Below are 53,256 nucleotides of genomic sequence, written 5' to 3'. Positions count from 1 at the left end.
GTATCCATCAGCCGGTACATCGGGATGCCGCCGCGTTGCGCCACGCCGTAATCGTTGAAATCATGCGCGCCGGTGATCTTGACGGCACCGCTGCCGAAATTCGGATCGGGATAGTCGTCGGTGATGATCGGAATGAGGCGGCGATGCTCTTTCGGCCCGACCGGGATCTCGCACAGCTTGCCGACGATGGGCGCATAGCGCGTGTCCGAGGGATGCACCGCCACAGCACCGTCGCCCAGCATCGTCTCGGGCCGCGTCGTGGCGATCGAGATGTAGTCGCGTTCTTCCTCGAAGAGCACGGTCCCATCCTCGTCACGCTCGGTGTAGGTATAGGTCTCGCCCCCCGCCAGCGGATATTTGAAGTGCCACATATGGCCCGGCACCTCGATATTCTCGACCTCCAGGTCGGAAATCGCCGTTTCGAAATGCGGGTCCCAGTTCACCAGCCGCTTGCCACGATAGATCAAACCCTTGTTGTACATGTCGACAAAGACCTTGATCACGGCATCGTGGAAATTGCCGTCCTCGCCCTCGGGCGCGCCGGGCGCGCCTGACATGGTGAACGCGTTGCGCGACCAGTCGCAGGAGGCGCCGAGGCGCTTCAACTGATTGATGATCGTGCCGCCCGATTGCGTCTTCCAGTCCCAGACCTTCGAGAGAAACTCTTCGCGCGTGAAATCGGTGCGGCGCTTTCCTTCTTCGCCCAACTGCCGCTCCACCACCATCTGCGTGGCGATGCCCGCATGATCCTGCCCCGGCTGCCAGAGCGTGTCATGCCCGCGCATCCGGTGCCAGCGGATCAGGATATCCTGCAACGTGTTGTTGAACGCGTGCCCCATATGCAGGCTGCCCGTCACATTGGGCGGCGGGATCATGATTGAGAAGGTCTCGGCCCCTTCCCTGGCATTGGCCCCGGCGGAAAAGGCCCCGGCCTGCTCCCAGGCCTGATAAAGCCGCGCTTCGGCGGCGCTCGCGTCGAATGTCTTGTCCATCACCATGACGTGTCGGTCCTGCCAGTTATGGGTTTTGCGATGCTCTAACGAATGCGCGCCCAAAGGAAAAGCCAAAGCGCCTTGGAATCTGCGCGCCCGTGTTTCTTCTTGGTGAAAATACTCAAAATTGCGACACGGGCCTCACGCGCCTCGGTCGAGTTTCGTGGCCAGGTGAATCAGGCTTTCCGAGCCCTTTACCCCCTTGGCCTCGCCGATCCGGTCGAGTGTCTCGTCGAGTGCTTCGGTGGTTTCGGCCTCGATCGTCACGATCAAATCGAACCGGCCCGAGGTGGTGTGAACTCTTTGCACCTGTGCCAGCGATTTGAGCCGCGCCAGCACGGCCGGGCCAGAGCGCGGCTCGATGCTCAGCAACGCCGTGGCGCGCAGGGCAGGGCGCGCGGCCTGCCCGAGGCGCAGCGCGTACCCCGCGATCACCCCTGACTGTTCCAGCCGGTCAAGCCGGGCCTGCACTGTGGTGCGCGCAAGGCCAAGACGCCGCGCGAGTGTCGCGACGGGCAGGCGGGCATTGTCCTGAAGGAGGGTTATCAGGTTTCGATCCGTGTCGTCGATCTGCATAGTTTATCTGTCATTATGTTATTCAGTCTTGTCATACTATAAGAAATGACGCGATGAATCGACGGAATTCTGCGGCAAACTTGAGAAAACGAGCAGAAAAGAGGTTAAGACCGTCATGCGTGACTTTCCCAACATGTCCGCCCCGCGCGCGCATCTTCTGCGCCATGCCCCCGATGCGCCGGTGCTCTATTTCAGCCCCGACCGGCTACAGGCTACGGCGCGGGCCTTTCTTGAGGGCTTCCCCGGCCTTGTCACCTATGCGGTCAAGGCCAATCCCGGAGAGGAGGTACTGGCCAATCTCGCGCGTGCCGGGATCACCGCGTTTGACGTGGCAAGCCCCGCCGAGATGCGTGCCGTGCGCGCCGTCGCCCCCGATGCCGCGCTGCATTACAACAACCCGGTGCGCTCGCCCGCCGAGGTAAAGGTCGCGGCCGAGATGGGCGTGCGCTCGTTCTCGGTCGATTGCCTGAATGAGTTGGACAAGCTGACCGGGGCTGTCGCGCCCGACGCCGAGATCAGCATTCGCCTCGCGCTTCCCGTGGTGGGCGCGGCCTATGATTTTGGCGAGAAATTCGGCGTTGCCCCCGAGCGCGCGGCGGATCTGCTGCGCGCCGTGGTGGCGCGCGGCTTTACCCCGTCGATGACCTTTCACCCCGGCACGCAATGCGCCGACCCGAGCGCGTGGGGCAGCTATATCGCCGCCAGCGCCGATGTGGCGCGCAATGCGGGCGTGCGGCTGCACCGGCTCAACGTCGGTGGCGGTTTCGCCTCGCACCGCACCGGGGCGGCCCCCGATCTGGCGGCGATCTTTGCCCATATCGGCGCGCAGATGGCGCAGCACTTCGGCGCGGACGCCCCGACGCTTGTCTGCGAGCCGGGTCGCGCCATGGTGGCCGAGGCGTTCAGCATGGCGGTACGGGTAAAGGCGCTGCGCGACAGCGGTGCGATCTTCGTCAATGACGGCGTCTATGGCGGGTTGACCGAAATCCGCGACATCGGCGCGCCCGACCGGATCGAGGTGATCGCGCCGGGTGGCACGGCGCGGTGTGGCGCCCCGCAACCGCGCGTGGTCTTCGGGCCCACCTGCGACAGCATCGACCGGTTGCCCGCGCCCTTGCCCCTGCCGGGTGATCTGGCCGAGGGTGATTACCTGCTGATTCACGGCATGGGGGCCTACACCCGCAGTCTCAGCACCGAGTTCAACGGCTACGGATTGCGCGATGTGGTGACGGTGGCGTGTTTATAAGGGTCACGCTCACGCGAATTTTCATGAAATGTCAGAACTTTCGCGGCAAACTGGCCCTACATTGAAGGCGTGAGGGTCGCATCCTGCGGCCTGTCAGAACAGGTGTCGCATGTCATGGCGTGACTGGACCAAGAGCATCTATGACTGGCTGCGCCCCGGATCACGGGCGGAGCACACGGCCTTTGGCCACCGGCGCGGGCCGGTCACCCATGTGCTGATCCTCGACGGCACGATGTCGAGCCTGGCCAAGGGCTATGAGACCAATGCCGGGCTGACCTTCAAGCTGCTGCGAGAGATGGCAGGCCAGGACCTGTCGCTCTATTACGAGGCGGGGATTCAATGGCGCGACTGGCGCGCGACCGGCGATATCATCCTGGGGCGCGGCATCAACCGGCAGATCCGCCGCGCCTATGGCTATCTTGCCAGCCGGTATCGCCCCGGCGACCGGATTTTCCTGATCGGCTATTCGCGCGGGGCCTATGCGGTGCGCTCGCTGGCCGGGGTGATCGACCGGGTTGGCCTGTTGCGCGCCGAGGTCGCGACCGAGCGCAACGTGCATCTCGCCTACCGCCATTACCGCTGCGCGCCGCAGTCCGACGCCGCGCAGGCCTTTGCCCGCGCCCAGTGCCATGCCACTTGCCATGTCGAGATGGTCGGCGTCTGGGATACGGTCAAGGCGCTGGGTCTGCGCATCCCTCTACTATGGCGTTTTCGCGTCGATCAGCACGGGTTTCACAGTCATCACCTCGGGCGCACCACCCGGCACGGCTTTCACGCGCTGGCCCTGGACGAGACGCGCAACGCCTATTGGCCGGTGCTGTGGGAAACCGTGCCGGAGTTTGATGGTCATCTGGAGCAGGTCTGGTTCCGAGGCTGTCATTCGGATGTGGGCGGGCAACTCTGCGGCGTTCACGCCGCGCGCCCGCTGGCCAATATCCCGCTGGTCTGGATGCTGGAGCGGGCCGAGCGCTGTGCGCTGCCTCTGCCCGAGGACTGGCGTGCCCGGTTCCCGCAGGATGTCACCGCGCCATCGGTTGGCACCTGGACCGGCTGGGGTAAGATACTGCTGATGCGCCGCCCGCGCATCGTGGGCCGCGACCCGTCCGAACGCCTCCACCCGAGCGTCGACGGTTTTCTGCGCGAGGGCTGGGGTGGCCCGCGTCTTGCCGGTGCGCTCAAGCAAGAGCGCGGCACCGGAGCGCCGCATGCCGCCGGGGCTAGCGAATGATCAGCCGGGTCTCATAGCAGATCGCGGCGGCGATTCGTGTCAGGTGCTCTGGGCGCAGCGCGATACAGCCGGCGGTTGGATAGCCCGGCCTGCGCCAGCGGTGGATGAAGATGCACGAGCCGCGTCCGCGCGTGGCGCGCGGCCAGTTCCAGTCGGTCACGATTACCAGATCATAGAGCGGATCGGCCCGGCGCAGCACCTCGTGCCCATGCGGGTAGGGCGCGCGCACCATGAGATTGTAGTCCTCGTGATTCGGATCGTCCGACCACAGATCGCCCGGGTGGATGGGCCGCGCCCAATCGGCGGGCCGGGCCATGCGGTCGGGGCGATAGAGCATGCCGACGATGCGATGCGTGCCGCGTGGCGTGGCCCCGTCACCCTCGCGCTTGTCGCCCGAGAGGCCGCCGCGCCCGATCGTGCAGGGATAACGCCGCCCCTGAAAGCGCAGCCCGGTGGGGGTAAGGACCATGTCATCAGGTGTCATGCCATTCCTTTCGTTGGCCGGGTAATTCGGACCGAGCGTGGCCCGCCGGGTATCTGCACCCGGCCACAGCAGGGCGCGCGGATTTTCGTATCAACGCAATTTGTCCAATCCCGCATCGCCCGTGCATCCTGAGGTGGTACGCCTGTCGTCTCTGTCCCGGAACCTTGCGCAAACTGCCTAAAGAATCCAATACCTGCCTAACCTTGCGTCACCTTTTTCATATGCATTTGCTGCATAGCAGCATTGCTCGCTCGGGGTATTGTGCAGGTGCAGAAACGCGCTATTTTAGACTCAACAAAGGCAAAACGAAGTGTGATGCCTGCCGAAACGAACATATCCGCAAGGATGCGAAAGATGCCGCACACGATCCACATGCCCCGCTCGGCGGTTCAGACCCTCGGCGAAGACCTGAGCGCCGCGATTTATGCCGCAGTGCAGCGAATGGCGACCTATCGCACATATCGCCGCACGATCCGCGAGTTGCAAGAGCTGAGCGCGCGTGACCTGAGCGATCTGGGTCTGCATCGCAGCGAAATCAAGCGCGTCGCACGTGACGCGGTCTACGGCCATCGGTCGTAACAACGGAATCGGGTGCATCTCTCCTCCTCCCTGATGCATCCGCTACGGTCACGGGTTTCTCTCCTCCTCCCTGAAACCCGGGGCCGGAATATCGGGGTCACTTCGATCCCGAGAGTTTGCGAAAGGCCCCCCTCCTCCTCCCTGGGGCTGGACGTACAGGAAACGGCGGCACCTCTCCTCCTCCCTGGTGTCGCCGTTTTTTTGTTGTCTGACGCAGTCTCAAGAGGGCTCAGTGCACCATGCGCGCGCGGCCACGTCGGGCGGGTGACCCAAGGCCCGAGATGCAGGCCTCTTCCAGATATTCCACGAAAGCACGCGCGGCGGCGCTTTGCGCCTCTCGCGCGGCCGGGTCCGCAAGCGCCTCGCGGACCATCTGCGCCGTCACCGGGCCCGGTGTGGCAAACACCCATTCGAGAAAACCCATCCGCGCCGCGACCTGGGCCTGCGTGCCGACGGTTGGGCTGTCTTCGAGGGCGTCGAGAATTCGTATAAGCGACATGGTTCACTCTCCGCGGCCACACCCCGGGCCGGATGGGGCAGGGGCACGGTTGGGGTCATGGCGCAAGGCGCACACGCCCGCATCGCCCCCCGCGATTCGACGTTTGTCCTGGCTGGTTTCCGGACTTGGGGGGTGGGCTTGCGGCCCGTGCATCGCGGCACCTTCCCAGACCGAACCCGGCCCAGTGGCATATCGCCGTGACGCCCTCCCTTACCGTTGCGGGGGCAGTGCCGGTCTCTCACCGGCTTCCCAATTCTCCGCCCTGCAGGGCGGCACCATGACGGGCGGAGCGTAGCAGCGCCGGTGCGTGCTGCAAGGGGAAAAGCGAAGCGGGCGGGTCAAATGCGGCGTGATCCGATGCGGTCAGGCGGTATCCGGGCGCAGGATGATGCAGGTGGTGGAGCCGGTGGCGTAGAGCTTGCCATCCTCCACCCCGCGCAATTCGCCCGTGGCCACGCCGGTGGAGCGGCCACGATGCTGCACCGTGCCGATGGCGCGCACCGCGCGGCCCACGGCCAAGGCGCGGGTGATGTTGGTCTTGAATTCCAGTGTCGTGTAAATCTCGCCGCGCGCCAGTTCGGTCATAACCGCGCAACCCATGCAGCTGTCGAGGATCGCGCCATACCAGCCGCCATGCACCCCGCGCATCGGGTTGAGCGTGGCAAAACTCGGCGTGCCCTCGAACACGACGCAGCCCGGCTCGGCGACCACAGGGTGAAAGCCCAGGGTCGCGCCGATGGGCGGGCCGGGCAGGGTGCCCGCGATCATGTCGCGCATGAAATCTAGGCCGGAGCGGGACAGAAGCGCCGCCATGTCGGGTAAGTCGTCGAGCGATGTGGCATGATCCGGCATGGTGGTCCCTCGTGGCGCGTGCGCGGGCAGGCTATGCCGCGCCGCGCCGGGAAGCAAGCCGTCAGGCCACGTCGCGCAGTGCCACCTTCGGTGTTACGCCAAGGGCATGGCAAACGTCGCGGGTCAGTTCGGGACGGTTGAGCGTGTAGAAATGCAGGTCTTCCACCCCGCCCTCGATCAGGTCGCTGCACAGTTCCGTGGCCAGCGCCGTGGCGAGCAGGTCGTGGCGATCGTCGCGGATCGCCTTGTCGAAACAATCATCGAGCCATGTGGGGATCTGCGTGCCGCAGGAGGTGGCGAATTTGCGCGCGCCGGTCCAGTTTTCGATCGGCAGGATGCCGGGGATGATCGGCGCATTGATACCTGCCGCGGCGCAGGCATCGCGGAACCGGAAGAACGTGTCGGCCTCGAAAAAGAACTGCGTGATCGCCTCGGTCGCGCCCGCGTCGATCTTGCGCTTGAGCCAGTCGATATCGGCGCGGCTGTCGGCGGCCTCGGGGTGTTTCTCGGGGTAGGCGCCGACGCGGATGGTGAATTTGCCGGTCTCGGCGAGGGCCGAAATCAGCTCGCAGCTGTCAGCAAAGCCGTGCGGGTGGGGGGTGAAGCCGCTGGACCCCTTGGGCGGGTCGCCGCGCAGGGCGACGATCTCGGTCACGCCGACGGCGGCGAACTGATCGGCGATCTCCAGCGTTTCCTCGCGGCTGGCATCGACGCAGGTCAGGTGGGCGGCGACATTGAGGCCAGTGGCCTTATGCAGCGTGCTCACCGCTTCGCGCGTCAATTCGCGCGTGGTGCCGCCCGCGCCGTAGGTGACCGAGACGAAGCGCGGATCGAGCGGCGAAAGGGTGTGAACAGTATCCCAGAGGCGAAACGACGCCTCGAGCGTCTTGGGCGGAAAGAATTCGAAGGAAATGCGCGGCGTTTTCATCGGGATCATCCTGTGAGGAAGCTATAACTGTCTCCCTCTTGTTGCAGGCGCAGCATTGTGAGACAACTTCATTAAATTCATGGTTTGAATGAGGCGCGCTAATATATGCATATCGAGTTCCGGCATCTCAGGACGATCCGCGCCATCCACCGGGCCGGCGGATTGGCGCGGGCGGCGGACTTGTTGCACATCACGCAATCGGCCCTCAGCCATCAGATCAAGGGGCTGGAGGATCAGGCCGGGGTAGAGCTTTTCGTGCGTCGTTCCAAGCCCTTGCGCCTGTCGGCAGCGGGGCAGCGCCTGCTGCGGCTGGCCGAAAAGATCCTGCCCGAGATCGAGGCGCTGGAGTATGAATTCGAAGGGCTGCGCGAGGGCAGCGCGGGGCGGATGCATATCGCCATCGAGTGCCATGCCTGTTTTGAGTGGCTCTTTCCGGTGCTGGAGCGGTTCCGCAAGACCTGGGGCGAGGTGGATGTGGACATCCGCCCCGGCCTCGCCTTTGACGCGCTGCCCGCGTTGCAAAAGGAAGAGGTCGATCTGGTGGTGTCCTCGGACCCCGAGGTTCTGCCGGGGATCACGTTCAAGCCACTCTTTGATTACGAGCCGGTCTTCGTGGCCTCAAGCCAGCATCCGCTGGCGCAGAAATCCTATGTCGAGGCCAATGACTTTCGCGACGAGGTGCTGATCACCTACCCGGTGGACCGCTCGCGGCTGGATGTATTCACCGAATTGCTGACACCGGCCAAGGTGGAACCCAAGAGCATCCGGCAGGTGGAACTGACGGCGGTGATTCTGCTGCTGGTGGCGTCCAATCGCGGGGTGGCGGTTCTGCCCGACTGGGTGGTGCGAGAGGTCAAGACGAGCACCGATTACGTGACGCGGCCGCTGACCGCAGAGGGCAAGACCAAGCGGCTCTATGCCGCGATCCGCGACGAGGATGCGGACAAGCCCTATATGGCGCATCTGATCCGTCTGGCACGGGAAATACCCGTGCGGTTGCAGCGCGGTGTGCAGGTCACTCCTTCCGGTGACGATCCCGGCGTTCGCGGTATTCCCTGATTCGTTTCTCGAGCCGGTCGGCATAGGCCGCGCGGTCGGCGTCGCTCATCGCGGCAAGATGGTCCAGAAGCACCTCCTGTCCCATGGCAAAGCGCGCGGCGAAGCCTTCACGATGCTGCTGCATGCGCCGGGTCACTCGCGCGGGATCGAAGGGTACCGCGCGCAGATCGCTCACCAGCGCGTCGAAACTGGTCCCGATATCCGCCTGGTCGGATCGCGTCTCGCGCCAGACCTGCCGCATGCGCTGCCCGATCTCGCGGCGGTCCTCGTCGCTGAGCGCACGGGTCAGCGGCCCACCCGCCATATCGAGCCGAGAGGGATGATGCCCGTGATGGCCGCCATGGCGCAGCGCCCATCCGGCGACCACCCCCACGACCGCGAGATTGGCGGCGAGCGAGACCACCAGAAGGAGGCGCATCCAGCTGCCCGTACCGGGCTTGTCCTGAAGGTCACGTTGGTTTTCCATCAGAATTCTCCTCCAGCCAGATCAAAAGTCATTTCTGGTGTGATATCAACAAGATAGGTGGCATCGTCCGGGCCGAGAAGCCCTTCGGGAAGGGCAGTGCCGATCCAGATACCTGTCAGCGCCGCCGTGGCCAGACCCGCCATCGCCGGCCAGCCGCCAAGCAGGCGATAGAGACGTGCCGCGATGCCGGGACGCGGGGCAGGCGTATGGACATGGACGAGACCGACGGTCGAGTGGGCCTGCCGCGTGGCATCCGCATCCGCGAGCACCCGCGCCAGAAGGTCCGGCGAGGGGGCGGGGGCTTGTGCGCGCGCGGCCTCGAAAAAGGCATCGAGCCCCCCGTTTGTCTGCTCCTTATCGCTCATCGACATATCCCAACTCCTTTTGCCGCCCGGCGAGCGCCGCGCTCAGCGCGCGTTTGCCCCGCGAGGTCAGACTTTCCACGGCCTCGATCGTGATTTCCATGATCTCGGCGATCTCCGGGTTTGCCAGCCCCTCGATATGGCGCAGCACCACCGCCTGACGCTGCCGCTCGGGCAACGTGTCGAGCGCGGCCTGCAACGCCTCGGCACGGGCGCGCTCCTGCAATGTCTCATCGGCGCTCGCGCGCTCGTCCGCAGGCTCCGGGATGGCGTCAAGCGCGACCGGGCCGCCCCGCGCCCGGCGCTGCCGGTCGATGCACAGATTAGCCACGACGCGGTAAAGCCAGGTGGTCACTTTCGCCTCGCCCTGCCGCCAGTCGCGGGCCTGTTTCCACAGCCGCAACATCGCCTCCTGCGCCACATCCTCGGCCTCGGCCCGGTTGCCCAACAGGCGGTACGCATGCGCCATCACCCGCGGTGTCAGCCGCAGGGTCAGCACGCGCGCCGCCACGCTGTCGCCATTGGCAAACAGCACGAGCAGCGCCTCGTCGGGCACGTCGTCATGGGCGTCGAGCGGCATCGTCATGGCCCCCAAGCCTATCCTTCAGACCGGTTACTGACCAGCGTGGCAGGCACGGGCGCCGGGCCTGCCACGCCAGGCACGCTTACTCGGAGGCCTTGCCACCCTGCTTCATGCCGTGATGCTTGCCCCGCATCTCGCGCATCTTGGCGAACTCCTCGGCGCTGATCGCGCCATCGCCATCGGCATCGACGCGCTTGAACATCTTGCCCTGACGGTCGGCGCGCATCTCGTCCATGCTCAGCTTGCCGTCGGCATTGGCATCATGCCGCTCGATCATGTGATCGGCGTGTTTGGCCATCCGCTCGGCCCGGCGCTCCATCATCCGCGCGATCAGTTCCTCGCGCGACAGCGCCCCGTCGCCATCACTGTCGGCCCCGTCAAAGCGCGCCTGCATGTGGCCCGCCATTTCCTCGGGCGTGATCTTGCCATCGCCGTCGGTGTCAAGCTCTTCGAAGCTGTGCTGCATCCGCATGCCGCCATGATGTTCGCCGCCCTTGTGGTTGGCCGCCTCAACGGCACCCAGCCCGCCAAGGCTGATGGCCGTGGCCAGACCTGCGATCAAAACCATGTTGTTCATCGTGACATCTCCTGCTTTCTAGTGATGTGTCAGTTATCTTGAAACGCGCCGACATCCGGGCCGTTTCTGCAAGGTGATACGCGCGCGGCTCGAACTTCCGGCGCGCCGGATCGATTTATTTTGCATCGTATTGCGATTGATTTGCGACATCGCGCCGCAAGGGCAGGCTGTCACCTTTCATCCCGCCCTCGCATTCGCCATATTCACGCCAACGTTATGAAAGGCCGCCCCGATGCGCGATACCACCGCCGTACCGACCGATCGCCAACTCTGGCCCGCCCTGCGCCGGGGCTTCTCTCGCAAATGCCCAAATTGCGGCAGCGGTCCGATCCTCAAGAGCTATCTCAAGCTGCGCGAGACCTGCCCGGTGTGCCGCGAGGATCTGAGCCATGCGCGCGCCGATGACGGCCCTGCCTATCTGACGATCCTGATCGTCGGGCACCTGATGGCACCGCTTCTGCATATCGCCTTCGTCCAGTTCCGGCCCGAGCCGCTGGTGCTTTTCACGATATTCGGTATTGGCACGATCACGCTCTCGCTCTACCTTCTGCCGCGTCTGAAAGGGGCCATCGTGGCCTTTCAATGGGCACGACTGATGCACGGGTTCAGTGACAGCCGTTAAGCCCTGCACGCGGAAGGGCGACCATGAGCGAGATTGACAAGAGTGGTGTCCGCGATGCGGCGACGGTTATCGTGTTGCGCGATGAGGCGCGGCCGCATGTCCTGATGGGACAGCGCGGCGCGCAGGCGGCGTTCATGCCCAACAAGTTTGTCTTTCCCGGCGGTGCCGTGGATGCGGGCGACGCCGATATTCCGCTTGTCCGGCCCTTGCCCGCCCTGTGCACCGAGCGTCTGCGCGAAGATTGCGGGCGCGATATCGCCCACGCCCTTGCCGCCGCTGCGGTGCGAGAGTTGTGGGAGGAAACCGGGCTTGCCCTCGGCCAGGCCGGGGACTGGCCGGGCGAGGTGCCGCCCGATTGGCAGGGCTTTGCCGCGCGCGGTCTCCTGCCGCGTGCCGATCCCTTGCAATTCGTGTTTCGCGCGATCACCCCGCCGGGCCGCCCGCGCCGGTTCGATGCGCGATTCTTTCTCGTTCATGCCGAGGCGCTCGCCGGTGACCTCGACGATTTCGGCGCTGCATGCGAGGAGTTGAGCCACCTGCAATGGGTGCCGCTTGCCGACGCGCGCCGCTTCGATCTGCCCTTCATCACCGAGGTGGTGCTGGCCGAGGTCACCGCGCGGGCGCATGACCGCACCCCGCCCGCCTCGGTGCCGTTCTTTCGCAACGATGACGAGGAGAGCCTGTTCTTGCGGCTGAATGGGATGGGGTCCGATTGAGGCTGTTCGTCGATTTTGGCCTTCAGCCGACCTTGGTTCGACAGACCCGGCGCGGAACAAGGCCGGAGGCCGCCGCGCCATCGCCAGGCCGCCCCCACGGACTGGCGATTTGTCTAAGTCCGCGCGCCAATCAGAGTTATTCGGATTTGGCAGACATAAAGTGCCCTGAAACCGCGTAAGATCACCAGTCCGCGGCCTGGCAATGTCGCGGCTCACAGCAACGACAGCTTAAGGCCAGACCTGTCTTTCGTTACCGCAACATCACCACAGCGATCACCGACAGGGTGATGAGTGCCATCCCCCAACCTTCGCGCCGGGTGATCCGTTCGCCGAACACCAGAACCGAGGCGAAAAGCGAGAAGATCACCTCGACCTGCCCCACGGCAAACACCATCGCGGCATTTTCCAGCGTGAAGGCGGTGAACCAGCACAGGCTGCCCGCCATGCCGGTCAGGCCCATCCACACCGCCGTGCGGTGCGCGGCGATCACCCGCCCCACCTGTCCGGGCTCGCGCCAGATCAGCCACAGTGTCAGCGCCACGGTCTGCATCACCGTCACCACCGCCAGCGCGAGCCCCGCGCGCAATAGCGGATCGGAGCTTGCGATTTCCAGCGTGGCACCGCGATAGCCGACAGCAGAGACCGCAAAGAAGGCCCCCGACGCCAGCCCCAGAAACGCCGCGCGATTGGTAAAGCGCCGCCACCACCGCGCCTCCAGTCCCGGTGTCTCCGACAGGATCAGCACGCCCAGAAGGCCCAGCACGATCGCCGCCAGCCCCCAGACCGTGATCCTGTCGCCTAGGATCACAAGGCCCACGATGGCGGTCTGCACCACCTCGGTTTTCTTGAAGGTGATGCCCACGGCGAAATTGCGCTCGGAGAACAGCGCGACGACACACCATGTGGCGAGGATCTGCGACAGGCCACCGGCCACGGCATAGAGCCAGAAGAGCGGGCTGTATCCGGGCCAGACCGCGCCCGTGGCCCAGAGGTAGCCAAAGGCCAGCGTCACCACGAAGGGCGCGGAATAGAAGAACCGCGCCAATGTCGCGCCGCCCGCGCTGAGCGCGCCCATGCTGAGATGTTTCTGCAGCATGAAGCGCAAAGTCTGAAAGGACGCCGCCGCGACCGAGAGAATGATCCACAGGTCCATCCCCCCCTCATGCAACGTGACGCCGCGATTGACCAGAGCGCGCTGCGGGTGCCGTGCGGCGGTCTTCGGCCTTGTTCCGCGCAGTTGCTTCAATCAATGTCCCGTCCAGGCCAACGGCACCCAGCCCCTCAGCCGCGCCGCCACGGCCAGAGCGGATGCGCCACCGGGTCCTTGGCGCGCCACAGGTAATCGCGGAAGATTTGCCCGTAGGAACGGTACACATAGCCGCCGTTGCGCCGTTGGTAATGGTCGCGCCGCGCGGCATAGAGCGCGGGCAACCGATACCACGCCACCTCCGGGTGCATGTGATGCACCACATGCAGGTTGTTGTTCAAAAACAGCAGGGCCAACGGTCCCCGATCCTCGATGATCACCGTGCGCCCGCTGGCCTTGTCATGCGCGCGATGTTCCAGAAAGGTGCGGATCTTCAGCAATGCGATGCCCAGCCAGACCGCCAGCAGATAGGCCCAGAGCGGCATCGGCGCGTAGGCAACCCAGGCCAGCACCACTGCTATCTGCGGCAGATGCCACACCCATGCCCGCAGCACGGCGCGGTCCCCGGCCCGGATCGCCTGCCAGTCAGCGCGCAGAAACGCCCATTGCGCGATGAACGGCCCCAAAATCATACGCCCCGCCAGCGTGTTGTTGGCGCGCAGCACCGCCCGGCCCCAGCCGGGCAGCCGGTCCCAGATCCGGGGGGCGAGAAAATTCGATTCCGGGTCGTCATAGGGATCGGTCAGATGCTCCTCTCTGTGATGTGCCAGATGCGTGTCGCGGAACCGGCCATAAGGAATGAGCAGGCATAGGCAGGGAAAGACCACCGCCTCGTTCCAGAGCCGTTGCCGGAACGGATGCCCGTGCAGCGCCTCGTGACAGAGCGAGGAATGCAATGCGATGGCCAGCCCGGTGACGATCATCCCCAGTGGCAGCCAGAGCGCCGCCGCCCATGTGGTGCCAAAGATCCAGCCGCCGTAACAGGCGACGAGCAACAGCAGGGTGGGCCATTCCACCGCCCCACGGCGCACCTCATCCATGGCAGCGCCCCCAGTCGATGCGCGACCAGACGCGTTCGTAAAGCACATAGGTGATAAACCCGATCACCGTGTTGATCACCGCCATCACCCCGCCCGCCGTCAGCGACCCGGTGACGATCAGCCCTACCACCGCCATGACCGAAAGCCCGATCAGGTTCCAGATCACCGCCTTCACGATGCTGCGCAATCGCGTCTCCATGACACCTCCATTTGATTGAACGATGCGCAGAGAATGCTTGCAAAATGATTGACCGGCCATTTCGGAAATGGTTAACATTTTTCCGCAATTGTGATTAATATCACCATATGACCAAAAAAATCGACAAACGCCTGCGGGCCACCCTGTTTCGCACCCGACTGGCCGAGGCGATGCGCCAGCGCGGCAGCAATCAAAGCGCGCTCGCCCGCGCCATCGGGGTGGATCGCTCCACTGTGTCACAATTGCTGACCGGCACCGGCGCGCGCCTGCCCAATGCGCAGGTGGTGGGCGAATGCGCGGGCGCGCTCGGGGTTTCCGCCGACTGGCTCCTGGGCCTCACCGATCGGCCCGAGACCGCCGCCGACATGCTCGCCAACACCCTGTCGCTGACCGAAGCCCCCCGCGCGCTGGTCGACGAGCAGATTTTCCAATGGCACAAGGAGGCGGCGGGCTACAAGATCCGCCACGTCCCCGCCGGCCTGCCCGACATGCTCAAAACCCGCGAAATGCTGGAGTGGGAATACGCGCCCCATCTTGGCCGCTCTACCGATCAGGCCATCGGGGCCTCCGAAGACCGCATGGCCTGGATGCGCGCCGCCCGTTCGGATTACGAGATTGCCCTGCCGCTCTTCGAGATCGAGAGCTTTGCGCGCGGCGAGGGCTATTACCGTGACCTGCCCGACGATATCCGCCGCGCGCAACTCGATCATTTCATCGCCGTGACGTCACAGCTCTATCCCGGCTTGCGGCTCTATCTCTTTGACGCCCGCCGCCTCTATTCCGCCCCGATCACGATTTTCGGGCCGCTCCTCGCGGTGCTCTATCTCGGGCGCAATTACCTGGTGTTTCGCGATACCGAACGGGTACAGGCGATGACCCTGCATTTCGACGGGTTGCTGCGTGAGGCGGCGGTGACCGCGCGGGCCTTGCCCGATCACCTGCGGCACCTGCGCGCTGAGGTCTAGCCCCGGATCGTCTTGGTGAACTTGTCGAACAGCGGCTCGTTGGCGCAGATCACCGCGCCATCGCCAAGGATATCGCCGCCCTTGCTCAGCGGCTCGATGAACCCGCCCGCCTCGCGCACGATGATCACGCCCGCCGCCAGATCCCAGGCGTTCAGGCGCCGTTCCCAGAACCCGTCATAGCGCCCCGCCGCCACATAGGCCATGTCGAGCGCCGCCGATCCCCACCGCCGCACGCCCGCACAGCTGGGCAGCAGCCGGGCCAGATCCTGCAAGGTGTCGGGCAGGTCCGCGCGCCCGCCAAAGGGCAGGCCGGTGGCAAAGATCGCCTCGATCATCTTGTGACGACCAGAGACGCGCAGCCGCCCCTCGTTCATCCAGGCCCCGGTGCCCTTTTCGGCAAAGAACGCCTCGTCTTTGGAGGGATCATAGATCACGCCCGCGACCACCTCGCCCTTGTGCTCGAGCGCGATCGACACCGCCCAATGCGGCAGGCCGTGCAGGAAATTCGTGGTGCCGTCCAATGGATCGACGATCCAGCGGCGGGTGGGGTCCTGGCCCGGCTCCTCGCCGCCCTCTTCGGCCAGCCAGCCATAAGTCGGGCGCGCGCCCATCAACTCGGTCTTGAGGATCTTCTCGGCAGCGATATCGGCGCGGCTGACGAAATCGCCCGCCCCCTTCATCGAGACCTGAAGGTTCTCGACCTCGCGGAAATCCTTGGCCAGCGCCCGCCCCGCCTTGCGCGCGGCCTTGAGCATCACGTTGAGATTGGCACTGCCTACCATGGCTTTCGCTCCTTCTGGGTCAGGGCGCGCGTATACGCCGGGCATGGCCCCCAGACAAGGGGGCAGGATCAATAGGGCATGGGATGGGCGCGATGTGCGGCGTCGAGATCAGACAGCACCTCGTCGGTAAGCGTGATATCTGCCGCACCAAGCGCCAGATCGAGCTGATTCATGCTGGTCGCGCCGAAAATGGCCGAGCACATGAAAGGCCGCGTCAGGCACCAGGCCAGCGCCATCTGCACCGGATCGAGCCCGTGCTTGCGCGCCACGCCCAGATAGGCCTCGACCGCCGCAAACGCGCGCGGCCCCTTGCGCCCGCCCAGATCGGTGTTGATCGTCATGCGAGAGCCTTCGGGCAACGCGCCGCCCTGATACTTGCCGCTGAGCAGCCCCGCCGCCAGCGGCGAAAAGGCGAGCAATCCGACATCCTCGTTCACGCTCAGTTCGGCAAGGTCGGTGTCAAAAAGGCGGCACATCAGCGAATATTCGTTTTGGATTGACGCCACGCGCGGGCCATGCCCGGCCTCTGCCAGCCGCAGCCATTGCGCGGTGCCCCAGGCGCTCTCGTTCGACAGGCCAAAGGCGCGGATGCGGCCCTTCTCGACCTCGCGGCTCAACGCCCCGAGCGTTTCTTGCATATGCGCGAGCGTCACTGCGCGGTCCTGCCCCGAGGGGTCATAACTCCAGTTCTGGCGAAACATGTAGCTGCCACGGTTCGGCCAGTGAAACTGGTAGAGGTCGATATGATCGGTTTGCAGCCGTCGCAGCGATCCCTCGACCGCCTCGGGGATGGTGGCGGCGGAAATCGGCGCGCCGTCGCGGGCATGGGCAAAGCCGATGCCGGAATGCTTGGTGGCGAGGATCACGTTGTGCCGCTGACCTGTCCGGGCGAACCACTCGCCGATGATCTCCTCGGTGCGCCCGGTCGTCTCGGCGCGAACGGGGGCGGTGGGATACATCTCGGCGGTGTCGATAAAATTGACGCCCCGTTCCAGCGCGCGGTCGATCTGCGCGTGCCCCTCGGCGGCGGTATTCTGCGCCCCCCATGTCATCGATCCTAGGCAGAGCGCGCTCACCTCCATGCCGGTGCGCCCCAGCGGTCTTTTCTGCATGTCCTGTCCCTTGCTCTGTCGTGTTGCGCGGCACTTTAGGTTGTTGGACCGGATGTTCAACGCTGGACCTTGCCACAAAAACCATTTTCCAAATCCAGCCGTTTCGTGTCACGTGCCAACTAGATCGACCACAACAGAAAGGACTTCTCCCATGCGGCTCAACGGCAAGACGGCAATCGTGACGGGCGCGGGTTCGGGCTTTGGCGAAGGGATCGCGCGGCGCTTTGCGGAAGAAGGCGCACAGGTGCTTGTCGTCGATATCAACGCCGAGGCCGCCGCGCGCGTGGCCGCAGCGCATGGCGGCATCGCCCATACCTGCGATGTCTCGGACGGCGTGCAGGTCGATGCGATGATCGCCGAGGCGCAGGCACGGATGGGGCATGTGGACATCCTCGTCAACAACGCCGGTGTGACCCACATGCCCAGCCCCCTCGAAGACGTCAGCGAGGCGGATTTCGACCGGGTCTTCGCGATCAACTGCAAATCGGTCTATCTGACCGCGCGTGCGCTGGTGCCGCAGATGAAGGCGCGCGGGCAGGGGGCGATCCTCAACATCGCCTCGACCGCCGGGGTCTCACCGCGCCCGCGCCTCAACTGGTACAACGCCTCCAAGGGCTGGATGATCACCGCGACCCGCACGATGGCCGTTGAACTCGCCCCCATGGGCATCCGCGTCAACGCGCTCAATCCGGTGGCGGGCGACACGCCGCTGCTCAAGAGCTTTATGGGCGAGGATACCCCCGAGATGCGCGAGAAATTCCTCTCGACCATCCCAATGGGTCGGTTTTCCACGCCGCAGGATCTGGCCAATGCCGCGCTCTACCTGTGTTCGGACGAGGCCGGCATCGTCACCGGCGTCTGCATGGAGGTCGATGGCGGGCGCTGCATCTGAGCGCTCAGGCGGTCGCGCCGGGGATCAGCCGGAAATCGACATTGGTCACGCGAGGCGGTCTGCCCCCCGCCAGCCGGTCGAGCAGATGCGTGGCGGCAACAAAGCCGATATGCTCGCGCTGCGAGGCAATGGTGGTCAGCGGTCTGGGCAACGCCTGCCCGATGCTCAGCCCGTTGAACCCGGCAAGCGCCAGTTCCTCGGGTACCGCAATGCCCGCCGCCTGACAGTGAAACGCGCCGCCCACGGCCATGTCGTCATTGGAGAAAAACACCGCCTCGGGCGGGGTTTCGGCCTCGGCCAGCAGCCGCGCCAGCCCTTCACGCCCCAAGGACACCGTCGAGGGGCCGGGCAGGCACAGCACATTGCCAAGCGTCACGCCGACCTCTCGCAACCCGTCGCGAAACCCGTCGAGCCGCTGCGTGGCGCGGAAATCGGTCTCGATCCCGTGGCCCAGATAGGCAAAGCGCCGATAGCCGCGCCCGGCAAGGTAATGCGCCATCGCCCGGCCGGCCCCATAGTGCGAAATGCCCACCGCCATGTCGGCGCTCTCGGCATCGACATCCATAATCTCGACCACCGGTAGATCGGCTGCCGCCAGCAGGCCGCGCGTGACATCGGTCTTGCGCGCGGGCGCGATCACCAGACCGGCGGGCCGCCACGACAAAAGGTCCCGCAACAGCCGCTCCTCGCGCAGCGGATCGTAATTGGAAATGCCCAGAATGGGATGATAGCCGTCGCCCTCCAGCCGGTCCTCCAATCCCTTGAGCACATCGGCAAAGACGATATTGGACAGCGAGGGCAGGATCACGCCCACCTGCCGCGACGCGGCCCCGGCCAACGTCCCCGCCAGCCGGTTGGGCACGTAGTTTAGCGCGAGGGCGGCGCGCTCCACCCGGTCGCGCGTGTCGCGTGCAACAGGGCCGTCGCGGCGCAGCGCGCGGCTTGCGGTGATTTCGCTCACCCCGGCGGCGCGGGCCACCTGAGACAGGGTGGGGCGGCGTGTCTGCGTGTCTTGTCGGTCGTCGTCCATCCCGCGAAAATGCGGCATTATGGTACCGCTGTCATTCCAAATCTGAGTCACATGTTACAATTTCAGGTGTTCCGTGACCGTATTGACAGCGCTGTCATAACCTGTATCCATCTTCCCAGACGCGACTGAACTGGCGTTCGCCCGCCGCTTGCGTCAAGGGAGAGGGTGAAGACACGGGCCCGGGGCATCGACCCGCCGGGCCGACAACAGGAGGAGTTTCATGAAACATTTCGCAGTCGGCGCGCTTGCCGCGCTTTCGCTCGCCACCGCAGGTCAGGCGCAGGAAAACATCGTCATCGGCCATTCGCTGTCGCCGCAATCGCATTATGGTGTCGGTGCGCAGGCCTTCATCGACACGCTGGCCGAACTGTCGGGCGGTGCCTTCACCGGCGAGCAGGCCCCGGCGGGCCAGTTGGGCGGTGAACGTGACATGATCGAGGGGCTTCAGATCGGCTCGCTCGACGTGGTCATCACCTCCACCGGCCCCTTGGGCAATTTCGTGCCGCAGGTCTATGCGCTCGACCTGCCGTTCCTCTTTCGCGACTACGATCACGCGCGCACCACGCTCGACGGTGAGATCGGGCAGGAACTGCTTGACGAGATCGGCAAGAACAACCTCGTCGGGCTTGCCTGGTCGGAAAACGGCTTTCGCCACGTGACCAACTCGCAGCGCCCGGTGCGCACGCCCGAGGATCTCGACGGGCTGAAGCTGCGCACGATGGAAAACCGCGTCCACATGGCCGCCTTCGAGGGCATGGGTGCCGCCCCCACGCCGATGGCCTTTCCGGAACTGTTCGGCGCGCTGCAACAGGGCGTGGTCGACGGGCAGGAAAACCCGGTGACCGTGATCACCGCGTCGAAATTCTGGGAGGTGCAGAACTACGTCTCGTTGACCGGCCATGTCTATTCGCCAGCCGTGGTGCTGGCCTCGCCGATCCTGTTTGACGGGCTGACCGAGGAACAGCAGGGCTGGTTCATGGAGGCTGCCAAAGCCTCCGCCGCCGCCACCCGCGCCGAGGTCAACCGGCTGGAAGAGGCGGGCGTCGAAATGCTGCGCGAGAACGGCATGGAGGTGATCACCGATATCGACAAGGCCCCCTTCGCCAAGCTCGCCGCCGAAAGCTCCTATTCGGTCTATACTGACCAGTATGGCTCCGAGATGGTGGACCGCATCAAGGCCGTCGAATAACGTCCCTGTCACGGCAAGGGTCGGCGCGCGGCGCGCCGACCCGTTTTCTTTCGAGAGGGCGGCGATGACACTCTTTCTCAGGTTCGAGGCGATCACCACCGGCATCGCCCTGCGGCTCGCCATCGGCTTTCTGCTGATCGCGACCGCGCTCGCGCTCTATCAGGTGACGACACGCTTCGTCTTTGGCCACCCCTCCACATGGTCCGAGGTGATCACCCGTTCGGCGATGATCTGGTCGGTCTTCCTTGGCGTCGCCCCGGCCTTTCGCGAGGGTACGATGATCGCCGTCGAGATTGTGCAACGCATCCTGCCACCGCGCCTCGGCTTTCTTCTCTATCTGGTTGCGTGCAGCCTGACGATTACCTTCTTCGCGATCCTGTTCTGGCAGGGCTGGGCGATGACCGAGCGGGTCATGGGCCAGAAACTCGCGGCACTTGAGATTTCCATCGCCTGGGTCTACGCGGCGCTGCCCGTAGGGTCGGTCTTCATCCTGATCGCCGTTCTGGGCTGCGCGCTGCGGGCGATCCGGTTCGGCGGGTTGCAGCCGGTGGAGACCGACGCATGAACCTCGCCCTTGCCCTGTCGCTCGCGATCTTCTTTCTGGCGGGCGTGCCGATTGCGGTCGCCATCGGCTTCGCTTCGGTCCTCGGGATCGAGGCGCATGGCCGCCTGCCGCTCCTGCTGGTGGCGCAGCGCATGTTCACCGGCATCGACAGCTTTCCGCTGATGGCGATTCCGCTCTTCATCCTCGCGGGCAACCTGATGTCGGCGGGCGGCATCTCGCACCGGCTGGTGGAACTGGCGAAATCCATCGTCGGCGGCATTCAGGGCGGGCTTGCGGCCTCCTGCGTGCTGACCTGCATGATGTTCGCCTCGGTCTCGGGCTCCTCGGTTGCCACTACCTTTGCCATCGGTGCAATCCTCATCCCGGCGATGGTCAAGCACGGCTATCCCAAACCTCTCGCCGCCTCGGTGCAGGCCAGCTCCGCCGAACTGGGCGTGCTCATTCCGCCCTCGATCCCGCTCATCCTTTATGGCGTGTCCACCGACACCTCGATCGGCCAGCTTTTCATCGCGGGCATCGGGCCGGGGGTACTGGTGGCGGGCGCGCTTATGGCGCTGGTACTGATCCTGTGCCGGGTGCGCGGCATCGGGCTTGAGGACGGGCGCAACCGGCCCCCTCTCGGCCCCGCGCTCAAATCCGCACTGCCCGCTCTGATCGTGCCCTTCGTCATTCTGGGCGGTATCTATTCCGGCATCTTCACTCCGACCGAGGCAAGTGCGGCGGCGGTCGCGGCGGCGGTGATTGTCGGCATGCTCTTCTACCGCGAATTGCGTTTCGCCGACCTGCCGCAGATCCTCAAGAAAACCGTGCTCGCCACCTCGGCGATCATGCTGATCATCTCGGCGGCGGCGCTGTTTTCCTTCCTCATCACCCGCTCGGGCCTGCCCAACGAAATCGCGGCGTGGTTCAAGGACGTGTTCGAAAGCCGCATCGCCTTTCTGTTGGTGGTCAACCTGATGCTGCTGGTGATCGGCATGTTCATCGAGACCTCGGCGGCGATCCTCGTGCTGGCCCCGATCCTCACGCCCATCGCCATCGGCTACGGTGTCGATCCGGTGCATTTCGGGCTGGTGATCGTGGTCAACCTCGCGCTCGGCATGATCACCCCGCCGCTCGGCGTTAATCTCTTCGCCGCCTGCGCCGTGGCAGACCTGCCGGTCGAACGGATCATCCCGCAACTGGCGTGGTTCGTGCTGACCGTCTTTGGCGCGCTGATGATCATCACCTATGTCCCGGCGATCACGCTCTGGCCGGTCGACCTGGTATTCGGAGGCACACCATGACGCGGATCGTTCATTTCGCGGGGCTCGGCTCGATGGGGCTCGGCATGGCGCAATCGGCGCTGCGCGCGGGGCTTGAGGTATACGGATTCGACCCCGACCCGTCGCGCGTGGCCGAATTGACGGCTGCAGGGGGGCAGGCACTCACCCCCGATCGCCCCCCGGCCGAGATTCTCGTCTGCGTCGTGCTCAACGCCGATCAGATGCGCGCGGCGCTCTTCGGGCCGCAAGGCTGGGCACGCCATCTGGCCCCCGGTGGCACCATCCTCGGCTGCGCCACCGTGCCGCCTGATTTCGCCCGCGAGATGGAGGGTGAGGCAACGCGCGCCGGTCTCCACTATCTCGACGCGCCGATTTCTGGCGGGGCCGCCAAGGCCGCCGAGGGGCGGCTCTCGATCATGGCCTCGGGCAGCGTGCAGGCGTTCGACGGCGCGGCCCCCGTGCTCGACGCTATGGCCGAAACCGTGCACCATTTGGGCGACAGCGCAGGCGCAGGCTCGGCGATGAAGGCGGTCAATCAATTGCTCGCGGGCGTGCATATCGTCGCCATGGGCGAGGCGCTCAGCTTCGCCGCCTCGCAGGGGCTCGATCTCGCCCGTGTGCTCGACATCATCCGCGTCTCGGCAGGCACGTCCTGGATGTTCGAGAACCGCGCGCCGCATGTGATCGAGGCCGATTACACCCCGCGCTCGGCGATCACGATCTGGCCCAAGGATCTGGGCATTGTCACCGCCATTGCTGGCGCGGCAAACCTGCCCCTGCCGGTGACCGAGGCGGCGCTCACGCAATACCGCGAGGCCACCGCCGCCGGTCTGGGAGCAGAGGACGACGCCGCCATCACCAAACACATCGCCGCCCGCGCGGGCGTGAAACTGCCGGGGGACGGGTGATGCTCCTGGGCTGTATCGGCGACGATTTCACCGGATCCGGCGATCTCGGCAACACGCTGGCCCGCGCGGGCATGCGCACGGTGCAATATGTGGGCGTGCCGGACGGCCCCGCCGACAGCCATGTCGAGGCCGGGATCGTCGCGCTGAAATCCCGCTCCCTCCCGGTGGCCGAGGCGGTGGCGCAATCGCGCGCTGCACTCGACTGGTTGCGCGCGCAGGGCTGCACGCAGTTCCTCTTCAAATACTGCTCTACCTTCGATTCCACCCGCGAGGGCAATATCGGCCCGGTGGCCGAGGCGCTGGCCGAGGCATTGGATGCCACCCGCGTGATCGTCTGCCCGGCCTTCCCAGCGACCGGCCGCTCGGTCTACCAGGGGCATCTCTTCGTCAACGACCGCCTGCTGAGCGAGAGCGGCATGCAGCATCACCCGCTCACCCCGATGACCGATCCCGATATCCGCCGATGGTTGGGCCATCAGGTGCAGGGCCGCGTCGGCCATGTCGCGGCAGGCGTGGTAGGGCAGGGGGCAGAGGCCGCCCGCGCGGCGCTTGATACCGAACACGCCAAGGGCCATCGCCTGATCGTCGCCGACGCCATCACCGATGCCGATCTCGTGACCCTCGGGCAGGCGGCAGCCGACCTGCCGCTCATTACCGGCGGATCGGGCATCGCCATGGGCCTGCCCGGCAATTTCCGGGCGCGCGGGCTGCTCTCGGGCAGCACCGCCACGTGGCGCGGGCAGGCGGGGCCGGTGGTGGCGCTGTCGGGCTCTTGCTCTGCGGTCACGCGCGAACAGGTCGCCCGCCACGCTGCCCGCCACCCGGCGCGCGAGATCGAGGCAGGCGCGCTCATGGCCGGAGAGATCGACGCCGAGGCGCTCGCCGATTGGGCCATGGCGCAGGACGGCATCCCGCTGCTTTACTCTTCCGCCGATCCCGATGCCGTCCGGCGCGCGCAGGACCGCTTCGGCACGGCGCAGATCGCCACCCGGATCGAGACGCTCTTCGCCGCGCTCGCCCGCGCGCTCAATGCGCGCGGAGTGACCCGCCTGATCAGCGCGGGCGGCGAAACCTCGGGCGCGGTGGTCGAGGGTTTGAGCCTCGCCCAACTCGAGATCGGGCCCGAGATCGCCCCCGGCGTGCCGATGATGCGCGCGGGCGACGCCCTTGTCGTCACCCTCAAATCCGGCAATTTCGGCGGGCCGGATTTCTTCACCGACGCCGCCCGCATGATGGAGGCCCCGCAATGAGCGACAGCACGCTGCGCGAGGATATCTGCTTTTGGGCGCAGTCCCTCTTTGACCGGGGACTGACCGGCGGTGCGTCGGGCAATATCTCGGTCCGCACCGGGGATGGCGGGCTTTTGGTCACCCCCACCGGCGTCAGCATGGGGCGGCTCGATCCCGCCCGGCTCAGCCGGTTTGATGCGGCGGGGCGGCACATCTCGGGCGATGCCCCGACCAAGGAAATGCCCCTGCATTCCGCGTTTTATGAGACACGGCGCAGCGCGGGCGCGGTGGTGCATCTGCATTCCACCCATTCCGTCGCCCTCTCGATCCTGCCCGAAACCGACCCCGACAACGCCGTGCCGCCGCTCACCGCCTATGCGGTGATGCGGGTCGGCAAGGTGGCGCTGCTGCCGTTTTTCGTGCCGGGCGATGCGGGTATGGCCGACGCGATCCGGGGCCTTGCGGGCCGACGCGCGGCGGTGTTGCTGGCCAATCACGGCCCCGTCGTGGCGTCAAAGGATCTGGAGGCGGCAGTATTTGCCATGGAGGAACTGGAAGAGACCGCGAAACTGGCACTTCTCCTGCGCGGCACGGGCGCACAGCCGCTCGACTCGGATCAGATTGGGCAGGTCGTGCGCAAGTTCGAGGTGGATTGGGACTGATGCGCTTTTCCGCCAATCTCGGGTTTCTCTTCACCGACCGGCCCCTGCCCGACGCGATCCATGCCGCCCATGCGGCGGGGTTCGATGCGGTCGAATGCCACTTTCCCTATGACAGCGATCCGGGCGCGGTGCGCGCGGCACTCGACGCCACCGGGTTGTCGATGCTGGGGCTCAACACCTGGCCGGGCGACCGCGACGCGGGCGAGTTCGGCCTTGCCGCGCTGCCCGGTCGCGAGCCGCAGGCGCACGAGGCCATCGCGCAGGCGGTGGGGTATGCGCAGACCATCGGCGCCGGGGCTGTGCATGTCATGGCCGGGCGCACCGATGGCGGGGCAGGGGCCGAGGCCACGTTCCGCGACAACCTCGCCCATGCCTGTGATCTGGCCGCACCGCACGGCATCACCATCCTGATCGAGCCGATCAATCGCCGCGACGTGCCGGGCTATCACCTGTCGCACTCCGCCCACGCCGCCGAGGTAATCGCGGCGCTTGGGCGGGATAATCTGCGGCTGATGTTCGACTGCTATCACCTGCAAATCATGGAGGGGGATCTGTCGCACCGGTTCGAGGCGCTCTTGTCGATCATCGGCCATGTCCAGATCGCGGGCGTGCCCGACCGCGGCGCGCCGGATGCGGGTGAGGTCGACCTCGGCTGGCTGCTGGCGCGGATGAAACGGCTGGGCTGGACCCGCCCCATCGGTGCCGAATACCGGCCCGCCGGGGGCGACACCGAGGCCAGCCTCGGCTGGCTGCCCCGCTTTCAGGCGATCTGAGGGGGGCGGCGGCAAGGCCGTAGGGCGGGATTTCACCCCGCCGATGGGGTGTGGGGGGGGATGGTGCGTCGGAAGGCCACCCTACAGATGCTATTGCAGGGCGCTGACCAAAAAGCTATCAAACAGTTCCTCGGCTAGAACGGGTTCCTTACGCAGCTTCTTTGGTCAATCACCGGATTCCCCGTTGTGCGATCCTTGGGTTGCCTGATGCGACAGCTTTTGCAATTCCGTGTTGTCGTCAGTTGGGGGGCGTTCAGGCAGTTCTGAGCGCTTAGCCGCCGAGGTGAGGAGACCGGCATGAAGAAACATCTTCTTTATGTTCGGCTGGTTCGGGAATACTTGTTCTTGATCCTTGTGGCTGTGAAGCTGCTTGTGATCCTAGTCAAGTACCTCGGACCAGCCCTCAACTGGGACAGGCATGCGAAACTTCAATCATAAGATTGACCTAGGCAACGGGAAATGGGCCTATGTTCAAGAAAAGCATCTAATCCCTCATGCTCGTAGAATGACAAACCTAATCATTGAGCGAGCAAGGTTCCCCAAGTTCTATTTTCACTTTCACAGTGGCGGGCACGTCATGGCAAGCAAACTCCATAGTGAGAATAGTTTCTTTTCGCATATCGACCTTGAGAGGTTTTTTTACCACGTCAGCAAAAACAAGATTGTGCGATCGATGAAAAAGGTAGGATTTGGTTTCCGCGAGGCGGAAGGTTTCGCCGTAGTCTCAACAGTTCGATCCGAAAAGGGTTTCACCCTACCCTTTGGCTTTGTTCAGTCGCCAGCGTTAGCAGCGCTTGTTTTAGATCAGTCCCAGTTGGGAAAAACTCTTCGAGAGATTGCTCCTAATGTTCAGACAACGCTGTACGGAGATGACATTCTTTTGTCGTCTAAGAACGAGAAAACCTTAAGGGAAGCCAGCGATAATGTCTTACTCGCTTGCCAGAAAGCGAACTTCCCAACGAATCAGGAAAAGACGAAAGTTGTACAAACGAAAATCACCGCATTTAATATAAATATCTCAAGAAATTGCCTCGAGATTACTGAGGAACGAATGAATGACTTCTACGTAAATATTCGACATTTAGGCAATTGCCCGACCACGCAAGGCATTTTGGGATACGTGAGCCGGGTAAACCAACGACAGGCTGAAGATCTTCAAAAATTACTACTTTAATTATTCTTGAAAACCCCCTCAAACTCCCGCCATTCCCCCTTGCTCATGCCGCTATTCTCCTGCGTCACCTCTTCCCCCTTCAACATCCGCCGCACGCACTCAAGCGCCGTGGCCGAGAGCGTGGCACCGCCCATGCGGTAGTCGGCGAAGGCTTTGTAGGCGGCGGGCACCCAATCGGCGACGATGTCGCAGATCGCGTCGGCATAGACCCGGATTTCGTATTGCGCGTGGGCATCCGCCCGCAGCCGCAGGAAATGCAGCAGGTTGTGCAGATCGACCTTCCAATACCATTGCGTATAGATATTGGCGGGCAGGTTCATGCGGGCCAGTTCGCGCGCCAGCCCCTGCTGCCCCTCTTGCCCGATCATCGCCTCGTAATGGTCATAGCAGCGCATCGCGTCCTCGGTCAGCAGGCGCAGCACGCGGTCGGCCTCCTCACCCTCCAGCGCCGCGCCGCGCCCCTGATTGTTGGTGGTCGATTGCGCCGCCAGCGCGTCGGGCGCGGGGATGTAGAACTCCCGGTCGAGGATCGAGTAGCGGGCGGAATATTCGTTGACGTTGGCGGTGCGGTGCCGGATCCACTGCCGCGCCACGAAAACGGGCAGTTTCACATGCAGCTTGATTTCGCACATCTCGAACGGGGTCGAATGCCAGTGCCGCATCAGGTATCGAATAAGCCCCTCGTCATTGCTGACCGATTTGGTGCCGCGCCCGTAGGATACCCGCGCCGCCTGACAGATCGCGGCATCGTCGCCCATGTAGTCGATCACCCGCACGAAACCGTGATCGAGCACCGGATGCGCGGTATAGAGGTGTTTCTCCATCCCCGGGGCGGTGGCGCGCAGGGTCTGCTGCGTCTCACTGCGTTGCGCGTCGATTTCGGCCTGCTGGTCTGGGCTGAGGGGCATGGCGGGGCCTTTCATGGGCTGGTCATTGTCTGGTCATGGGCTGAGATGAGTCGTTGCCCACTATATCTTGCGGGGAGGCGATGCGCCAAGCCGATATCGGGTGTTCCCGGCGGCGGCTTTGCCCCCTCGACATCGGGGCGCGGGCCACTATCCTCTGCGAGAACGCAAACACGGAGGCATAGGATGAAAATCAGGTATCTACACACGATGGTCCGGGTCAAGGATCTGGACGCGACGCTGCGGTTCTTTGGCTTGTTGGGTCTCAAGGAAACCCGCCGCTCGGACAATGAAGGGGGCCGTTTCACGCTGATCTTCATGGCACCCGAAGGGCAGGAAGAATGCCCGGTCGAACTGACCTATAACTGGGATGGCGACGAGGGGTTGCCCTCGGACAGCCGGCATTTCGGGCATCTGGCCTATTCGGTCGAAAATATCTACGAGACGTGCCAGCATCTGCAGGACAATGGCGTGCTGATCAACCGCCCGCCGCGCGACGGGCGCATGGCCTTTGTGCGCAGCCCCGACAACATCTCAATTGAGCTGTTGCAGGAGGGCGAGCCGCTGGAGCCCGCCGAGCCATGGGCAAGCATGGAAAACACCGGCCATTGGTAAGATGGGCGGCCTTGTTGTCGGGGCTGTTCGCGGCCCCGGCAGAGGCGGCCTGCCGCCTCGCGTTGCTGCTGGCGCTCGACGTGTCGTCCTCGGTCGATGCCCGGGAATATGACCTGCAGCGCGCAGGTCTGGCGGGGGCGCTCGATTCGCCCGATATCCGGCACGCGATCCTGAGCGGCGAGGGCGATGTCGCGCTCGCGGTCTATGAATGGAGCGGGCCGTTCCAGGAAAAGCTGCATCTCGACTGGACGCTGCTGCGCAGCCAGGCCGACATCACTCGCGCGGCGGCGGTTCTGGCGGGGATGGAACGCTCGACCTCGGATTATCCCACCGCGCTCGGTTCCGCCCTGGGCTATGGTGCGCATCTGATGACGCGCGCGCCCGATTGCGCGCGCCGGGTGATCGACGTGTCGGGCGACGGAATCAACAATCAAGGGTTTGCGCCGGCGCTGGCCTACAAGCATTTCCCGTTTCAGGGGATCATTGTGAACGGGCTGGTGATCCTGGGGCATGATACGACCGTGCTGCGGCATTACCGCGACGAGGTGCTGCGCGGTCCCGGCGCGTTTCTGGAACTGGCGCAGGGGTTCGAGGATTTCGAGCGCGCCATGGGACGCAAGCTTTACCGTGAAATCAGCGATATCGTGCTGGGCGCGCTGCCCGTTCAGTAGATATAGCGGATCTGGTCGGTCCAGTACCGCTCTACCCGGCGCAGCGACGAGGTGATCAGGTCGATCCCGTCGGGGCCGAGCACGCCGCGCCCCTCCAGCCCTTCGGCGTGGCGGGCAAAGAGCCCGGCCACCACATCGCGGATACCACGCCCCTTTTCGGTCAGGCGCACGCGAACCGAGCGGCGATCCACCTCGCAGCGTTGGTGGTGCATATAGCCCATATCGACCAGTTTCTTGAGATTGTAGCTGACATTGCTGCCCTGATAATAGCCGCGCGTCTTGAGCTCGCCCGCAGTGACCTCGTGATCGCCGATATTGAACAAGAGCAACCCCTGTACCGCATTGATGTCGAGGATGCCGAGACGCTCGAACTCATCCTTAATGACGTCAAGCAACAGCCGGTGCAGCCGCTCAACCAGCGACAGCGCGTCGAGATAGGTCGTGATGAACGCGGTATGCCCGGTCGGCGGGCTCAGGGGTTTTTGAAAGCTCATATCCGTCTCCGTGCGTGGCAGCTCGCATCGGAAACTGGGGCAAAAAGCCAAATAATAGGTTAAACCGCGACAATGACGCGTAAAATCCGATCTATTTTCCCGAACAGGCCACGCCCGAGATGTCGCTGATCAGATCGGCAAACCGCGACGGGGGGGCGACCTGGCCGGTCACCCACTGATAGAGATCCTGATCGTTTTCCGACAGCAGCGATTCGTAGGTGCCGAGGCTGTCATCGTCCATCGCCGCCAGCCGGGTCTCGGCATAGCGGCTCAGGATGATGTCCATCTCCTTGATGCCGCGCCGCATGGAGCGCATCGCGAGACGCTTGAGACGGTGCTCGCGCGGCTCGTCACTCACCGGCTTCTTCCCGCAGCTTGGCGCGCAGACTCTTCTCGATCCGGCCGAGACGGTCGGTGGAATAGATGAGCTGCGCACGGATGTCGCGGATCTCGGTCAGCATCTGGCTGATATCGGGGGACAATTCGCCGACTGTGGGCGTATCGGGCCCGTCACCCTCACCCGAGAGCAGCCAGAGCAGCGAGACATTCAGCAGCCCCGCCATCATCGACAGCTTGTTGGCGCGCGGCTCGGACTGGTCGTCCTCCCATGCCTTGAGTGTCTTGAGCTTCACGCCGAGGCGTTTGGCGAGGTCCCCCTGCGTCATGCCCGCGCGTTCGCGCGCGCCCGCTACGCGATCACCGAAGGTGGTGGCATCGGGGTCGAACCAGCTGTCATTGGTGTCTGTTGTCATCTCATCCCTTTCCGGCGATCATCCTTGATCAACCTTTGGGCGCACCCTATGAGATCTGTCAGATGAATTCAAACCGGAGGCGGCGATGTCCGATCTGTCAGCGACATTATCGCGCGTGAAACCCTCGCCCACCATCGCGGTGACGACTAAGGCGCAGGAACTGAAAGCAGCGGGGCGCGACGTGATCGGCCTCGGCGCCGGAGAGCCGGATTTTGACACGCCCGACCATATCAAGGCGGCGGGCATACGCGCGATTCAAGAGGGCAAGACCAAATACACCGCCGTCGATGGCATCTCCGAGTTGAAGGCGGCGATCTGCGCCAAGTTCAAACGCGACAACGGGCTGGACTATGTGCCCGCTCAGGTCAGCGTCGCCTCGGGCGGCAAACAGATCCTCTACAACGCGCTGATGGCGACACTCAATCCCGGTGACGAGGTGGTGATCCCCGCGCCCTATTGGGTCAGCTATCCCGACATGGTGCTGCTGGCGGGGGGCGAACCGGTGGTGGTGCCCGCGGGGATCGAGACCGGGTTCAAGCTGACGCCCGAGGCGCTCGAGGCCGCGATCACGCCGAAAACCCGCTGGTTCATCTTCAACTCGCCGTCGAACCCCACCGGGGCGGGCTATACATGGGACGAGTTGAAGGGCCTGACCGACGTTCTGCTGCGCCATCCCCATGTCTGGGTGATGACCGACGACATGTATGAACACCTCGCTTATGACGATTTTCAGTTCTGCACGCCCGCACAGGTGGAACCGGCGCTTTTTGGGCGCACGCTGACCTGCAACGGCGTCTCCAAGGCCTATTGCATGACTGGCTGGCGGATCGGCTATGCGGCGGGGCCCGAGCGGCTGATCGGGGCGATGCGCAAGATTCAAAGCCAAAGCACCTCCAACCCCTGCACGATCAGCCAATGGGCGGCGGTCGAGGCGCTGAATGGCAGCCACGATTTCATCGCCGAGAACAACGCCGTTTTCACGCGCCGCCGCGATCTGGTGGTGTCGATGTTGAACGCGATCGACGGAATTGAGTGCCCGGTGCCCAACGGCGCCTTCTACGTCTACCCGTCGATTGCCGGGCTGATTGGCAAGACCAGTGCTGGCGGCGCGCTGATCGAGGATGACGAGGCCTTTGCCACCGCCCTTCTGGAAGAGACCGGCGTCGCCGTGGTCTTCGGCGCGGCCTTCGGGCTTTCGCCGAACTTCCGGGTCAGCTACGCTACCTCCGACACGGCGCTGCAAGAGGCCTGCGGGCGGATACGGGCGTTCTGCGAAGGGCTGAGATAGGGGCGGACATGGCGGGCGATCTCCCCGATTACTACTTCCGGGTCCGCGAGAACGGGGCCTTCGTGTTCCGGGTGGATACCGAGAACCGGCAACGCCGGATCGACATGGACCAGATCGCTGTCGTCAATATCCGCAAGTCCGAGATCAAGCCGCATGGCGACCGCGAGTTGAGCGAGGCCGATATCGCCGCGATCACCGACTGGATGACCGAGCGGCAGACGATCCTCGATCACCGCGATATCGACGATATCCTGCGGGCGGTGGATTACCTCAACACCACCACCCATTGGGCGCAGTCGCGTGCCACCGATGAGCAGTTGGAGCAGGTGACGGATGCGCTCCTGCTCGCGATGCACGATCTGCGCACGGTTCTGGTGCGCAAAAAGGCCGACCGGTTGCTGAAGGACTAGCGCGACATCCTCGCGCGCTAGCCCGCTTGAGAACAATCAGCGAACATACTATGCTCGGCTCCCATGGACACCGCGCTCCTCATCCGCCAACAGCACCGCCCGCGCCCGGCTCTGCGCTTCCTCGGCGCGCTCGATCTCGTGCAGGCGCGTCTGCATGAGGCCTGCGGCCCCGCCCGCCACAGCCTCGCCATGCTGCTCATCGGGGTCACGCGCGGCCCGGTGCTCTGGATCGCGCCCGCATGGGCCACCGACCGCCTCAACCCCGAAGGCGCCTGCGCCTTCACCGACGCTGAGAACGGCCCCGAGCGCCTGCTCTTCGCCACACCACAGCGGCGCGAGGATCTGCTCTGGTGCATGGAAGAGGCGCTGCGCAGCGGGGCGGTGCCGCTAGTCATCGCCGACCTGCCGGGGCCGCCGGGCCTCACCCCCGTGCGTCGCTTGCATCTCGCCGCCGAGGAAGGCGCGACACGCGGTTATCACCGTCCCCTCGGCCTGATCCTGACACCGGGCGAGGGCGGCGCGCCGGGGGTCGAGAGCCGCTGGCACATGGCCCCCGCGCATACCCTCGACACCGATGGCTGGCATCTCGAACGCCGCCGCGCCCGCGACGCCCCGCCCGCCGCATGGCACCTCTCGGGCCAGCCCGGCGCATGGGCGCTCAAGCAAACGTGACATCCCCCCCCCGCCGCCACACCTTCGGCGACGCCGGCTTTGCCAACCTCGTCAGGCCGGTGATCGGCCTGCGCATCGTGGCGCGGATTGAGAGGTAGGGGAAGACGGCCGATCAGTCGGCCTACAGACTAGCCCAAGGCCATTTGGGATGAATAATCATTGATCTATCAACCACGCTATGAGTACATAACAAGAACAAAAGCAATGCAAAAAACTATATATGGTCACTTCCAACGCTTTTCCTACAAGGTTATGCTACCAAGAAAAGGGCGATTGATGCAGTCGAATCTCACCTCCGTTGAACTATGCGCCGGTGCCGGCGGTCAGGCTCTGGGCATGGAGCGTGCAGGTTACACCCATCAGGCTCTGGTTGAGATCGACAGACACTGTCGCGATACCCTGGTGCTCAACCGCCCCTCGTGGAACGTTGTGGATGGCGACCAAGCCGACCTCGCAAATTTTGACGGGCGTCCCTACACGGGTATCGACGTCCTGGCGGGGGGCCTTCCTTGTCCGCCATTTTCCGTAGCCGGCAAGCAACTTGGCCACGCCGATGAGCGCAATCTCTTCCCCGATGCGCTGCGCCTTGTTGACGAGATGAGGCCGCAGGCCGTGATGATTGAAAACGTGCGCGGTTTCCTCGATGCGGTGTTTGCCGACTATCGTCAGGGGCTCAAGCGGCAACTCCGCAAGCTGGGTTACGAAACCGACTGGCATCTCTTCAATGCCTCTGACTTTGGCGTCCCGCAACTGCGCCCGCGCGTGGTAATCGTCGCGATCCGCAAGGACATGTCCGAGAATTTTTCATGGCCTGTCTCCAGCGGAACGTCGCCCCTGAGCGTTGGCGAAACCCTCCGCGATCTCATGGCCGCAAACGGCTGGCGCGGTGTGGATCTCTGGAAGGAACACGCCGACGACATCGCCCCGACGATCGTCGGCGGATCGAAGAAACACGGCGGTCCCGATTTGGGGCCAACACGGGCCAAGCGCGCATGGGCAACACTTGGCGTTGACGGCATGGGCATCGCCAATGAGGCCCCGGCATGGGATTTCGTAGGCATGCCCCGATTGACCGTGCGCATGGTCGCACGGCTGCAAGGCTTCACCGACGATTGGCAGTTCTCCGGCAAGAAAACCCCGGCCTACCGGCAAGTGGGCAACGCCTTCCCCCCGCCCGTGGCCGAAGCTGTCGCGCTCAGGATCCGAGAGGCGATTTCAACCCGCAGATCCGTGCAGGTCGTCGCCTGATGAGCGAGGGATGGCTCACCAAGGCGCGGCGTGAGTTCCATGCAACCCTGCTTGCAGGCATCCTGACGAAAAGCGCATCGGGCGTTCCCAGCAATGCCGACAAATCGTCCAGGCCCAGCTGCGACATCGCCAGTGCCATCCTCGACCAGCTCGGCCCGGCCACAACCGCGCCCAAGCTTCCCGGCCAAACCGCAGGTTCCGATTTCGAAGGCGTCTGCGCGCGCTTTGTCGGCGTATCCTTCGAAAGGATGGCCCATCTCCGCCCCGGCACCTTCACGGTCAACAAGGGTGGCGGCATCGCGACATTCGATCAATACGCGCATCTCGACGAGCTTGAGGCGATCGCCAGGGCCAATCGTGAAATCGCCACCGCCATCGGGTCGGATTACCTGATCAAGCCCGATATCGTCGTCTCCCGCACGCCCGAGAGCGACGCGACGATCAATGCCAACGGCCCAATGGTGGATGCCGGGACCGCCCGCCTGTCCAGCCTGCGCGCCGTCAACCAGCCGCTCGCCATCCTGCACGCCTCGATCAGCTGCAAATGGACCCTGCGCAGCGACCGCGCGCAGAATGCCCGCTCGGAAGGGCTCAACCTCGTCCGAAACCGCAAGGGCCGCCTGCCCCATATCGCCGTCATCACCGGAGAGCCGACACCCGGTCGTATCGCGTCACTGGCGCTTGGCACCGGGGACATCGATTGCGTCTACCATTTCGCGCTCTACGAATTGCGCAGCGCACTCGTCGATCAGGGCCGCGAGGAAACGCTGGACCTTCTCGATACCATGATCGAGGGCAAGCGCCTCAGGGACATTTCCGACTTGCCGCTGGATCTCGTGACCTGATCCAGCCGGAGACCGGCCCCACCGCCCGCGCGGCACCGAGGCCCGTGACCACCTCACCGTGCTGCTGACAGAGCAAATCGACCGGCGTGATTTTGGCACTCCCGGTTTTGCCGACCGCGTCGGGCCACTGATCGACCTCCGGATCGTGGCGCGAATTGAGAGGTAGGGAGGTGCGCACTCCCGGTGAGGCCGAGACACGAGGGCAACGCCTGCCGTCGAACCGGAGGTTCGCCTGCGGCGAAACGGGCAGGCAGGCGCTGACCGGCGGTGCCGCCGGGCGGGAGATATGGGCAATGGCGTGAGTCACGTGGATACCTTCGCTCGGGTCGGCGGGCCGACGATACCCTTGGAGGATGGCTTTCAGCCCGAAGCGGATTCAATGGCCTTGGATCGAAACTGCGCAAGCCGACCTTCGCTGCATCCTCCGCGAACTGGTAAACTGCGGACGAAGTGAGCTTTCGCTGCTGAGGCACCAAGGGCCGCTTTCTGATTTGATCGGGCACGAAAAAACGAAAGTATGTTCGCTTTTGGAGCTTTAAAGCAGCGACTATGAAGGCTATTTTCGAGGATTTTGGGGACAGACTGGTCTGCCCCCAATGGCGCGTTAGAATCGATAAGCTTAACAGGGGAAATGACTTGGCGTTCACAAAAGAAGACGCGGAAGCGTACCTAGCTGCTAACAATGCACACATAGATCGACTTCGCAAAACCATCACTAACCTCGTGACTATGCAGCATGTACTCTACTTTTTTGAAAAGCTTGAGCACATGGAGGTCGATGACATCACTTCTGTGACCAAGAACTGGACGATGGAGATGGAAGCCTACCTCACGACGATTTCGGTTTCCTATGGTCGGCTGTTTGCAGAAAGCAAAGGCGCGCGGGTACTCAAGAAGAAGCTAATCCCCAAACATCTATGGGATGCGCATGAAGAGGTCATTGCCCTTCGAAATGAACGCTACGCCCACCATGGCGACCACATAACAACAGCGCCCGAACTAGAGCTTTTCGTATATGAACAAGAGGTGCTTACTCAGTTGCATTGGCGCTCGAACATGCCGAACGGCGCTCCGCCAAGCTGGAAAGAGCTTTTCCTGTGGGTGGATGATTTTCTCAAGGAGTCGTTCCAAAAACAGATGGCTTACATGAGCCAAACATCAGGCAAAGAGTGGGTGCCTTTTGATCCTGATATTACCTTCAAGCAAGCACATGAAGTTGAAGGAGCAGGGGGCGGGTTGCCCCCTTTGATGGACAGCATTTCCAAACTCAAGGATTCAACTTAAAATCCATCGTGGGATATTCGCGGTTCGCAATGGTGTGCTGGATCGCTAGAAGATTATGTGAATTGCTTAGCAGAAAGCGGCTCATACGTAAATTGCATCAAGTAGATGACCGTTAAACCTGATGCACCACGTCGCACCTATAGCCGACATTCGTGCGGTTCGCAGCATTGGTCAACGTGAGCTCTCACCAGGCCTTCGCCGCACGCTACACGAAAGGCCGCTGCCGGGAAACCGGCCAAACTTTGCAAAGGTTGCTATCTGCGCAAAGCCGCCCCTCAGCCTTACCCAAACGCCAGACAGACCGCGCGCGCCATCCCCACCGCACGCCCCATTCACCCCACCACCCCCCGAAATCCGCACCGACGGAATACCGACGCGATACAGCCGGTCAAAACCCCGTGATTTCCGGGCGTTAACCGTGATTTCCGGCCTTTGGCCCGAAACCGACACCGCCATGTCGAAAACATGTGGTCCCGCCCCCCGCATCCTGCCATTCTGGACCCACCATGCGCCTGATGATTTCCTTCGCAGCCCTCTTTCTGTCGGTCGTTCTGCTGCAGCTGTCCACCGGCGGGGTGGGCCCGCTCGATGCCCTCTCGGGTCTTGCCCTCGACTTCTCCACAGCGCAGATCGGCCTTTTGGGATCGGCCCATTTCGTGGGGTTTTTCATCGGTTGCTGGGTCGCCCCGCGCCTGATGGGCTCGATCGGTCACAGCCGCGCATTTGCCGCCTTCACCGCCATGGGCGCGATCGGTTTGCTGGCCCATATGCTGGTGATCGACCCCTATGCCTGGTCGCTGATGCGGGTCGCCTCGGGCCTCTGTGTGGCAGGCTGTTACACGGTGATCGAGGCGTGGTTGCAGGCCAAAGTCACCAACGAGACCCGGGGTCGCACCATGGGCGTCTACCGGGTGGTGGACATGGGCGCATCCCTGGCTGCGCAGATGCTGATTTCCGTATTGGCTCCAGCCTCTTACGTCTCCTATAACCTGCTTGCACTGCTGTGCTGCGCAGCCCTTCTGCCGCTCACGCTCTCGCGGCTGAGAGAGCCTGAAACCCCCGCCGCCCCGCGCCTGCGCCCGATGCTTCTGATCGCCTGCTCGCCGCTGGCGGCCGCGGGTGTTCTGGTGGCCGCGCTGTCGTCGGCCTCGTTCCGCATGGTGGGGCCGCTCTACGGCGGTCAGGTTGGCCTCGCCGTCGATCAGATCGCGGGCTTTCTGGCGGTCTTTGTGCTGGGCGGCGCGGTCGCGCAATACCCCGTCGGTTGGCTCGCCGACCGCTATGATCGCCGGTGGGTTCTGATCGGCCTGTCGCTCGCCGCGATCCTGTCGAGCATCACCACCGCCATGACCAACAACCTCGAAACCTTCGGCATCCTTATGACGGCATTCTTCTTCGGCATGACCACCTTTCCGATCTACTCGGTCAGCGCCGCGCACGCCCATGATTTCGCCGATGCGTCAGAGCGGGTGGAACTGTCAGCGGCGCTGATGTTCTTCTTCGCCGTCGGCGCCATCGCCGCCCCCCTCATGGCCTCCACCCTGATCGAGGTTTATGGCCCCGCCGCGATGTTCGTGATGATCGCGGCAGGCCATGCTGCGCTGGTGCTATTCGGTCTGATCCGGATGCGCATACGCCCCGGCGCCGAGACCCGCACCGCCTATATCTGGTCGCCGCGCACATCTTTCCTGATCGGCCGTCTGACCGGGCGCAGCCGCGACCCGGAGTGAGCCGGGCGTTACGTATCCGAGGGATGATTGACGCCGTCCTCCCACGGGATCGGGTCGAACTCGCGCGGGTTGGTGCCCGCGATGGCCCCCAGATTGACGCCGTATTCCTCGGGGTTGGAACGGCGCTGGTGATGGGTATAAATCCCGCAAATCCGGCAGAAATAATGTTTCGCCGTGCCGGTGCCCCATTGGTAGAGCGTCAACGCCTCCGCCCCCTGCACGATCTCCAGATCCGCGAGTGCGACGCTGACCGTGGCAGGGCCCCGCCTGCGGCAGAACGAGCAATCGCAGCGATGCACATCGCCGAACGCAGGGTCGCGCGGACGCAGGCGCAATTCGACCGCGCCGCAATGGCAGGTCGCTTTCAGGGGCTGGGTCATCGGCGTCTCCGGACACGGGGGATGGGGGTGCGGCGAAAGCGATAGCTGGTTTCGGGATAGGGTGGTTTGCCGTCATGGCTGGCCCAGAATCTCCGCCCGCCAAGCCGCCGGAAGACCGGCAGCGTCAGCACCACGCCCGTAACAAAGCCGCCGGCATGCGCCCAATAGGCGACGCCGCCGGTCTGTGCGCTGCTGCCAAGCCCGGCCAGCACCTGAAAGGCGAACCAGAGCGCCAGCATCAGCGCCGCCGGAATCGTGATCACCCGGAAGAAGATGATGAAGATCAGCAGGATGTCGACCCGCGCGCGAGGAAAGAGCAGAAGGTATCCGCCCATTACCCCGGCGATTGCCCCCGACGCGCCGACCGTCGGCACCATCGAGCCGGGGCCGCCCAGAATATGCGCAAGGCTCGCGATGACGCCCGAGGCGAGATAGAAGGCGAGGTAGGGCAGGTGGCCCATCCGGTCCTCCATATTGTCGCCGAAGATCCACAGAAACAGCATGTTGCCCGCCAGATGCATCAGCCCGCCATGCAGGAACATGGAGGTGAAGAGCCCGGTGTAATCGCCCGCCTGCGTGACCTTGGCCGGGATCATGGCCCAGTCGTAGAAGAACAGCGTCAAGGCGCGTTCATCCGCGAAAAGCGACCAATAGCTGAAGAAAATCAGGATATTGAACGCGATTAGTGCATAAGTAACATAAGGCGTGCGGCCCGAGGGGTTATGATCGCGGATCGGGAACATGAGGGGCAAACTAACGCGGTTGGTGCGCGCCGGAAAGGCGGTTTTGCACGGGTCGGCGGAGATTGTGAGCCGGCCCGGCTGATGCGCGCGCGCGCGAAAAGGCGCCCGGTGCCGGGCTAGAAACCCGCTATCACCACCGCCTCGACCCGTCGGTTGTTGTTACGACCGGCCTCGCTCCGGTTGGGGGCGCGGGGCGAGAGAAAACCGATGCCATGCGCCTCGATCCGCTCGGGGGCAACGCCATGATCCTCGATCAGCCGCGTGCGCACCGCCTCGGCGCGGGCCTGCGATAGCGCGATATTGCTGTCGAGCGTGCCCACCGTATCAGTATGTCCGACCAGTGCGATCCGCATCTCGGGGCTTACGCGCATCGCCTCGGCCAGGGCGTCGAGGCTGTCATGCGGTCCGGGCCCAAGCGTGGCTGCGCCTGATCCGAAATCCAGCCCTGAGAGGACGGCATGGCCCTGCGCGCGCAGGGTGTCGACCAAGGGCGTCGGCGGTGCTGCCGTGTTATCGGGCGCGTCGCTTGGCAGGGCTGTGGCATGGTCTGCGGGGCGCACATGGGTCGCCTGTACATAACCGCGCCCGCCCGCCGCGCTGATCATCAGCATGGCATGCTCGGCTGTGGCCCCAATGCCGCGCTCGGCCAGCAGGTAGCGGTAATCGAAGAGATCCACGAACATCGCGGGGGCGGGCAGGACCGGCGTGTTGAACCGAAAGTCGAAGCCGCCGCATTCCTCGGCGGCGCAGTCAAAGACCACCTCCCACCCGGATTTGTCCAATGCGTCGCGCAGGGGGCTCAGCACCTGCAACGTGCTAAGGCCGCGGTTGGGCAGCCGCCAGGCGCGGTTGTGAACATCGCCCTCCAGCCGCAGCCGGGGCATAGCACCATCCTCGTAGGGGCCCGAGGGCAGGCGGATCGTATCGGCCTCGCGCAGGATGTCGGCGGTCTGCTCGGACGTCGCGGGCAGGGGCAGATCGAGTGCGTGGACCGGGAGTGTCAGCCCGATCAGCAGGGTTGCGAGAACGACGCGCACCGGCCTTACCGGGCCTGTGCGTGGTAGGCGGGATTGGGCTGCATGGCCGTGGCCGAGGCCACGCGGTTGGTCATGTTGAAGAACCCCGCGACATTGGCGATGTCCCAGATGTCGCGATCGGCAAAGCCCTCCTCGCGCAGGGCGGCACGATCCGCCTCGGTGATCTCGGAGGACGCCTTGGTGATCTTCTCAGCAAAGGCTAGCATCGCGGTCTGGCGCGCATCGAGCGTGGCCGCGCGCCAGTTCATCACCATCGCCTCGCCCAAAGCCGGATCGCCCGACAATTGCCGCACCGCCGCGCCATGCGCCACCTGGCAATACCAGCAGCGGTTGATCGAACTGACCACCACCGCTATCATCTCGCGTTCCAGCTTGCTCAGCCCCGAGGGGGCGAGCATCAGGTCATTATAGAGCGCGGTGAAGGCGTTGAGCTTTTCGATATCAAAAGCGTAGGCCTTGAGCACATTAGGGACCATGCCCAGCTTGTCCTCGCAGATATCGAAATATTTGCGGGTCTCGTCGGGCAGCGGGTCGACCATTGGCAGGTCGAGGGCTGTGGTTGTATCGGTCTTGGTCATGGCTCAGTCCTTCTGGCGGTAGTGATACTCTCCCACAGGTACAAAGCCCATGGAAGTGTAGAGGCCGTTGGCCCCCGCATTGGCTTGGGTGCAGAGCACGGCGACATGCGCGGCCCCGTGACGGGCGGCCCAATGAGCGGCCTCGATCATCATCCAGCGGCCCATGCCCGCCCGCCGGTGGGCCGCGCGCACCTCGAGCGCGTGGACCATGGCGATGCCCTGATGCAGACCGGCATAGCCCACGGCGGCGGGGCGGTTGTCATGCCGACCGAACAGGCCGGTCTTTGGGCACGTCGCACGCCCCATCACCGCGATGCGGGCAGGTCCGATGCCGCCCTCGGCCCAGATCTCGCGCATGATCTCGAGCGGTTCCCAGACCGAGAAAGTGGTGACACGTGGCGGGGTCTCGACCGTCAGTGCGGCGACCGGGGCCACGTAGAGATTGACCGGATCGACCACGCGGTAGCCGTGATCGGCGAGCATGGCATCAAGCGGGTCGTCGCCGGCGCGAATCTGGAACAATGCGTCCTGTCCCAGCCCGCGCATCGCGGCCTCGGCACCGGAGAGTTCCTCGGCCGTCAGCGCCCGGGTCGCGGTCGCCGCCGAGACCCGCTTGCCGCCGCCCGCGCCGTCGCGGATGATGACCGGGCCGCGCGTCTCGGTGCGTGCCGGGGGCCATGTCGCCTCGGTCACGGCATAGAGTATCTGCGCATCAGGCCTCATCCGGCGAACATCTCGGAGAGTTCGGCCATCGCCGCGTCGACCCGCGCGCCGTCCTGTCCCCGCACCACGACATTGGACCCGTGACAGCCATCGCGCATGAACGGGTAGGACCCAAACGACAGGTCCGGGTAGCGCGCCGCAAGATCGGTCAGCGGCCCGGCGATATCGCCCTCGCCGCGCCGCACCTCGAGCGTTTGCGACAGGACCGGCGCGCCGCCGGTGATCGTGGGCAGGACCGAGGCCAGCATCGCCTGAAAGATCGACGGCACACCGGCCATGACATGCACGTTCTCGATGGTAAAGCCGGGTGCTGCGCTGATCGGGTTGTCGATCAGCGTGGCACCGTCGGGAATGCGCGCCATGCGCAGGCGGGCCTCGTTCAACTCCTGCTCGCGGGCGGCGTAATGCGCGACGAGGATCGCGCGGGCATCGTCGCGCACGGAAATGGGGCGATCAAAGGCGCGGGCGACGTTCTCGGCGGTGATGTCGTCATGGGTGGGGCCGATGCCGCCCGAGGTGAAGACCACGTCATACGCGGCACTCAGCGCCTGCACGCCCGCGACGATGGCGTCGGGGTCATCGCTGATTACCCGCACCTCTTGCAGGTCGATGCCTGCGCGGGTCAGCTCGCCTGCCAGATAGTGCATGTTGGCATCGCGTGTCCGGCCGGAGAGGATTTCATCCCCGATGACAAGCATGGCGGCACTCGGGTTGGGCATGGGGGCCTCCTTGATCTGCGGATGTCTTCGGTATAGGCGCAGCGCATGCGCTTTCAAACCCCTCTCGTGCCCGCACGGCTGATCCGTCGCTACAAGCGGTTCCTGGCCGATATCCGGCTGGAGGATGGCAGCGAGGCGGTGGCGCATTGTGCCAACCCCGGTTCGATGATGGGGCTGGCGGAGCCGGGCACACGGATCTGGGTGGAGCCCAACGACGACCCCCGCAAGAAGCTGAAATACGGCTGGCGGCTGGTCGATCACGAGAACGGACATTTCACCGGCGTCGATACCGGCCTGCCCAACCGCGCCCTGCGCGCCGCATTGCAGGCGCGCGAGGTGGCGGAATTGGCGGGCTATGATACCGTGCGCCCGGAACAGAAATACGGGGCGGGCAGCCGGATCGACTTTCTGCTGTCGGGCGCGGGCCTACCCGATGCCTATGTCGAGGTGAAGTCGGTGACGCTGTCGCGGGCACCGGGCACGGCCGAGTTCCCCGATAGCGTGACCGCGCGCGGCGCTAAACATCTGGGCGAATTGGCGAGGGTGGCGCAGGCGGGCCACCGGGCGGTGCTGTTCTACCTCGTGCAGCGCAGCGATGCGCAAACAGTCCGCGTGGCGGGCGATATCGACCCCGGCTATGCACGCGCGCTGGAGGCGGCGCGGGCGGCGGGGGTCTCGGTGCTGTCATATCGCGCCGATATCAGCCCTGATCAGATCACGATCGGTCACAGACTGCATCACGACTAGGATCGCCCCTCTGGTCCTTCGGAACAAATGGGCCTAGTTAAAGACAAAACAGACCACGACATGAGGCCAGATGTGAAAAAACACCGGGGACGCACCACGCGCGAGGGCATCCGTATCCACGAGGTCGCGGATTTCGCAGGCATGCATCAAGCAGGGCGGCTGGCCGCAGAGATCCTTGACGAGATCGCCGACCATGTGTTCGTGGGCCAGACCACCGGGGCGATTGATGCGCTGATCGAGGAGAAGGTGAACGCCGCCGGGGCCAAATCGGCGACCATCGGCTACAAGGGCTACAAGCACGCCAGTTGCATCAGCGTCAATCACGTGGTCTGCCACGGCATTCCGGGTGACAAGGTGATCAAGGATGGCGATATCCTGAATGTCGATGTGACCGTGATCGTCGATGGCTGGTTCGGAGATACCAGCCGGATGTATGTGGCAGGAACGCTCTCACGCAAGGCCGAGCGGCTGATCCAGGTGACGCATGACGCGCTGATGAAGGGGATCGAGACGGTGCGCCCCGGCAATACGTTCGGCGATATCGGCCATGCGATCCAGGCCTATGTCGAAGCGCAGCGCATGTCGGTGGTGCGCGATTTCTGCGGTCATGGCCTCGGCCGGGTGTTCCATGCGCCGCCTAATGTGCTGCATTACGGGCGCGCGGGCGCGGGCGCGGTGCTGGAAGAGGGGATGTTCTTCACCATCGAGCCGATGGTGAACCTCGGGCGTGCCGAGACCAAGGTGCTGTCCGACGACTGGACGGCAGTGACTCGCGACAAGTCGCTCTCGGCGCAGTTCGAGCATTCGGTGGGTGTGACGGCAGACGGGGTGGAGATTTTCACCCTGTCGCCTGCGGGCCGGTTTCATCCGACCTGGGGATAAGGCGCGGCTCAGGTCAGACGCCGGCGCGTGGTCTTATCGAAGAAATGCATATGTTCCGGCGTCACCGACAGGCGCAGCGCCTCGCCGCCATGGCCCACGTTGTGCACGCCTGCAAGGCTCGCGGTGAAGGCCGTGCCGTCGGGTAATTTACCATGCAGGAGCGTGTTCGCGCCCAAGGGCTCGGCCAGTTGCACTTGCAAGGCGATCGGGCCGTCGGGGTCGGGCACCAGATGCTCGGGGCGCAGCCCGAGCATGACAGGGCCCTGTGCGGCGGCTGGATTGGGCAGGCGCATGTCACCGACATGCAACGCGCCGTCGCGACCCTCGGCCTCGACCACGTTCATCGACGGGCTGCCGATGAACTGCGCGGCAAAGAGGCTTGCGGGCCGTTCATAGACATCGAGCGGCGTGCCGATCTGCTCGGCGATCCCTTCGTTCATCACAATCATCCGGTCGGCCATGGTCATCGCCTCGACCTGATCATGGGTGACGTAGAGCGCGGTGATCCCCAGCTTGGCCTGCAATTCGCGGATTTCCAGCCGCATTTGCACCCGCAATTTGGCGTCGAGATTCGATAGCGGCTCGTCAAAGAGAAACACCTTGGGTTCGCGCACGATGGCGCGGCCCATGGCGACGCGCTGCCGCTGTCCGCCAGAGAGCTGTTTCGGTTTGCGATCCAGCAGCTCGGTCAGTTGCAGCAACTCCGCCACGCCCTGCACCTTGGCCGCGATCTCTGCCTTGGGCAGGCCCTTGATGCGCAGGCCATAGCCCATGTTCTGCGCCACGCTCATATGCGGGTAGAGCGCGTAATTCTGGAACACCATCGCGATGTCGCGGTCCATCGGCTCAAGGTCATTGGCGCGGGTGCCGCCGATGCGTAATTCGCCTTCGGTGATCGTCTCCAGCCCCGCCACCATGCGCAGCAAGGTGGACTTGCCACAGCCCGAGGGGCCGACAATGACGATGAATTCGCCATCGGCCACGTTGATGCTCACGCCCTTGATCACTTCGGTGGAGCCAAAGCGTTTCTTGATATCGTCCAGTTCTACGGTTGCCATGTTGCCTATTTCTCGCTGTCCACGAGTCCGCGGATGAATAGTTTCTGCATCGAGATGACCACCAACACCGGCGGGATCATCGCAAGGATCGAAGTGGCCATGATCACCGGCCAGTCGGCCACGTCATCACCGCTCGGGAACATCTGTTTTATCCCCATCACGATGGTGTTCATCGACGGATCGGTGGTGATCAGCAGCGGCCAGAGATACTGATTCCAGCCATAGATGAACAGGATCACGAACAGCGCCGCAATGTTCGTGCGGCTCATCGGCAAGAGGATGTCCCAGAAGAACCGCATCGGGCGCGCCCCGTCCACCCGCGCGGCCTCGGCCAACTCGTCCGGGATGGTGAGAAAGAATTGCCGGAAAAGAAACGTCGCCGTGGCCGAGGCGATGAGCGGAAAGATCAGCCCCGAATAGCTGTTGAGCATCCCGAACCCCGCGATCACCTCGTAGGTGGGCACGATGCGCACCTCGACGGGCAACATCAGCGTGAGGAAGATCAGCCAGAAGAACAGGTTGCGCGCCGGAAATCGGAAATAGACGATGGCGAAGGCCGACAGCAGCGAGATGATGATCTTGCCCACGGCGATCCCCACCGCCATGACCAAGGAGTTACCCAGCATCACCGCCACCGGCACGTTGACGCCCGAGACGAGCGCGGCGGTGTAATTCTCGATGAACTGATCGCCGGGCCAGATCGGCATCGGGGGCTGCACGATTTGGGGTTGCGTGACGGTCGAGGCGACGAAGGCGAGCCAGATCGGGAAGAAGATCACGAGCACGCCCGCGATCATCACCAGATGGGTAAGCCAAAGGCCGAACCCGCGCTTTTCGACCATGCCTGTGATCTCACCCGCCATCAGTAATGCACCCGCTTTTCGACATACTTGAATTGCAGCACCGTGAGCAGCCCCACGACCACCAGCAGGATCACCGATTGCGCGGCAGAGGAGCCGAGATCCTGCCCCACGAACCCGTCAGAAAATACCTTGTAGACGAGGATCGTGGTGGCCTGTTGTGGCCCGCCGGAGGTGATGGTGTGGATGACGCCGAAGGTCTCGAAGAAGGCATAGACGATATTGACCACCAGCAGGAAGAACGTAGTCGGCGACAGGAGTGGCAGCACGATGGTGAAGAACCGCCGCCAGAACCGCGCGCCGTCGATCGCCGCCGCCTCGATGATCGAGCGGGGGACGGCCTGCAATGCCGCGAAGAAAAACAGAAAATTGTAGCTGATCCGCCCCCAGGCGGAGGCGACGACGACCAATCCCATCGCCTCGCCCTCGTTGAGCACATGGTTCCAGTCATAGCCCAACTGTCCCAGATACCACGCCACCACGCCCACCCGCGTGTTGAACATGAAGAGCCACAGCACGCCCGCCACCGCCGGGGCCACGGCATAGGGCCAGATCAGCAGCGTCCGGTAGACGCCTGCCGATTTCACCAGCCGGTCGGCCATCACCGCGAGAAACAGCGCCGGGATCATCGCCGCCAGCGTGACCAGCGTGGAAAAGATCGCGGTGGTGATGAAAGAGGCGCGATAGAACGGATCGCCGAGCAGGTATTCGAAATTCTCAAGGCCGACGAATTGCGACGACAGGCCGAACGGGTCGGGGATGAACAACGATTGCCATACCGCCTGACCGGCGGGATAGAAGAAAAACACCGCAGAGATAAATACCTGCGGCGCGATCAGACAGAGCGGCAAAAGCCAGCCCTTGAAGGTGACGCGCTTTTCCATGCGGGGATAAAGGGGGCGGTCGCCCGCCCCCATGCCTTCAGTTGCTGGCGCGTTCGAAGCGGCGCAGCAATTGGTTGCCGCGCGTCACGGCCGAATCGAGCGCCGCCTGTGCATCCTTGTCGCCGGACCACACGGCCTCGAGCTCTTCGTCGATGATGCCGCGGATCTGGTCAAAGGAGCCGAGCCGCAGACCCTTGGAATTGGCCGTGGGCGCGTTGGTGGTCATCTGTTTCACCGCCACATCGGTGCCCGGGTTTTCCTCGTAGAAGCCTTGCTCCCGGGTCAGGTCCCCGGCGGCGGAGGTGATCGGCAGATAGCCGGTATCCTGATGCCATTTGGCCTGAATCTCGGACGACGACAGGAAGTTGAGGAACGCCCCCGCCGCCTCGTATTCGGCAGGCTCATGCCCCTCCATCGCCCAGAGCGACGCGCCGCCGATGATGGTGTTCTGCGGCGCACCCTCGACACCGTCCCAATAGGGCAGCGGGCGCACGTCGAACTCGAACTGCGCCTCGGATTTGATGCCCGCATAGCCCGCCGAGCTTTCGGTGAGGAGTGGGCATTCCCCGGCGCGGAAATTCGCGCTGCCCTCGTTGCGGCGACCGGCATAGATGAACTTGCCCTCCTCGGCCCATTCGCCCATCTGCGCGATATGCTGCACCTGCACCGGCCCATTAAAGGCCAGCTCGGTGTCGAGCCCGGCAAAGCCATTGTCCTGCGTGGCGAACGGTACATCGTGATAGGCCGACAGGTTTTCGAGGTGAATCCAGCTTTGCCATGCGGTAGTGAGCGGGCAGGAATGCCCGGCCTCGGCCAGTTGATCGAGCACGGCATCGACATTCTGCCATGTGCTCAGATCGGTATCGGGGTCTATGCCCGCGCCACTCAAAGCGTCGCGGTTGACCCAGAGCACGGGAGTGGAGGAGTTGAACGGCAGCGACAGCATCTGCCCGTCGGTGGTGGTGTAATAGCCCTTTACCGCACCGATATAGGCGTCGGGGTCAAAGTCGTCTCCGGCCATCACCTCGTAAACCGGTCTGATCGCGCCCTTGGCCCCCATCATCGTGGCAGTGCCCACCTCGAACACCATCAGGATATGCGGCTGCTCGCCCGCGCGAAACGCGGCGATCCCGGCGTTGAGCGTCTCGGAATAGTTGCCCTTGTGGGTGGCATTCACCTTGTAGTCGCTCTGGCTCTCGTTGAACGTTTCGACCTGCTCGGCCACCAACTCGCCCAAGCGCCCCGTAAAGGCATGCCAGAACTGGATTTCGGTTTCGGCCAGTGCGGCCAGCGGTGTGAGCGTCGTGGTGGTAACGAGCGTCGCGCCAAGTGCAAGGCTGCGCATGATCTTCTCTCCCTGATGATCTTCGGGCCGCGCCCATCCCCGGACGACGGCAGGTCGCGACAGGCTACACAGAAAACGCGAACAGGCAACCGTGCGAACGGCTGCCTGTCCAAAAATCACCGAATTGTCACAGTGTCCCGGGATCAGAGGCTGACGGGTGTCACCAGCCCCCTGTCCCGCGCGATCCGTGCCGCAACCGAGGCCACTGCGAGATCCTGCAAGCCCACCCCGGTGCCATCGAACAAGGTGATCTCTTCGGCGCTGCTGCGCCCGGCATGGGTGCCGTTGATCACCGCGCCGACGGGGGTGATGTCGCCCTCGGAAATAAGCCCCTGCGCGACCGCATGCTGCGCCTCGCCGATGCTGATCGACTGCGCGATCTCGTCGGCAAAGGCTGTGGCTCGCTGGAAGAGCGCCGGGTCGATCTCCTGCTTGCCCTTGGTGTCGGTACCCATGCAGGCGATATGTGTGCCGGGCTTGATCCAATCGGCCATGATCAGCGGCTCGAAGGCGCTGGTGATCGTGATGATCACATCCGCCTGCGCGCCCAGTTCCTGCTGGCTCACGCCTTCGAAGGCCAGTCCCAGCTCCTCGGCCACTGCCTGTAGACGCGGCAGCATGTCGGGATGCGGGTTCCAGGCCACGACCTTCTCAAAATCACGCTGCTCGGCTGCGGCGCGCAATTGGAACGTCGATTGATGGCCCGCTCCGACCATGCCCAGGACCTTCGAATCCTCACGCGCCAGATGCGCGATCGAGACCGAGCTTGAGGCCGCCGTGCGCAGCGCGGTGAGGTAATTGCCCCCCACCAGCGCCGACAACTGTCCGGTATCGGGATCGAACAGGCACACCGTGGATTGGTGGTTGGTCAGCCCCTTGTCCATGTTGCCCGGCCAATAGCCGCCCGCCTTGAGCCCGAGGGTCAGGCCGGATTTGTCAAACCCGCCCTTGAAGCCATAGAGCGCATCCGCATGGCCGATCGCCTCGCGCACCACCGGAAAGTTATAGGCTTCACCCTTGGCCATCGCGCCGAATACGGCCTCGACAGCTGAAAACGCCTCGGCGCGGCTGATCACCTGCTGGCAAATCCCCTCGCCGACGATGACGACACCCTGAGCCTCTACTTGCTTATCCATCATGCCTGTCCTCAATAGGCCCGACCACGGGCCGAGACCGGCCAGACGGTTTCGACCTTGCCGTTTCGCACGCCGACATACCAGTCATGCACGTTGCAGGTCGGGTCGCAGTGCCCGGGCACGAGGCGCAGCTTCTCGTTGATCTTGAGCACGCCATCGGGGTCCGCGACCACGCCATGCTCGTCCGAGCATTTGACGTATTCCACGTCCGTGCGGCCAAAGATGAAGGGCAGGCCAGAATCCACCGACTGCGCCTTCAGCCCCGCATCGACGATCGCCTTGTCGGCCTTGGCGTGGCTCATGACCGAGGTCAGGATGAACAACGCGTTCTCCCATTCGCCCTGGTCAATCCGGTTGCCGTCCTTGTCCAGAATGCGCCCGTAATCGGCATCCATGAAGGCGTAAGAGCCGCACTGAAGCTCGTTATACACCCCGGAATTGCCCTCGAAATAATAGCTGCCGGTGCCGCCACCGCCGACGATGTCGCACTCCAGCCCCTCGGCCTTCAGCCTCTCGACGGCATCGCGCACTTGCGCCACCGCGAGGTCGATCTTGGCCTTGCGGTCCTCGTACTTGTCCATGTGCTGCATCGCGCCCTGATAGGCTTGGATACCGGCGAATTTGAGGCCCTCTGCGGCGTCGATGGCCTTGGCGATCTCGACCACCTCGGGTGTCGTGGTCACGCCGCAGCGCCCCGCGCCGCAGTCGATCTCGACCAGACATTCGATCTGCGTGCCATGCTTTTGCGCCGCCGCCGACAGATCGGCCACATTGGCCAGGTCATCGACACAGCAGATCGTGCGTGCGCCCAGCTTGGGCATCCGCGCCAGACGGTCGATCTTGGCCGGGTCGCGCACCTGATTGGACACCAGCACGTCCTTGATCCCGCCACGGGCAAAAACCTCGGCCTCGCTCACCTTCTGGCAGCAGACACCGCAGGCGCCGCCAAGGCTTTCCTGCAGTTTCGCCACATCCACCGATTTGTGCATCTTGCCGTGCACCCGGTGGCGCATGCCGTGGTCGCGTGCCCAATCGCCCATCTTCTTGATGTTGCACTCCAGCGCGTCGAGATCGAGCACGAGGCAGGGCGTCTGGATCTCGGCCTCGTCCATGCCCGGCAGGGCAGGGATGTCAAAGCCCACTTCGTATTCTTCGAGATTGATCACGTCTTTCATGGTATCCTCCGGTTTATCCATTTGGCCGGGCGTGGCCCGGGCTGTCCTCATTTGATCCAGGGCAGTTTGTCGAGATCGACATTGCCGCCGGTGATGATGACACCGACTCGCCTGCCCGCGAACACGTCGCGGTTTTTCAGGATCGTCGCCAGCGGCACGGCGGAGCTGGCCTCGATCACGATCTTCATCCGCGCCCAGATCAGCTTCATCGCGTCGATGATCTCGTCTTCGCTGGCGGTCAGGATGTCGGTCACGTTGTGGCTCACGAAATGCCAGGTGTTGTCCTTGAGCGGCACCTTGAGCCCGTCGGCCACGGTCTCGGGTGCGTCATCGGCGATGATATGCCCGGCCTTGAAGCTGCGATAGGCGTCATCGGCCTGCTCGGGCTCGGCGGCATAGATCTGCACATCGGGCGCGATGTTCGACAGCGTCAGGCACGTGCCCGAGATCATTCCGCCACCCCCGATGGGCGCGATCATGGCGTCCAGCCCCTCGGTCTGCTCCATCATCTCCAGCGAACACGTGGCCTGTCCGGTTATGACGCGCAAGTCATTATAGGGGTGTACGAATTCCGCGCCGGTCTCGGCCTGCACGCGTGCGAACACCTCCTCGCGGCTGGTCGTCGAAGGCTCGCATTCGGTGATGATGCCGCCATAGCCACGCACCGCGTCTTTCTTGGCCTGCGGCGCGGTGCGCGGCATGACCACGTGACACGGGATACCCCGCCGCCCGGCGGCATAACTGAGGCTGAGCGCATGGTTGCCGGAACTGTGCGTCGCCACGCCCAGTTTGGCCACCTCGTCTGTCAGCCCAAACACCGCGTTCGACGCGCCACGCACCTTGAACGCGCCCGCCTTCTGAAAGTTCTCGCATTTGAAGAACAACTCCGCGCCCGTCAGCTCGTTCAGAAAGGACGAGGTGAGTACCGGCGTGCGGTGGATATAGGGCTTGATCCGCTCATGTGCCGTACGCACGTCCTCTATGGTCAGATCGTCCGGGCTTCGTTGGTCCAGCATGCTCTCTCCTTTCATGCGGCTTGTTCGGTCAGAACCGGCTTGGCGGTCTTGCGATAGTAATCCTGCGCCGCGATCACGCCAGAGCCCAGTTTGACCGGATAGTTCAGATCGGACATCGCCATTTCGATGGTGGCCAGGCCCGACAACATCATCGCATCCGTCAGGCTGCCCAGATGGCCGATGCGGAAGGCGCGGCCGTTCATCTCTCCCAGTCCGACGCCAAAGCTCATGCCATAGGCGGCAAAGGCGCGCTCGGTCAGGGCGTTGCTGTCAAATCCGTCAGGCACATAAATGGCGCTGACCGTGTCGGAGTAAAGCTCGGGCGATTGTGCCACGAGACGCAGACCCCATGCCTTGACCGCGCGCCGCACGCCTTCGGCCAGGCGCGTATGGCGGGCATAGACATTCTCCAACCCTTCCTCGAACAGCATGTTCAGGCTCTCGGCCATGCCGTAGATCAGTTGCAGCGGCGGGGTGTAGGGATAGCCGCCCTTGGCGTTCGCATCCAGCATATCACGGAAATCGAAGAAGGTGCGCGGCAGTTTTGCGCCCTCCATCGCCGCGAGCGCCTTGCCGCTGATCGCGAGGATGGCCATGCCGGTATTCAGCATGAACCCCTTTTGCGAGCCGGAGACCGCGATATCGACGCCCCAGCCATCCATCTCGAAGGGCATCGAGGCCAGGGAACTGACGCAATCGACCATCAAGAGCGCGGGATGCGCGGCGGCATCCATCGCGGCCCGCACCGCGCCGATATCGGAGCGCACGCCGGTCGCGGTCTCGTTATGGGTGACGAGCACCGCCTTGATCGCGTGGCCGCTATCGGCGCGCAGCGCCGCCTCAAACTTGTCGGCAGGCGCCCCGCTGCCCCAGGGGCATTCGATGATCCGCACGTTCAGCCCGTGGCGTTCGCACATGTCGATCCAGCGATGGCTGAACATGCCGTAGCGCGCGACAAGAACGGTGTCGCCGGGCGACAGCGTGTTGGTGATCGCCGCCTCCCAGCCGCCAGTGCCCGAGGCCGGGAAGGTGATTATCTTGGCTTCCGATGCGCCGAACACCGTCCGACACCCCGACAGCACCGGCGTCAGCGTGTTGATGAAAGCGGGCGAGCGGTGGTCCTGAGTCTGCACCTGCATCGCGCGGCGCAACCGGTCGGGAATATTGGTCGGGCCGGGAATGAAAACCGGGTTCTGATCTGACATGACACCATCCTCCTTGGGTAATGCCAGTACTATGACGGATGCTCACCTTTTCAGCAATTTTCTTGAAAACGTTTTTCATTTAATAATTTAAATATGTAAAGCTATGATATGAAATGATTTTCATTTTCCCACCTTTGCCCTATATAAAATCATGGAAAATATTTTTATTCTGAATGCAGCCGCCGACCAAGGGAGTCGCAAATCATGACCCAGACCAAACGCCCCCGGGGCCGCCCCAAATCCCAATTCACCGAAAGCAGCGCAGGCACGATGCAATCGCTCGACCGCGCGCTTGGCGTGCTGACCACGGTGGCCCGGCAGGAGGGGGTGAACCTCACCGACCTGTCGCTGTCGCTCGGCATTCCGACCGCCACAACGCACCGCATCCTCACCACCCTGCAAAAGCGCGATTTCGTCCGTTTCGACGAAGAGCGTCAGGACTGGACCATCGGCATCGAGGCCTATCGCACCGGCGTGGCCTATCTCAAGCGCACCAACCTGTCAGATGCCGGTCGCCCGGTGATGCGCCGCCTGATGGAGCAGACCGGTGAGACCGCCAATCTCGCCGTGCCCGACGGGGCCGAGGTGGTGTTTATCGGCCAGGTTGAAACCGGTAACCCGATCCGCGCCTTCTTTCCGCCGGGGTCACGCACGCCGATGCATGCCTCGGGCACCGGTAAGGCGATTCTCGCGGCCCTCCCCGAAGACCGCCGCCTTTCGCTGCTCAAGGGGGCTGGGCTTCAGGGTTTTACCGAGAACACCCACGTGACGCCGCGTGCGCTCTTTGAAGACCTCGAACAAACCGCCGCGCGGGGCTGGTCCTTTGACCGCAACGAGCGTTACGAGGGTATGTCCTGTATCGGGGCTGCGATTTTCAACGACCGGGGAGAGCCCTGCGCAGGCGTGTCGATCTCGGGTCCGTCCTCGCGTTTTTCCGACGCGCGCCTGCCGGAATTCGGCCGCGCCGTGGCGCAGGCGGCAGCACAGATCACCCACCTGATCGCGGGGCAGGGGCGCGACCACGCCAGTTAGCCCGGAAAATTCATGAAGAGGCGGTGAGAGTGGCGTAAAGTTATGAAATCGTGTAGATTTTGAGTGTCGAAGCCAAAATTCTGGATTTCGAGGAGCCACCGCTCACCATGGACAAATCTACACG

At 64.0% G+C, this 53,256-nt stretch carries 62 protein-coding genes and 1 riboswitch (1 of these 63 only partly in view); of the genes, 28 read left to right on the top strand and 34 right to left on the bottom strand.

Annotated features, from left to right (window positions below; translation table 11 throughout):
* Together BHD06_RS15505 and BHD06_RS15500 are read right to left on the bottom strand one after the other, a co-directional pair.
* Positions 1 to 998: the 5' portion of a valine--tRNA ligase gene (locus BHD06_RS15505; RefSeq protein ID WP_080457883.1), read on the bottom strand. The gene continues 2,167 nt to the left of window position 1, outside the view; 998 of the gene's 3,165 nt are visible here — the first part of the coding sequence; the start codon lies at positions 996 to 998; its stop codon lies beyond the left edge, outside the window.
* 135 nt (positions 999 to 1,133) lie between these two features.
* Positions 1,134 to 1,568, bottom strand: coding sequence for an Lrp/AsnC family transcriptional regulator (locus BHD06_RS15500; RefSeq protein WP_080457882.1), 435 nt, complete (start codon positions 1,566 to 1,568; stop codon positions 1,134 to 1,136).
* Positions 1,569 to 1,683: 115 nt separating this feature from the next.
* Between BHD06_RS15500 and BHD06_RS15495 the strand changes: the two genes are divergently transcribed.
* Complete coding sequence (locus BHD06_RS15495; protein WP_080457881.1) at positions 1,684 to 2,814, top strand: type III PLP-dependent enzyme; 1,131 nt, start codon at positions 1,684 to 1,686, stop codon at positions 2,812 to 2,814.
* Positions 2,815 to 2,923: 109 nt separating this feature from the next.
* A complete protein-coding gene (locus tag BHD06_RS15490) occupies positions 2,924 to 4,042 on the top strand; it encodes a DUF2235 domain-containing protein (protein ID WP_080457880.1) in 1,119 nt (372 codons plus the stop codon).
* Here BHD06_RS15490 and BHD06_RS15485 read toward each other — a convergent pair.
* The gene (locus BHD06_RS15485; protein WP_080457879.1) at positions 4,032 to 4,526 is read right to left on the bottom strand and encodes a L,D-transpeptidase; all 495 of its coding nucleotides are present in this window, start codon (positions 4,524 to 4,526) and stop codon (positions 4,032 to 4,034) included. The genes BHD06_RS15490 and BHD06_RS15485 overlap by 11 nt on opposite strands.
* 354 nt (positions 4,527 to 4,880) lie before the next feature.
* On the opposite strand from BHD06_RS15485, the gene BHD06_RS15480 reads away from it, so the two are divergent.
* Positions 4,881 to 5,105 (top strand): DUF1127 domain-containing protein, encoded by a 225-nt coding sequence (locus BHD06_RS15480; RefSeq protein WP_080457878.1) that lies wholly within the window; start codon positions 4,881 to 4,883, stop codon positions 5,103 to 5,105.
* A gap of 229 nt (positions 5,106 to 5,334) precedes the next feature.
* On the opposite strand, the gene BHD06_RS15475 is transcribed toward BHD06_RS15480, so the two are convergent.
* The 3 genes from BHD06_RS15475 to metF form a co-directional block, all read right to left on the bottom strand.
* On the bottom strand, positions 5,335 to 5,604 hold the full coding sequence (locus BHD06_RS15475) for a hypothetical protein (RefSeq protein ID WP_080457877.1): 270 nt from the start codon (positions 5,602 to 5,604) through the stop codon (positions 5,335 to 5,337).
* Positions 5,605 to 5,696: 92 nt separating this feature from the next.
* A riboswitch (cobalamin riboswitch) is annotated at positions 5,697 to 5,899 on the bottom strand.
* Between the two features lie 68 nt (positions 5,900 to 5,967).
* A complete protein-coding gene (locus BHD06_RS15470) occupies positions 5,968 to 6,456 on the bottom strand; it encodes a PaaI family thioesterase (RefSeq protein ID WP_080457876.1) in 489 nt (162 codons plus the stop codon).
* 61 nt (positions 6,457 to 6,517) lie between these two features.
* Positions 6,518 to 7,384, bottom strand: coding sequence for a methylenetetrahydrofolate reductase [NAD(P)H] (gene metF, locus BHD06_RS15465; RefSeq protein ID WP_080457925.1), 867 nt, complete (start codon positions 7,382 to 7,384; stop codon positions 6,518 to 6,520).
* Between the two features lie 105 nt (positions 7,385 to 7,489).
* Between metF and BHD06_RS15460 the strand changes: the two genes are divergently transcribed.
* Entirely contained in the window at positions 7,490 to 8,443 is a 954-nt protein-coding gene (locus BHD06_RS15460) for a LysR family transcriptional regulator (protein ID WP_080457875.1), read from the top strand.
* On the opposite strand, the gene BHD06_RS15455 is transcribed toward BHD06_RS15460, so the two are convergent.
* From BHD06_RS15455 to BHD06_RS15440, 4 genes are all read right to left on the bottom strand, one after another.
* A complete protein-coding gene (locus BHD06_RS15455) occupies positions 8,400 to 8,909 on the bottom strand; it encodes a periplasmic heavy metal sensor (RefSeq protein WP_080457874.1) in 510 nt (169 codons plus the stop codon). The two genes, BHD06_RS15460 and BHD06_RS15455, sit on opposite strands and share 44 nt — an antisense overlap.
* Positions 8,909 to 9,274 carry a hypothetical protein gene (locus tag BHD06_RS15450; protein WP_080457873.1) on the bottom strand — a complete coding sequence of 122 codons (366 nt, stop codon included), beginning with the start codon at positions 9,272 to 9,274 and terminating at the stop codon, positions 8,909 to 8,911. Before BHD06_RS15450 ends, BHD06_RS15455 begins: the two co-directional genes overlap by 1 nt.
* Positions 9,264 to 9,857, bottom strand: a complete 594-nt coding sequence (locus BHD06_RS15445) for an RNA polymerase sigma factor (protein ID WP_080457872.1) — start codon at positions 9,855 to 9,857, stop codon at positions 9,264 to 9,266. Before BHD06_RS15445 ends, BHD06_RS15450 begins: the two co-directional genes overlap by 11 nt.
* A 79-nt stretch (positions 9,858 to 9,936) precedes the next feature.
* On the bottom strand, positions 9,937 to 10,431 hold the full coding sequence (locus BHD06_RS15440; RefSeq protein ID WP_080457871.1) for an EF-hand domain-containing protein: 495 nt from the start codon (positions 10,429 to 10,431) through the stop codon (positions 9,937 to 9,939).
* A gap of 232 nt (positions 10,432 to 10,663) precedes the next feature.
* Here BHD06_RS15440 and BHD06_RS15435 point away from each other — a divergent pair, with 232 nt between their 5' ends.
* Entirely contained in the window at positions 10,664 to 11,053 is a 390-nt protein-coding gene (locus BHD06_RS15435; RefSeq protein WP_080457870.1) for a DUF983 domain-containing protein, read from the top strand.
* A 23-nt stretch (positions 11,054 to 11,076) separates the two neighbouring features.
* Positions 11,077 to 11,769: an NUDIX hydrolase gene (locus BHD06_RS15430; RefSeq protein ID WP_080457869.1), complete on the top strand. Its 693-nt coding sequence runs from the start codon at positions 11,077 to 11,079 to the stop codon at positions 11,767 to 11,769.
* Positions 11,770 to 12,019: 250 nt separating this feature from the next.
* Here BHD06_RS15430 and BHD06_RS15425 read toward each other — a convergent pair whose 3' ends face one another.
* From BHD06_RS15425 to BHD06_RS15415, 3 genes are all read right to left on the bottom strand, one after another.
* A complete protein-coding gene (locus tag BHD06_RS15425) occupies positions 12,020 to 12,922 on the bottom strand; it encodes an EamA family transporter (RefSeq protein WP_080457868.1) in 903 nt (300 codons plus the stop codon).
* A gap of 128 nt (positions 12,923 to 13,050) precedes the next feature.
* Positions 13,051 to 13,956, bottom strand: a complete 906-nt coding sequence (locus tag BHD06_RS15420; RefSeq protein WP_080457867.1) for a fatty acid desaturase — start codon at positions 13,954 to 13,956, stop codon at positions 13,051 to 13,053.
* A complete protein-coding gene (locus BHD06_RS15415) occupies positions 13,949 to 14,155 on the bottom strand; it encodes a DUF2061 domain-containing protein (RefSeq protein WP_080457866.1) in 207 nt (68 codons plus the stop codon). The genes BHD06_RS15420 and BHD06_RS15415 overlap by 8 nt, the downstream gene beginning before the upstream one ends.
* A gap of 107 nt (positions 14,156 to 14,262) precedes the next feature.
* Here BHD06_RS15415 and BHD06_RS15410 point away from each other — a divergent pair, with 107 nt between their 5' ends.
* Entirely contained in the window at positions 14,263 to 15,120 is an 858-nt protein-coding gene (locus BHD06_RS15410; protein ID WP_080457865.1) for a helix-turn-helix domain-containing protein, read from the top strand.
* Here the strand turns inward: BHD06_RS15410 and BHD06_RS15405 are convergent.
* Both BHD06_RS15405 and BHD06_RS15400 read right to left on the bottom strand, forming a co-directional pair.
* Positions 15,117 to 15,902, bottom strand: a complete 786-nt coding sequence (locus tag BHD06_RS15405) for an inositol monophosphatase family protein (protein ID WP_080457864.1) — start codon at positions 15,900 to 15,902, stop codon at positions 15,117 to 15,119. The genes BHD06_RS15410 and BHD06_RS15405 overlap by 4 nt on opposite strands.
* A 68-nt stretch (positions 15,903 to 15,970) precedes the next feature.
* Positions 15,971 to 17,014 carry an aldo/keto reductase gene (locus BHD06_RS15400; RefSeq protein WP_080457863.1) on the bottom strand — a complete coding sequence of 348 codons (1,044 nt, stop codon included), beginning with the start codon at positions 17,012 to 17,014 and terminating at the stop codon, positions 15,971 to 15,973.
* Between the two features lie 151 nt (positions 17,015 to 17,165).
* Here BHD06_RS15400 and BHD06_RS15395 point away from each other — a divergent pair, with 151 nt between their 5' ends.
* Positions 17,166 to 17,906, top strand: a complete 741-nt coding sequence (locus BHD06_RS15395) for an SDR family oxidoreductase (RefSeq protein WP_080457862.1) — start codon at positions 17,166 to 17,168, stop codon at positions 17,904 to 17,906.
* Positions 17,907 to 17,910: 4 nt separating this feature from the next.
* On the opposite strand, the gene BHD06_RS15390 is transcribed toward BHD06_RS15395, so the two are convergent.
* Positions 17,911 to 18,954 (bottom strand): LacI family DNA-binding transcriptional regulator, encoded by a 1,044-nt coding sequence (locus BHD06_RS15390; protein WP_254892441.1) that lies wholly within the window; start codon positions 18,952 to 18,954, stop codon positions 17,911 to 17,913.
* 202 nt (positions 18,955 to 19,156) lie between these two features.
* On the opposite strand from BHD06_RS15390, the gene BHD06_RS15385 reads away from it, so the two are divergent.
* The 8 genes from BHD06_RS15385 (at position 19,157) to BHD06_RS15350 (ending at position 26,698) form a co-directional block, all read left to right on the top strand.
* The gene (locus BHD06_RS15385; RefSeq protein ID WP_080457861.1) at positions 19,157 to 20,125 is read left to right on the top strand and encodes a TRAP transporter substrate-binding protein; all 969 of its coding nucleotides are present in this window, start codon (positions 19,157 to 19,159) and stop codon (positions 20,123 to 20,125) included.
* A gap of 64 nt (positions 20,126 to 20,189) precedes the next feature.
* Complete coding sequence (locus BHD06_RS15380) at positions 20,190 to 20,690, top strand: TRAP transporter small permease (RefSeq protein WP_080457860.1); 501 nt, start codon at positions 20,190 to 20,192, stop codon at positions 20,688 to 20,690.
* The gene (locus tag BHD06_RS15375; RefSeq protein ID WP_080457859.1) at positions 20,687 to 21,973 is read left to right on the top strand and encodes a TRAP transporter large permease; all 1,287 of its coding nucleotides are present in this window, start codon (positions 20,687 to 20,689) and stop codon (positions 21,971 to 21,973) included. The genes BHD06_RS15380 and BHD06_RS15375 overlap by 4 nt, the downstream gene beginning before the upstream one ends.
* Positions 21,970 to 22,860: an L-threonate dehydrogenase gene (gene ltnD, locus BHD06_RS15370; RefSeq protein ID WP_080457858.1), complete on the top strand. Its 891-nt coding sequence runs from the start codon at positions 21,970 to 21,972 to the stop codon at positions 22,858 to 22,860. The genes BHD06_RS15375 and ltnD overlap by 4 nt, the downstream gene beginning before the upstream one ends.
* Positions 22,860 to 24,110 carry a 3-oxo-tetronate kinase gene (otnK, locus tag BHD06_RS15365; protein ID WP_080457857.1) on the top strand — a complete coding sequence of 417 codons (1,251 nt, stop codon included), beginning with the start codon at positions 22,860 to 22,862 and terminating at the stop codon, positions 24,108 to 24,110. Before ltnD ends, otnK begins: the two co-directional genes overlap by 1 nt.
* On the top strand, positions 24,107 to 24,751 hold the full coding sequence (otnC, locus tag BHD06_RS15360; protein WP_080457856.1) for a 3-oxo-tetronate 4-phosphate decarboxylase: 645 nt from the start codon (positions 24,107 to 24,109) through the stop codon (positions 24,749 to 24,751). The genes otnK and otnC overlap by 4 nt, the downstream gene beginning before the upstream one ends.
* On the top strand, positions 24,751 to 25,524 hold the full coding sequence (locus tag BHD06_RS15355) for a hydroxypyruvate isomerase family protein (protein ID WP_080457923.1): 774 nt from the start codon (positions 24,751 to 24,753) through the stop codon (positions 25,522 to 25,524). The genes otnC and BHD06_RS15355 overlap by 1 nt, the downstream gene beginning before the upstream one ends.
* Positions 25,525 to 25,942: 418 nt before the next feature.
* Positions 25,943 to 26,698 carry a reverse transcriptase domain-containing protein gene (locus tag BHD06_RS15350; protein ID WP_080457855.1) on the top strand — a complete coding sequence of 252 codons (756 nt, stop codon included), beginning with the start codon at positions 25,943 to 25,945 and terminating at the stop codon, positions 26,696 to 26,698.
* Here the strand turns inward: BHD06_RS15350 and thyX are convergent.
* Positions 26,695 to 27,606 carry an FAD-dependent thymidylate synthase gene (gene thyX, locus BHD06_RS15345; protein WP_080457854.1) on the bottom strand — a complete coding sequence of 304 codons (912 nt, stop codon included), beginning with the start codon at positions 27,604 to 27,606 and terminating at the stop codon, positions 26,695 to 26,697. The genes BHD06_RS15350 and thyX overlap by 4 nt on opposite strands.
* A 183-nt stretch (positions 27,607 to 27,789) precedes the next feature.
* On the opposite strand from thyX, the gene BHD06_RS15340 reads away from it, so the two are divergent.
* Together BHD06_RS15340 and BHD06_RS15335 are read left to right on the top strand one after the other, a co-directional pair.
* Complete coding sequence (locus BHD06_RS15340) at positions 27,790 to 28,218, top strand: VOC family protein (RefSeq protein WP_080457853.1); 429 nt, start codon at positions 27,790 to 27,792, stop codon at positions 28,216 to 28,218.
* Positions 28,185 to 28,889 (top strand): DUF1194 domain-containing protein, encoded by a 705-nt coding sequence (locus BHD06_RS15335; protein ID WP_080457852.1) that lies wholly within the window; start codon positions 28,185 to 28,187, stop codon positions 28,887 to 28,889. Before BHD06_RS15340 ends, BHD06_RS15335 begins: the two co-directional genes overlap by 34 nt.
* On the opposite strand, the gene BHD06_RS15330 is transcribed toward BHD06_RS15335, so the two are convergent.
* From BHD06_RS15330 to BHD06_RS15320, 3 genes are all read right to left on the bottom strand, one after another.
* Entirely contained in the window at positions 28,883 to 29,383 is a 501-nt protein-coding gene (locus tag BHD06_RS15330; RefSeq protein WP_080457851.1) for a MarR family winged helix-turn-helix transcriptional regulator, read from the bottom strand. The genes BHD06_RS15335 and BHD06_RS15330 overlap by 7 nt on opposite strands.
* 91 nt (positions 29,384 to 29,474) lie before the next feature.
* Positions 29,475 to 29,699, bottom strand: a complete 225-nt coding sequence (locus BHD06_RS15325) for a succinate dehydrogenase assembly factor 2 (protein ID WP_080457922.1) — start codon at positions 29,697 to 29,699, stop codon at positions 29,475 to 29,477.
* A gap of 34 nt (positions 29,700 to 29,733) precedes the next feature.
* Positions 29,734 to 30,135, bottom strand: a complete 402-nt coding sequence (locus tag BHD06_RS15320) for a helix-turn-helix transcriptional regulator (protein WP_080457850.1) — start codon at positions 30,133 to 30,135, stop codon at positions 29,734 to 29,736.
* 85 nt (positions 30,136 to 30,220) lie between these two features.
* Between BHD06_RS15320 and BHD06_RS15315 the strand changes: the two genes are divergently transcribed.
* From BHD06_RS15315 to BHD06_RS15285, 7 genes are all read left to right on the top strand, one after another.
* Positions 30,221 to 31,423, top strand: a complete 1,203-nt coding sequence (locus tag BHD06_RS15315) for a pyridoxal phosphate-dependent aminotransferase (protein WP_080457849.1) — start codon at positions 30,221 to 30,223, stop codon at positions 31,421 to 31,423.
* Positions 31,424 to 31,431: 8 nt separating this feature from the next.
* Positions 31,432 to 31,833, top strand: a complete 402-nt coding sequence (locus BHD06_RS15310) for a hypothetical protein (protein WP_080457848.1) — start codon at positions 31,432 to 31,434, stop codon at positions 31,831 to 31,833.
* A 63-nt stretch (positions 31,834 to 31,896) separates the two neighbouring features.
* Positions 31,897 to 32,505, top strand: coding sequence for an ImuA family protein (locus BHD06_RS15305; protein WP_080457847.1), 609 nt, complete (start codon positions 31,897 to 31,899; stop codon positions 32,503 to 32,505).
* A gap of 159 nt (positions 32,506 to 32,664) precedes the next feature.
* Complete coding sequence (locus BHD06_RS15300; protein WP_254892440.1) at positions 32,665 to 33,753, top strand: DNA cytosine methyltransferase; 1,089 nt, start codon at positions 32,665 to 32,667, stop codon at positions 33,751 to 33,753.
* On the top strand, positions 33,753 to 34,598 hold the full coding sequence (locus tag BHD06_RS15295) for an NgoMIV family type II restriction endonuclease (RefSeq protein ID WP_080457845.1): 846 nt from the start codon (positions 33,753 to 33,755) through the stop codon (positions 34,596 to 34,598). Before BHD06_RS15300 ends, BHD06_RS15295 begins: the two co-directional genes overlap by 1 nt.
* 636 nt (positions 34,599 to 35,234) lie before the next feature.
* Entirely contained in the window at positions 35,235 to 35,882 is a 648-nt protein-coding gene (locus BHD06_RS15290; RefSeq protein ID WP_176214371.1) for a hypothetical protein, read from the top strand.
* A 506-nt stretch (positions 35,883 to 36,388) separates the two neighbouring features.
* Positions 36,389 to 37,612 (top strand): MFS transporter, encoded by a 1,224-nt coding sequence (locus tag BHD06_RS15285; protein WP_080457843.1) that lies wholly within the window; start codon positions 36,389 to 36,391, stop codon positions 37,610 to 37,612.
* A gap of 8 nt (positions 37,613 to 37,620) precedes the next feature.
* On the opposite strand, the gene BHD06_RS15280 is transcribed toward BHD06_RS15285, so the two are convergent.
* The 6 genes from BHD06_RS15280 to BHD06_RS15255 form a co-directional block, all read right to left on the bottom strand.
* Positions 37,621 to 37,992 carry a GFA family protein gene (locus BHD06_RS15280; protein ID WP_139784758.1) on the bottom strand — a complete coding sequence of 124 codons (372 nt, stop codon included), beginning with the start codon at positions 37,990 to 37,992 and terminating at the stop codon, positions 37,621 to 37,623.
* The gene (locus BHD06_RS15275) at positions 37,989 to 38,735 is read right to left on the bottom strand and encodes a rhomboid family intramembrane serine protease (RefSeq protein ID WP_080457842.1); all 747 of its coding nucleotides are present in this window, start codon (positions 38,733 to 38,735) and stop codon (positions 37,989 to 37,991) included. Before BHD06_RS15275 ends, BHD06_RS15280 begins: the two co-directional genes overlap by 4 nt.
* A gap of 116 nt (positions 38,736 to 38,851) precedes the next feature.
* Entirely contained in the window at positions 38,852 to 39,772 is a 921-nt protein-coding gene (locus BHD06_RS15270; protein WP_080457841.1) for an OmpA family protein, read from the bottom strand.
* A 5-nt stretch (positions 39,773 to 39,777) separates the two neighbouring features.
* Positions 39,778 to 40,350, bottom strand: a complete 573-nt coding sequence (locus BHD06_RS15265; protein ID WP_080457840.1) for a peroxidase-related enzyme — start codon at positions 40,348 to 40,350, stop codon at positions 39,778 to 39,780.
* A 3-nt stretch (positions 40,351 to 40,353) separates the two neighbouring features.
* A complete protein-coding gene (locus BHD06_RS15260; RefSeq protein ID WP_080457839.1) occupies positions 40,354 to 41,073 on the bottom strand; it encodes an N-acetyltransferase in 720 nt (239 codons plus the stop codon).
* Positions 41,070 to 41,792, bottom strand: coding sequence for a molybdopterin-binding protein (locus BHD06_RS15255; RefSeq protein WP_080457838.1), 723 nt, complete (start codon positions 41,790 to 41,792; stop codon positions 41,070 to 41,072). Before BHD06_RS15255 ends, BHD06_RS15260 begins: the two co-directional genes overlap by 4 nt.
* 45 nt (positions 41,793 to 41,837) lie before the next feature.
* Between BHD06_RS15255 and sfsA the strand changes: the two genes are divergently transcribed.
* Positions 41,838 to 42,539, top strand: a complete 702-nt coding sequence (gene sfsA, locus BHD06_RS15250) for a DNA/RNA nuclease SfsA (RefSeq protein ID WP_080457837.1) — start codon at positions 41,838 to 41,840, stop codon at positions 42,537 to 42,539.
* A gap of 72 nt (positions 42,540 to 42,611) precedes the next feature.
* Positions 42,612 to 43,421: a type I methionyl aminopeptidase gene (gene map / locus BHD06_RS15245; protein WP_080457836.1), complete on the top strand. Its 810-nt coding sequence runs from the start codon at positions 42,612 to 42,614 to the stop codon at positions 43,419 to 43,421.
* A gap of 8 nt (positions 43,422 to 43,429) precedes the next feature.
* Here the strand turns inward: map and BHD06_RS15240 are convergent, their stop codons facing one another.
* The 8 genes from BHD06_RS15240 to bhcA form a co-directional block, all read right to left on the bottom strand.
* Entirely contained in the window at positions 43,430 to 44,479 is a 1,050-nt protein-coding gene (locus BHD06_RS15240) for an ABC transporter ATP-binding protein (RefSeq protein ID WP_080457835.1), read from the bottom strand.
* Positions 44,480 to 44,484: 5 nt separating this feature from the next.
* A complete protein-coding gene (ugpE, locus tag BHD06_RS15235) occupies positions 44,485 to 45,321 on the bottom strand; it encodes a sn-glycerol-3-phosphate ABC transporter permease UgpE (RefSeq protein WP_080457920.1) in 837 nt (278 codons plus the stop codon).
* 20 nt (positions 45,322 to 45,341) lie between these two features.
* On the bottom strand, positions 45,342 to 46,223 hold the full coding sequence (gene ugpA, locus BHD06_RS15230) for a sn-glycerol-3-phosphate ABC transporter permease UgpA (RefSeq protein ID WP_080457919.1): 882 nt from the start codon (positions 46,221 to 46,223) through the stop codon (positions 45,342 to 45,344).
* 37 nt (positions 46,224 to 46,260) lie between these two features.
* Positions 46,261 to 47,568, bottom strand: a complete 1,308-nt coding sequence (gene ugpB, locus BHD06_RS15225; RefSeq protein WP_080457834.1) for a sn-glycerol-3-phosphate ABC transporter substrate-binding protein UgpB — start codon at positions 47,566 to 47,568, stop codon at positions 46,261 to 46,263.
* A gap of 143 nt (positions 47,569 to 47,711) precedes the next feature.
* Complete coding sequence (bhcD, locus tag BHD06_RS15220) at positions 47,712 to 48,704, bottom strand: iminosuccinate reductase BhcD (protein ID WP_080457918.1); 993 nt, start codon at positions 48,702 to 48,704, stop codon at positions 47,712 to 47,714.
* Between the two features lie 11 nt (positions 48,705 to 48,715).
* On the bottom strand, positions 48,716 to 49,879 hold the full coding sequence (bhcC, locus tag BHD06_RS15215) for a 3-hydroxy-D-aspartate aldolase BhcC (RefSeq protein ID WP_080457917.1): 1,164 nt from the start codon (positions 49,877 to 49,879) through the stop codon (positions 48,716 to 48,718).
* 47 nt (positions 49,880 to 49,926) lie between these two features.
* Positions 49,927 to 50,895: a beta-hydroxyaspartate dehydratase BhcB gene (gene bhcB, locus BHD06_RS15210; protein WP_080457833.1), complete on the bottom strand. Its 969-nt coding sequence runs from the start codon at positions 50,893 to 50,895 to the stop codon at positions 49,927 to 49,929.
* A gap of 11 nt (positions 50,896 to 50,906) precedes the next feature.
* Positions 50,907 to 52,100, bottom strand: a complete 1,194-nt coding sequence (bhcA, locus tag BHD06_RS15205; RefSeq protein WP_080457832.1) for an L-aspartate--glyoxylate aminotransferase BhcA — start codon at positions 52,098 to 52,100, stop codon at positions 50,907 to 50,909.
* A gap of 204 nt (positions 52,101 to 52,304) precedes the next feature.
* Here bhcA and BHD06_RS15200 point away from each other — a divergent pair, with 204 nt between their 5' ends.
* Positions 52,305 to 53,132, top strand: coding sequence for an IclR family transcriptional regulator (locus BHD06_RS15200; protein WP_080457831.1), 828 nt, complete (start codon positions 52,305 to 52,307; stop codon positions 53,130 to 53,132).
* Positions 53,133 to 53,256: the final 124 nt, after the last annotated feature.

The organism is Roseovarius sp. A-2, assembly GCF_002072155.1.
Lineage (GTDB): Bacteria > Pseudomonadota > Alphaproteobacteria > Rhodobacterales > Rhodobacteraceae > Roseovarius.
The sequence above is the reverse complement of the archived record's forward strand: the minus strand, read 5'-3'. Positions and strand labels throughout refer to the sequence as shown.

What these genes read in the sequence shown, in the direction of transcription:
- BHD06_RS15435 (WP_080457870.1), top strand. Translation starts at nt 10,664, where the DNA reads ATGCGCGATACCACCGCCGTACCGACCGATCGCCAACTCTGGCCCGCC.
- BHD06_RS15330 (WP_080457851.1), bottom strand. Translation starts at nt 29,383, where the DNA reads ATGAGCTTTCAAAAACCCCTGAGCCCGCCGACCGGGCATACCGCGTTC.
- otnC (WP_080457856.1), top strand. Translation starts at nt 24,107, where the DNA reads ATGAGCGACAGCACGCTGCGCGAGGATATCTGCTTTTGGGCGCAGTCC.
- BHD06_RS15385 (WP_080457861.1), top strand. Translation starts at nt 19,157, where the DNA reads ATGAAACATTTCGCAGTCGGCGCGCTTGCCGCGCTTTCGCTCGCCACC.
- BHD06_RS15470 (WP_080457876.1), bottom strand. Translation starts at nt 6,456, where the DNA reads ATGCCGGATCATGCCACATCGCTCGACGACTTACCCGACATGGCGGCG.
- BHD06_RS15295 (WP_080457845.1), top strand. Translation starts at nt 33,753, where the DNA reads ATGAGCGAGGGATGGCTCACCAAGGCGCGGCGTGAGTTCCATGCAACC.
- BHD06_RS15390 (WP_254892441.1), bottom strand. Translation starts at nt 18,954, where the DNA reads ATGCCGCATTTTCGCGGGATGGACGACGACCGACAAGACACGCAGACA.
- BHD06_RS15280 (WP_139784758.1), bottom strand. Translation starts at nt 37,992, where the DNA reads ATGACCCAGCCCCTGAAAGCGACCTGCCATTGCGGCGCGGTCGAATTG.
- BHD06_RS15475 (WP_080457877.1), bottom strand. Translation starts at nt 5,604, where the DNA reads ATGTCGCTTATACGAATTCTCGACGCCCTCGAAGACAGCCCAACCGTC.
- bhcD (WP_080457918.1), bottom strand. Translation starts at nt 48,704, where the DNA reads ATGGATAAGCAAGTAGAGGCTCAGGGTGTCGTCATCGTCGGCGAGGGG.
- BHD06_RS15260 (WP_080457839.1), bottom strand. Translation starts at nt 41,073, where the DNA reads ATGAGGCCTGATGCGCAGATACTCTATGCCGTGACCGAGGCGACATGG.
- bhcB (WP_080457833.1), bottom strand. Translation starts at nt 50,895, where the DNA reads ATGCTGGACCAACGAAGCCCGGACGATCTGACCATAGAGGACGTGCGT.
- BHD06_RS15400 (WP_080457863.1), bottom strand. Translation starts at nt 17,014, where the DNA reads ATGCAGAAAAGACCGCTGGGGCGCACCGGCATGGAGGTGAGCGCGCTC.
- BHD06_RS15455 (WP_080457874.1), bottom strand. Translation starts at nt 8,909, where the DNA reads ATGGAAAACCAACGTGACCTTCAGGACAAGCCCGGTACGGGCAGCTGG.
- BHD06_RS15305 (WP_080457847.1), top strand. Translation starts at nt 31,897, where the DNA reads ATGGACACCGCGCTCCTCATCCGCCAACAGCACCGCCCGCGCCCGGCT.
- thyX (WP_080457854.1), bottom strand. Translation starts at nt 27,606, where the DNA reads ATGCCCCTCAGCCCAGACCAGCAGGCCGAAATCGACGCGCAACGCAGT.
- BHD06_RS15415 (WP_080457866.1), bottom strand. Translation starts at nt 14,155, where the DNA reads ATGGAGACGCGATTGCGCAGCATCGTGAAGGCGGTGATCTGGAACCTG.
- ugpA (WP_080457919.1), bottom strand. Translation starts at nt 46,223, where the DNA reads ATGGAAAAGCGCGTCACCTTCAAGGGCTGGCTTTTGCCGCTCTGTCTG.
- BHD06_RS15420 (WP_080457867.1), bottom strand. Translation starts at nt 13,956, where the DNA reads ATGGATGAGGTGCGCCGTGGGGCGGTGGAATGGCCCACCCTGCTGTTG.
- bhcC (WP_080457917.1), bottom strand. Translation starts at nt 49,879, where the DNA reads ATGAAAGACGTGATCAATCTCGAAGAATACGAAGTGGGCTTTGACATC.
- BHD06_RS15410 (WP_080457865.1), top strand. Translation starts at nt 14,263, where the DNA reads ATGACCAAAAAAATCGACAAACGCCTGCGGGCCACCCTGTTTCGCACC.
- BHD06_RS15495 (WP_080457881.1), top strand. Translation starts at nt 1,684, where the DNA reads ATGCGTGACTTTCCCAACATGTCCGCCCCGCGCGCGCATCTTCTGCGC.
- ugpB (WP_080457834.1), bottom strand. Translation starts at nt 47,568, where the DNA reads ATGCGCAGCCTTGCACTTGGCGCGACGCTCGTTACCACCACGACGCTC.
- BHD06_RS15440 (WP_080457871.1), bottom strand. Translation starts at nt 10,431, where the DNA reads ATGAACAACATGGTTTTGATCGCAGGTCTGGCCACGGCCATCAGCCTT.
- BHD06_RS15240 (WP_080457835.1), bottom strand. Translation starts at nt 44,479, where the DNA reads ATGGCAACCGTAGAACTGGACGATATCAAGAAACGCTTTGGCTCCACC.
- BHD06_RS15425 (WP_080457868.1), bottom strand. Translation starts at nt 12,922, where the DNA reads ATGGACCTGTGGATCATTCTCTCGGTCGCGGCGGCGTCCTTTCAGACT.
- BHD06_RS15200 (WP_080457831.1), top strand. Translation starts at nt 52,305, where the DNA reads ATGACCCAGACCAAACGCCCCCGGGGCCGCCCCAAATCCCAATTCACC.
- BHD06_RS15375 (WP_080457859.1), top strand. Translation starts at nt 20,687, where the DNA reads ATGAACCTCGCCCTTGCCCTGTCGCTCGCGATCTTCTTTCTGGCGGGC.
- BHD06_RS15450 (WP_080457873.1), bottom strand. Translation starts at nt 9,274, where the DNA reads ATGAGCGATAAGGAGCAGACAAACGGGGGGCTCGATGCCTTTTTCGAG.
- BHD06_RS15275 (WP_080457842.1), bottom strand. Translation starts at nt 38,735, where the DNA reads ATGTTCCCGATCCGCGATCATAACCCCTCGGGCCGCACGCCTTATGTT.
- ltnD (WP_080457858.1), top strand. Translation starts at nt 21,970, where the DNA reads ATGACGCGGATCGTTCATTTCGCGGGGCTCGGCTCGATGGGGCTCGGC.
- BHD06_RS15395 (WP_080457862.1), top strand. Translation starts at nt 17,166, where the DNA reads ATGCGGCTCAACGGCAAGACGGCAATCGTGACGGGCGCGGGTTCGGGC.
- BHD06_RS15340 (WP_080457853.1), top strand. Translation starts at nt 27,790, where the DNA reads ATGAAAATCAGGTATCTACACACGATGGTCCGGGTCAAGGATCTGGAC.
- BHD06_RS15310 (WP_080457848.1), top strand. Translation starts at nt 31,432, where the DNA reads ATGGCGGGCGATCTCCCCGATTACTACTTCCGGGTCCGCGAGAACGGG.
- BHD06_RS15355 (WP_080457923.1), top strand. Translation starts at nt 24,751, where the DNA reads ATGCGCTTTTCCGCCAATCTCGGGTTTCTCTTCACCGACCGGCCCCTG.
- BHD06_RS15325 (WP_080457922.1), bottom strand. Translation starts at nt 29,699, where the DNA reads ATGCGCTCCATGCGGCGCGGCATCAAGGAGATGGACATCATCCTGAGC.
- BHD06_RS15480 (WP_080457878.1), top strand. Translation starts at nt 4,881, where the DNA reads ATGCCGCACACGATCCACATGCCCCGCTCGGCGGTTCAGACCCTCGGC.
- BHD06_RS15380 (WP_080457860.1), top strand. Translation starts at nt 20,190, where the DNA reads ATGACACTCTTTCTCAGGTTCGAGGCGATCACCACCGGCATCGCCCTG.
- BHD06_RS15430 (WP_080457869.1), top strand. Translation starts at nt 11,077, where the DNA reads ATGAGCGAGATTGACAAGAGTGGTGTCCGCGATGCGGCGACGGTTATC.
- ugpE (WP_080457920.1), bottom strand. Translation starts at nt 45,321, where the DNA reads ATGGTCGAAAAGCGCGGGTTCGGCCTTTGGCTTACCCATCTGGTGATG.
- BHD06_RS15335 (WP_080457852.1), top strand. Translation starts at nt 28,185, where the DNA reads ATGGGCAAGCATGGAAAACACCGGCCATTGGTAAGATGGGCGGCCTTG.
- BHD06_RS15350 (WP_080457855.1), top strand. Translation starts at nt 25,943, where the DNA reads ATGCGAAACTTCAATCATAAGATTGACCTAGGCAACGGGAAATGGGCC.
- bhcA (WP_080457832.1), bottom strand. Translation starts at nt 52,100, where the DNA reads ATGTCAGATCAGAACCCGGTTTTCATTCCCGGCCCGACCAATATTCCC.
- BHD06_RS15320 (WP_080457850.1), bottom strand. Translation starts at nt 30,135, where the DNA reads ATGACAACAGACACCAATGACAGCTGGTTCGACCCCGATGCCACCACC.
- metF (WP_080457925.1), bottom strand. Translation starts at nt 7,384, where the DNA reads ATGAAAACGCCGCGCATTTCCTTCGAATTCTTTCCGCCCAAGACGCTC.
- BHD06_RS15405 (WP_080457864.1), bottom strand. Translation starts at nt 15,902, where the DNA reads ATGGTAGGCAGTGCCAATCTCAACGTGATGCTCAAGGCCGCGCGCAAG.
- BHD06_RS15460 (WP_080457875.1), top strand. Translation starts at nt 7,490, where the DNA reads ATGCATATCGAGTTCCGGCATCTCAGGACGATCCGCGCCATCCACCGG.
- BHD06_RS15265 (WP_080457840.1), bottom strand. Translation starts at nt 40,350, where the DNA reads ATGACCAAGACCGATACAACCACAGCCCTCGACCTGCCAATGGTCGAC.
- sfsA (WP_080457837.1), top strand. Translation starts at nt 41,838, where the DNA reads ATGCGCTTTCAAACCCCTCTCGTGCCCGCACGGCTGATCCGTCGCTAC.
- BHD06_RS15315 (WP_080457849.1), top strand. Translation starts at nt 30,221, where the DNA reads ATGTCCGATCTGTCAGCGACATTATCGCGCGTGAAACCCTCGCCCACC.
- BHD06_RS15500 (WP_080457882.1), bottom strand. Translation starts at nt 1,568, where the DNA reads ATGCAGATCGACGACACGGATCGAAACCTGATAACCCTCCTTCAGGAC.
- BHD06_RS15490 (WP_080457880.1), top strand. Translation starts at nt 2,924, where the DNA reads ATGTCATGGCGTGACTGGACCAAGAGCATCTATGACTGGCTGCGCCCC.
- BHD06_RS15485 (WP_080457879.1), bottom strand. Translation starts at nt 4,526, where the DNA reads ATGACACCTGATGACATGGTCCTTACCCCCACCGGGCTGCGCTTTCAG.
- BHD06_RS15255 (WP_080457838.1), bottom strand. Translation starts at nt 41,792, where the DNA reads ATGCCCAACCCGAGTGCCGCCATGCTTGTCATCGGGGATGAAATCCTC.
- BHD06_RS15445 (WP_080457872.1), bottom strand. Translation starts at nt 9,857, where the DNA reads ATGACGATGCCGCTCGACGCCCATGACGACGTGCCCGACGAGGCGCTG.
- otnK (WP_080457857.1), top strand. Translation starts at nt 22,860, where the DNA reads ATGCTCCTGGGCTGTATCGGCGACGATTTCACCGGATCCGGCGATCTC.
- BHD06_RS15285 (WP_080457843.1), top strand. Translation starts at nt 36,389, where the DNA reads ATGCGCCTGATGATTTCCTTCGCAGCCCTCTTTCTGTCGGTCGTTCTG.